Below are 54,114 nucleotides of genomic sequence, written 5' to 3'. Positions count from 1 at the left end.
GCTCCTACAGGTGAAACACATTCCAAATGTAGGAGCTGCCGAAGGCTGCGATCTTTTAATAGTGATACCACTTCACTTCAAGCATGACCTCGGTTTCCGGCGTGGCGAGATGGCTGAACTCACGCTGCGCACTCAGGCGCAAACCAAGATTACGCGACAACTCCCACTGCTGATTCAAACTCAGGCTGCGGCGCACTTCGCCATTGAAGAAGTAATCGCCCTTGGCCTCCAGACTGAGATTGCCCAGCGGGTTTTTCCACAACACGCCGGTATTGAAACCGCCGGCCGGGGAAACGAACTCGGCGAAATCATTGTTGTGTTCAACGCGCACGGTGCCGAGGGCAAAACCCAGCACATCGTCACCCAACGCCCAGGTGCCGCCACCGCCACCATTGACGTGGCTGACCAGCGTCTCGTCATCATGCTTGCCCGGTACGCGCTCCAGACCACCAGTGACCTGCCACGACAGCGGTTGCAGCAGCTCATTACGCGGCGTCAGCGAACGAATCGTCGCCAGATCCAGTTGCTGGAACTGCCAGTGATTACCTTCGTACTGACGCAACTTCATCTGCAGGATCTCGATTTGTGCGCCGAGCGGGAAGCTTTCGGCGTTGTCGTTGAGATCGTGATAAGCCATGCGCAAACCGTACTCACCGAATGCACGATCACCACGGGTGCCGAGACCGGCCTGCCAGGTGCGGGATTCGTGGCCGTCTTCCGGCAAGCCTGGCTGCGGAATGTCCAACTCAGGCGCCGGGTTCTTGTTGATCGCCCGCAGCAATTCGAAACTGCGTTGCGCCCGCTGCGGATCACGCTCCTGACCGTTGGCGCGGTAGCGCTCCAGACGATACGCCGCGTCGATGATCAACGCCTGACGGTCGCGTGGCAGGGCTTTGAACGCCGGATCCTGCAACTGCTGCTGATCGGCGCTGACGTTCAGCACCCATTGCTGCTCTTCACCGCTGAGCGGCTCGGCGCGGCTGAGCAGTTCGCGCTCGCGGGACGGGCGGTATTCGATGCTTTCCACCAGCCCGGCTTCTTTCACCGCTTTAACGGTGTCGGTAGGAATGGCGGTCAGCGGGAATTGTTCGGTCAGGCGCAGGCTCGGGCGTGCGACTTGCAGCAGCTCCAGCAAGCGATACGAGCAGTTTTCGTCGAAGAAAAAGTAATCGAACTGGATCTGCTTCAACTCCCACACATGCTCGACCATGCGCGCGGTTTCTTCTTGGCTCAGATTGAGCCGGTATTCCCACAGGTCGCGGTTTTCCAGGCTGCGGTATTCCGAGAGTTTTTCCTGATACGGCACCAAGGCGAACAATCCCGGATAACCGCCCATCAAACCTTTCCAAGCGTAGAGAATGCTGTTGTCCGAGCCTTCGATGTAGGCGCCAAAGTTGATCGCATAACTGAGCAGCGACGTCTTGTCGGCCTGCACGTCAGCCTGATCGATACGCAGCAGGGTGTGACCGAACATCGATGACGGACTGTTCAAATAAGCCGCCGGGAAGATCATCACCGCGCTGTGCGGCGAGACATCCTTGAACCACTTCTTGTATTCAGCGCATGCCGGTGTCGGTAGATCCCCGAGATTGAGCTGCGCTTTCAGCCAGCGGGTGCGCGCCGGATAAACGCATTGCGCATGTTGCTCGCCGAGACTGGCCGGTGCGTACAGCGCTTGCACGGTGGCCGCCAGTTCATGATCGGGGTGTTCGTTGCCATCGGGCGCCAGAAAAAACTTCTTGTCGCTGACATAGCTGCGCCAGCCGCCAAGCTTGGCGGTTTCGTAGTGACCGAGGGAAATCCAGAAGCGGTCGTTGGCCAGTTGCTGCAAACGTTGAGGGTCGATGGTTGGCGCGGCGGACAGCGGGGCGCAGACACAGAGCGCCAGCCAGGCAAGGCGTTTGAGCATAGTCGGCAACTTGAACAGGAAAGAAATAAAGACCCAAGGAGGGCGGGCCGAAAAAATAAAACCCGCTTCCCGAAGGAAGCGGGCGAGGTCGAGCTTAAGCCTGAGTTGCGTACTTGGCCAGACGAGGATCCGATTTCAGTACGGCCAGGGTGTTGGTATGCACGTCTTCAGCGGTCACGTCAGCCTTGCTGAAGATCTGCTGGAAGTGCTCGTGAGTCACAGCTGCGAAGTGCGCGCGATCTTCCGGCGCCACGCCCAGTACCACGGCATAAGTCGTCAGCGCTTCGCCGTTGCCTTTGGCCATGTCTTCGGACAGCTCGTTCATCATGCCATTCATGGCAAACCAGGATTTGCCGCCGTAGGTCAGCGATGCGTTGGTCGAGCAACCGTTGGTGCCGGACGTCATCCCGAAGGTGGCGTTACCGGAAGTGCCGTTGGTGGTGGAAGCGAGGAAGTGAGCAGGGGTGCCACGCTGACCTTCGAACAGCATGTTGCCCCAACCGCAATCCGGGCCGCCTGGAGCTTGCGCCATTGCGTTGATGGATACAGCGGTGAAGAGAGTACCGAGAAGAATCCGTTTCATAGCTTTTTTCTCTTTGTGTGCATACCAATGGACAGGGTTCTGGCCGGCTCTAAACGTAAGCTGCCTGCGCGACGATCATGCTGCGTTGAAAACAGGCTCGGAATGCTCATGTAGGACCCTACACTCCGCTTCCTCGCCTGTTTTCGCCTTGCCTGATCGCCGCTCGGCGAGCTTACGTTCAGAGCCAAACGAAGCCAGTGGGCCGGTATTAGTTCCAGCCGCGCAGTTTGGAGTTTAGGCACGTTCCAGGGGTTCCGTGGTTTTTTGCAAAATATTTGGAATAAACCCCGGTTTCAGGGGGCGGGCCGCCGGCTTGGCCGGTTGTCTATGCTTTGTGGTGTGGCGCGCCTTGCCAGTGGGGCACGGGCAGCGCCAGAATGCCGCTATCTGCCCCGCCTGATTGTTAAGGAAGCCCGATGCCTGATCCTGTTGCTGCCAGCTTGCGTCTCGCGCCCGAAGCGCTGACCCGTCCGTTTTCCGCTGAACAGTTCAGCTTCACTACCACCAATGATCTGGAGCCCTTTCGCGGTGTGCTCGGCCAGGAACGCGCGGTCGAAGCCTTGCAGTTCGGTGTGGCCATGCCACGCCCCGGTTACAACGTATTCGTGATGGGCGAGCCCGGCACCGGCCGCTTCTCGTTCGTCAAACGCTACCTGAAGGCCGAAGGCAAGCGCCTGCAGACCCCGGCCGACTGGGTCTACGTGAATAATTTCGACGAGCCGCGCGAACCGCGTGCACTGGAATTGCCTTCTGGCACTGCCGGCGTCTTTATCGGTGACATCAACGGCTTGATCGACAACCTGCTGGCAACGTTTCCAGCGGTGTTCGAGCACCCGTCCTACCAGCAAAAGAAAAGCGCCATCGACCGCGCCTTCAACCAGCGCTATGACAAGGCCCTCGACATCATCGAGCGTCTGGCCCTGGAAAAAGACGTCGCCCTGTACCGCGACAGCAGCAACGTTGCCTTCACGCCGATGCTCGACGGCAAGGCTCTGGACGAAGCGGAATTCGCTCAGTTGCCAGAGGCTGATCGCGAGCGTTTTCACGAAGACATTTCCGGCCTCGAAGAGCGCCTGAACGAAGAACTCGCCAGCCTGCCGCAGTGGAAGCGCGAGTCGAACAATCAACTGCGTTCGCTCAACGAAGAAACCATCACCTTGGCGCTGCAGCCATTGCTGTCGCCGCTGTCGGAGAAGTACGCCGAGAACGCCGCGGTCTGCGGTTACCTGCAAGCCATGCAGGTCTACTTGCTGAAAACCGTGGTCGAGCAATTGGTCGATGACAGCAAGACCGACGCCGTCGCGCGCAAGCTGCTGGAAGAGCAATACGCGCCGAGCCTGGTGGTCGGCCATCCGGTGAGCGGCGGTGCGCCGGTGGTGTTCGAGCCGCACCCGACTTACGAAAACCTCTTTGGTCGTATCGAATACACCACCGATCAGGGCGCGCTTTACACCACCTATCGGCAGTTGCGTCCCGGTGCCTTGCACCGCGCCAACGGTGGTTTCCTGATTCTTGAAGCGGAAAAAATGCTCAGCGAGCCGTTCGTGTGGGACGCGCTGAAACGCGCCCTGCAATCGCGCAAACTGAAAATGGAATCGCCGCTGGGCGAGATGGGCCGATTCGCCACTGTGACCCTTAACCCGCAGCACATACCGTTGCAGGTCAAAGTCATCATCATCGGTGCGCGCTCGCTGTATTACACGCTGCAGGACCTTGATCCGGACTTCCAGGAGATGTTCCGCGTCCTCGTGGATTTCGACGAAGACATCCCGATGGTCGACGAGAGCCTGGAGCAATTTGCCCAGCTGTTGAAAACCCGCACGTCGGAAGAAGGCATGGCACCGCTGACCGCCGACGCGGTGGCACGTCTGGCGACGTACAGCGCTCGTTTGGCCGAGCACCAGGGGCGTTTGTCGGCACGTATCGGTGATCTGTTCCAACTGGTCAGCGAAGCGGATTTCATCCGTCATCTGGCCGGCGATGAGATGACCGATGCCGGGCATATCGAACGTGCGCTGAAAGCCAAGGCCACACGCACCGGTCGCGTGTCGGCGCGGATTCTCGACGATATGCTCGCCGGGATCATCCTGATCGACACTGATGGTGCGGCGGTCGGCAAATGCAATGGTCTGACCGTACTCGAAGTCGGTGATTCTGCATTCGGTGTGCCGGCGCGGATTTCCGCCACGGTGTATCCGGGCGGCAGCGGCATCGTCGACATCGAGCGTGAAGTCAATCTTGGGCAGCCGATTCACTCCAAAGGCGTGATGATTCTCACCGGGTATCTGGGCAGCCGTTACGCTCAGGAATTCCCGCTGGCTATTTCCGCGAGCATCGCGCTGGAGCAGTCGTACGGTTACGTCGATGGCGACAGTGCGTCGCTGGGTGAGGCGTGCACGCTGATTTCGGCGCTGTCGAAAACCCCGTTGAAGCAGTGCTTTGCGATCACCGGTTCGATCAATCAGTTTGGCGAAGTGCAGGCGGTGGGCGGGGTCAACGAGAAGATCGAAGGCTTCTTCCGTCTCTGCGAAGCACGCGGGCTGACGGGCGAGCAGGGCGCGATCATTCCGCAGGCCAACGTCGCTACGCTAATGCTCGATGAGAAAGTGCTGGCGGCGGTGCGTGCCGGGCAGTTCCACGTGTACGCGGTGCGTCAGGCCGACGAGGCGTTGAGCCTGCTGGTCGGTGAACCGGCCGGTGAGCCGAATGCCGATGGCGAATTCCCGGAAGGCAGCATCAACGCGCGGGTGGTGGAGCGCTTGCGCGACATCGCTGAAATGATCAGCGAAGAAGACCTCAAGGAAGCCGAGAAGGAACTGGCGCAAGAGGCCTTGGCCGAAGCCAAACCGGCTTAAGCCTGGCGCGGTCAAACTGTAGGAGTGAGCCTGCTCGCGATAGCGGAGTGTCAGTCGGCGAATAAGTCGACTGGTTCACCGCTATCGCGAGCAGGCTCATTCCTACATTTGTTTTGTGGGGATCTTCGGGAAAATCGCCACTACTCTGGCGCCAATATTCACACAATGACCATTCGGCGCCTTCTGGTTTCATTCGGCTTGCGCAGCGGACTTTTCTTCTATTCTCAGCTCAAGGATATCGACAGTATCACTGGATCGAGCCAGTCCTCCCGTGGGGGCTGAATACCGGCTTCACCGAGGGTCGCCGCCATGTCGCGCAACCTCTGCCTCACCCGTCAATGCCTGGGTCTTGTGACCCGTATCGAATGCGCCATCAAGCCGTTGGCCGGCGATAACGGTATGTGGACGCTGCTCTTCGCGGCCGGCATGGCCGGCGAACAACCTTCTGCCATCAAAGCCCAGGGCCCGTTTCATGGGCCGGTCGCCGCCGAATCGATACTCGACACCATTGTCGAAAGTCTGACCTTGCATGGCTACGAACTGGCTGACGATCCGCAGATCTGGAGCCTGCACCTGCAAGCGCAGTTGCGGCAGATCAACGGTGGTCGCGGCCGCGCTCTTTAGGCGCTGCCGCAGGCTGCGATCTTTTGATCTTGCCCTTCAAGGCGCAGTCTCAGGCATCGGCGCCTTGTCGAGCTTGACCTCAAAACCGTATTGCACGGTGGCGAGGTCGGTTCGCTGATAGGCTTCGACGTGGGTCGGGCGGCCATAGAAATAATGCACGCCAAACAACGCCGGGCCTTCTGCGCTTGCATCGTGGCTGACCGAGAGAATCTGCTTGAGGTAGTTGCCACTGTCGTCTTTGACGAAGAAACGCCACTCGTTGGGCGGGAACAGTTTCAGATCCACCACCAATTGGTTGTTCTTGATCTCCAGGCCTTTGGGCAAGGATTTGGCGTCGTATGCCTGTTTGGCCACCGTGGCGAGAAACAGCGGCATTGAGCCTACCGCAATCGCCGGGGTTTCCGGGAACAGGTTCAGGTCGTAGGTGATCGTCGCGCGCAGCGGATCGACTTGATAGGCCTCGGGCGGCAGTTCGATCGGTTCATCGAGCTTGCCACTGCGCTTTTCGGTAAAGAACGTGACCGGACTGACGCCCGGACTGAAGTCATCGCCCAGCAACTCATCGTTGAACGTGCGGCGATGGGAAAACTCGATGCGCGCTGCGCTCGGTTCTTCCACGGACTGATGGACGCGGATGCCAGCCTTCAATTGCTCTTCGGTCAGGCTCGCGCCCTTGAGCCAGTTAACCGCCAGATCGTCGTACACCGTCACCGAGGGATCCAGCGGCTGGATGGTTTTCTCCGTGGTGTGCTGATTGAACGTACGAATCGGCAGATCCAGCGATTTGCGGGTCACGGTCGCCGAAGAAAAATCCAGCACGCTGACTTCCAGCGTTTCGATCGGGCCATTGAAATAGACCTTGTTGTAGCGACGCGGGTGTTTCTGCTCGAAATCCTGTTGTTCCTGGGTCAGCTGCTTTTCCAGCGTAGCGCTCCAGGCTTTCTGCTGTTGCAGGTACGTCAGTTGTTTTTCGTAGAAGGCTACTTGCTCCGGACTCTCGTTGATCGAACCGGCGCGTACCAGATACTGCCCGGTTTTATCGCGGGCCTGGACGATCAGCGGATTGAGCTGCGCCTCTGCGACTTCCGCAGCCAGTGGCAGGTTGTTGCTGAATTCGACTTCGGCGTAGTTGTTTGCAAGTTTCAGCAGTTTGACGCTGAGGTTGTCATTGCTGCGGGTCTGGCCGACGTCCTGTTGTGTCAGGTCGAAGCTGTACAGGCGGCGCGGGGCGATGACTTCGATCTGGCCTTGCAGGCTGACCGGTTGCGGCAGGGACTTCTTGTCCACGTTCAGCCCATCAATGAACGGATAGGTCACGGTCAGGTCATCGGGGTTGGTGACGTTGGAGCTGGAAGGGCTGAGCTGAATGCCCGGATCGGTTTCTGACCATTCCGGCTGATAGGCGATCACACGTTTGTTGCTCAAGGTCACTGACTGCCATTCCACGCCATGGGGGAACAGGAAACCGCCGGGAATGTTCAGGTTGAACGGGAACACCGGTTGCAGATCGGTGAGGTAATCGGAACTGGCGTCCTTGTGCAGCACGAACAAGCCATTGATAAACGTGTCGACCAGCGTCTGCGGGGCAGGGTAGTGCTTGAGCACGGCGAGGGCGTCTTCACCGTATTCGGTGTGCGGTGGGTTGTCGTCGAGTTTGATCTGCGCCCGTTCGAGCAGCAGCAGCGAGCCGCCGAGTTCAGTGATGGCGTCCTTGAGTTTTGGATCGGTGATGGCGTCCAGTGACTGTTCGAACTTTGCCGTTTTTTCTTCAAGGCTGGCGGCGTGTTTCTCGTCGCCGGGCGAGCAACCGCTGATCAACAGAGCAAGGCAGATTCCGGCCGTCATTATCGGTAATCGCACATCCATTTCCACACGTCCTGTCTACAGTCACTGGGCTGTCAATGGTTTGGACACTAGCAGAAAAAAAACACCCACACGCGCAGGTGGCGGATTTTCGGGCAGTTTCTGGCTGTCATGGGGGGCTGGTATACTCGCGGCCATTTCCAGCCCCCTGTGTGAGATTCAATGGAACGCTTTATCGAAAATGCAATGTACGCCTCGCGCTGGCTGCTGGCGCCGATCTATATCGGGCTGTCCCTCGGGCTGCTGGCGCTGGCACTGAAATTTTTCCAGGAAGTTTTTCACATCCTGCCCAACGTGTTCTCGATGGCCGAGTCGGAACTGATTCTGGTGCTGCTGTCGCTGATCGACATGGCGCTGGTTGGCGGCCTGCTGGTGATGGTGATGATTTCCGGCTACGAGAACTTCGTCTCTGAACTGAACATTGATGAAGGCAAGGAAAAACTCAGCTGGCTCGGCACCATGGACTCTTCGTCGCTGAAGATGAAAGTGGCGGCCTCGATCGTGGCGATCTCTTCGATCCACTTGCTGCGCATCTTCATGGATGCCAAGAACGTCGATCCCGAGCACTTGATGTGGTACGTGATCATCCACATGACCTTCGTCGTCTCGGCGTTCGCCATGGGTTACCTGGACAAGGTCACCAAGCACTGATCAACCGTTGATCGCTGCAAAAACACCGCCCGTCTGTTGCGAAACAGACGGGCGGTGTCATTTGTGGCTTGTGCTTTGATGCGTGCGGGCATATCCCTGTAGAGGTCCTGATTCGCCACTGTCTGAGGTGCGTTCATGAACCTGCAAGAGTTGAATGCGTATGCCATCGCCAAGAAGGTCGATGAGTTGAACCTGATCTCCATGGAAGGCGGGATTTATCTGCTCGAAGCACGGATGCATGGCGCGGCATATCCGTTAAGTGATCTCAAAGGCAACATGCTGACACTGCGTTCGGTGGAGCATGCGCGGGATTTGCTGCATGCCTTCCCGGTGCTGCCGTTCAATCTCGTGCACACCTCGGTACACGATGAAATGTGTGGCCTGGGCCCGAGCAGCGAGGAAAGTCTGAAAGTGCCACTGGCCTGGGGTTCGGCGCTGTAGGCCTTGCGCGCCATCGCCTGAGCATCTGTGCTAGTCTGCTCGCCCTTTTGGTTCCGGGCGCGCCGGGACGCGCTGTGCACGCACGGCAAGTCTTGTGGCCGTCCGCACAGCGGAGCAGTGTCATGTCCGAAGTAAATCTGTCCACCGACGAAACCCGCGTCAGCTACGGCATCGGCCGTCAGCTGGGTGACCAGCTGCGCGACAACCCGCCACCGGGCGTGAGCCTGGACGCGATCCTGGCTGGCCTGACCGACGCGTTCGCCGGTAAGGAAAGCCGTGTTGGCCAGGAAGAAATGTCCGCCAGCTTCAAGGTTATCCGCGAGATCATGCAAGCCGAAGCGGCTGCCAAAGCTGAAGCCGCTGCTGGCGAAGGCCTGGCCTTCCTGGCTGAAAACGCCAAGCGAGACGGCATCACCACCCTGGCTTCCGGCCTGCAGTTCGAAGTGCTGACTCAGGGCGAAGGCGCCAAGCCGACCCGTGAAGATCAAGTACGTACGCACTACCACGGCACACTGATCGACGGCACTGTGTTCGACAGCTCCTACGAGCGTGGCCAGCCTGCAGAACTCCCGGTTGGCGGCGTGATCGCCGGCTGGACCGAAGCCCTGCAACTGATGAATGCCGGCAGCAAATGGCGTCTGTACGTGCCGAGCGAACTGGCTTACGGCGCTCAAGGCGTTGGCAGCATCCCGCCGCACAGCGTTCTGGTATTCGACGTCGAGCTGCTGGACGTTCTGTAAGACCGGGCTTGCCTTGATGGCGGGCTAATGTGGGAGCCAGCCTGCTCCGGGCGGCGATCCGCCGATGGCGTCCTTTCAGTCAGCAAATCTGTTGCCTGATACAACGATTTCGCGAGCAGGCTCACTCCTACAGTTTTTTCCGCGTTTCATAGTTCTATCTTGTGCTGCAGCTCACTGGTCGGGCGCAACGCCCGGGCATAGCAGAACAGGAACAGATTGCGCACCAGCTCCTTGAGCACCAATGGCTCGCTGGAATTCAGGCTGCTGACGTCCAGATCCCCTTGGTCTTGCAGCTCATGCAGGGCCTCTTCTTCAAGCACCGCGCAGACTTCACCGGTTTCCCGATGGAGGATTCTGAGGTAAGGGTGTGGGCGATCCAGCCACGCGTCGATCAAATAAGTCATTGTTCTCATCTCCTTGAAAGGTTTCAATGAGAATAATTCTTATTCATTAAATAGCAAGCGTCTATTGGCGGATTCTGAAATTTTCCGGGTAAAGATTGCGTAAGGTCAAAACGACTGGCGTTTGGCTATTGCGTGATTTTATTGGGGCGGAGCGCGGAGGGCGAAGCTCCATCCCACGTCTGGCGCGGGATGGATGACAACAGATTCAGACCTTTCTGACGAACTCGGATTTGAGCTTCATCGGGCCGATACCGTCGATCTTGCAGTCGATGTCGTGGTCGCCATCGCACAGGCGGATGTTCTTGACCTTGGTGCCGACCTTGACCACCAGCGAGGTGCCCTTGACCTTGAGGTCCTTGATCACGGTGATGGTGTCGCCGTCCTGCAGGACGTTGCCGACCGAATCTTTCTTCACGGCATCATCGGACGCCACTTCGGTTTCGCCGCTGGCGGACCACTCGTGGGCGCACTCCGGGCACACCAGTTGGCTACCGTCTTCGTAGGTGTATTCGGAATTGCATTTTGGGCAGGGTGGCAACGTGCTCACTAAGGCTCCTTGGGTATGGATCGCTAAAAGTCGCACATTGTATAGGGTTTTAGCTTTTCAGGCAGTCAAAAGCAAAAGATCGCAGCGTCGACAACCCCTGTAGGAGCTGCCGAAGGCTGCGATCTTTTGATCTTGCTTCAGCGATATCAGTGCGTACGGGCGACCGCAAACTCGCTCAGTTCAACCAGTGCATCCCGATATTCACTGGCCGGCAGCGCCTCAAGGCACTTGATCGCACGGGCCACATAATCACGGGCCAGTTGCGCGGTGTACTCCAGCGAACCGGAAGCTTCTACGGCAATACGGATGCTTTCCAGGTCTTCGATCCCGCCTTTCTGGATCGCCTGACGTACCAGTGCAGCCTGTTCCGGCGTGCCTTCGCGCATGGTGTAGATCAGCGGCAGGGTCGGTTTGCCTTCGGCCAGATCGTCACCGACGTTCTTGCCCAGGGTTTCGGCGTCACCCTTGTAGTCGAGCAGGTCGTCGACCAACTGGAACGCCACACCGAGGTGATCACCAAATGTGCGCAGCGCTTCGCTCTGTTCGGCGGTAGCGCCGGCCAGTGCGGCAGCACTGTGGGTTGAGGCTTCGAAGAGCATCGCGGTCTTGCCGCGTATGACTTCCATGTAGGTTTCTTCGGTGGTGCTGGCGTCGCGCACCTTGGACAGTTGCAGCACTTCGCCTTCGGCGATGATGCGCGTGGCCTGGGAGAGGATCTTCATCACCGGCATCGAGCCCAGTTCGACCATCATTTCGAACGAGCGCGAATACAGGAAGTCGCCGACCAGCACGCTCGGGGCGTTGCCCCACATGGCGTTAGCGGTCGAACGGCCACGGCGCATGCCGGACATGTCGACCACGTCGTCATGCAGCAGAGTGGCGGTGTGCAGGAATTCGATGGTGGCGGCCAGCAGACGCATGTCGTCGCCTTCGCGACCCAGGGCCTTGCCACACAGCAACACTAATAAAGGACGCAGACGTTTGCCGCCGGCCGAGGTAATGTAATCGCCGATTTTCGATACCAGCGGTACTCGGGAAGTCAGCTGCTTCTTGATGATGCCGTCGACGGCGCTAAAATCGTCCGCCACCGCGCGGTAGAAAGCTTGGGGTTGCATCAGCGAGAGTCGCTCCAGAAGGGTTGCGCGGCATGCTAGGACCCCCGTCCAGACCTGTCAAGGCGCGATGGACGGCTACTTGCAAGGCTGCCGCGCCTTGCGTACAATCGCGCACCCTGAACTTCCTGGGCAGCACCTGCCTTACGCAATTGCAACGGGCCTTCCAGCCTAATGCAGCCATGCCAGCCAATACCTCTTCTTATAAAGAGCTGGGTGAGCAGGATTATCGGAGAAATACCATGTCTTATGCAGTAATCGTTACTGGCGGCAAGCAGTACAAAGTCGCCCCAGGTGAATACCTGAAGATCGAAAAACTGGAAATCGCTACCGGCGAATCCGTTACCTTTGATCGCGTTCTGTTGGTTGCCAATGGCGACGACGTGAATATCGGCGCTCCAGTTGTTGCTGGCGCTACCGTTGTGGCTGAAGTGATCTCCCAAGGTCGTCACGATAAAGTCCGCATCATCAAGTTCCGTCGCCGTAAGCACCACATGAAGCGTATGGGCCACCGCCAGTGGTACACCGAGATCAAAATCACCGGTATTCAGGCTTAATTTCAGCCTAATTCCTCACTAGGAGAATTGACTCATGGCACACAAAAAAGCTGGTGGTAGTACCCGTAACGGTCGCGACTCAGAAGCCAAACGCCTTGGCGTGAAGATGTATGGCGGCCAGGTCATCAAGGCCGGCAACATCATCGTGCGTCAGCGCGGCACCCAATTCCACGCTGGTTACGGCGTTGGCATGGGTAAAGATCACACCCTTTTCGCGAAAATCGAAGGCGTGATCAAGTTTGAAGTAAAAGGCGCTTTCAACCGCCGTTACGTGAGCGTAATCGCGGCTTAATCGCGAGATCGCTGGAAGAGCCCTGTCTTGCGACGGGGCTTTTTCGTTTGTGGGGTGAGTCTCTTGCAAAACTGTTTGTATGGGCTGTCGGCGTGCGATACATGTCGTGTTTTGGGGTCGCTGCGCTCATTTTTGCAAGAGTCTTATGTCTTGATTGTTTTTCGGCTCGTCCGTATGGCGAGAGGCGTTGGTTATGAAGTTTGTTGATGAAGTATCGATTCGCGTAAAGGCTGGTGACGGCGGCAATGGCGCCATGAGTTTCCGTCGGGAAAAGTTCATCGAAAACGGTGGCCCGAACGGCGGTGATGGTGGTGATGGCGGTTCCATCTACATGATGGCCGATGAAAACCTCAACACCCTGGTCGACTACCGTTACACCCGGCACTTCGATGCCGAGCGTGGTTCCAACGGCGGCAGCACTGACTGCACCGGTAAAAAAGGCGAAGACCTGATCCTGCGCGTGCCGGTCGGCACCACGGTGATCGACTCTGCTACCCAGGAAGTGATTGGCGACCTGACCAAGGCTGGCCAGAAGCTGATGGTCGTGCAGGGCGGTTGGCACGGTCTGGGTAACACCCGTTTCAAATCCAGTACCAACCGTGCGCCGCGTCAGACCACTCCGGGTAAGCCGGGTGAGCAGCGCGACCTGAAGCTGGAAATGAAAGTCCTGGCTGACGTCGGTCTGCTGGGCTTGCCGAACGCCGGTAAAAGTACCTTTATCCGTTCCGTATCGGCCGCAAAGCCGAAAGTCGCCGACTACCCGTTCACCACGCTGGTGCCGAACCTCGGTGTGGTCAGCGTTGATCGCTGGAAGAGCTTCGTCATTGCCGACATTCCGGGTCTGATCGAAGGTGCTTCCGACGGTGCCGGTCTGGGTATTCGCTTCCTCAAGCACTTGGCGCGTACGCGTCTGCTGCTGCACCTCGTCGACATGGCGCCGCTGGATGATTCCAGTGCACCGGACGCGGCGGAAGTGATCGTCAACGAGCTGATCAAGTTCAGCCCGTCCCTGGCTGAGCGTGATCGTTGGCTGGTACTGAACAAGTGCGACCAGATCCTTGAGGAGGATCACGATGAGCGCGTCAAGGAAATCGTTGATCGCCTCGAGTGGACCGGTCCGGTCTACGTGATCTCGGCCATCGCCAAGATCGGTACCGAGCGTCTGTGCCACGACATCATGCGTTACATGGAAGATCGCGCCGATCGCCTGGCCAATGACCCGGCTTACAAGGAAGAACTGGCCGACCTCGATCAGCGCATCGAAGACGAAGCGCGCGCGCAACTGCAGGCGCTGGATGACAAGCGTGCCCTGCGTCGCAGTGGCGTGAAGTCGGTCCATGACATCGGCGACGATGATTGGGACGAAGAAGATGTGGATGACGAAGACGGTCCGGAAATCATTTACGTGCGTGACTGATTCGTTGGGTATGAGCTGCCGCAGGCTGCGATCTTTTGACCTTCAGAAGATCGCTGGTGTCTGCTGAGTCTTCATCTCAGGGCGGTGTTATCATCGCTGCAAGCCGTTTTTCTATGGCGCCGCTCAATCGAGCGGCGTTTTAGTATCTGGAAATCGCAAGTCACAAATAACGTCATGGGCAGCGCTGGGTCGCGCTGCCCTCAAGCTAAGGTTGAAGATGATGCGGAGCAAGGTGACAGGTGCGCAGCGTTGGGTCGTGAAGATCGGCAGCGCTTTGCTGACAGCTGATGGCAAAGGGCTGGATCGCGCGGCAATGAGTGTCTGGGTCGAGCAGATGGTGGCTTTGCATGAGGCTGGCGTCGAGTTGGTGCTGGTGTCCTCCGGGGCAGTGGCCGCCGGCATGAGTCGTTTGGGCTGGACCGCACGACCCAGTGCGATGCACGAGCTCCAGGCGGCCGCTGCTATTGGTCAGATGGGCCTGGTGCAGGCGTGGGAGTCGAGCTTCGCCGAGCATGGCCGGCACACTGCACAGATTCTCCTGACGCACGACGACCTGTCCGACCGCAAGCGCTACCTGAACGCTCGCAGCACCTTGCGCGCACTGGTCGAGCTGAAAGTCATCCCGGTGATCAACGAAAACGATACTGTGGTCACTGATGAAATCCGTTTCGGCGACAACGACACGCTGGCGGCGTTGGTGGCGAATCTGGTCGAGGCGGATCTGCTGGTGATCCTGACCGATCGCGACGGCATGTTCGACGCTGATCCGCGTAACAACCCTGAAGCGCAGCTGATTTACGAAGCGCGCGCCGATGATCCGAGCCTCGATGCGGTAGCGGGCGGCACGGGTGGTGCGCTGGGGCGCGGCGGCATGCAGACCAAGCTGCGTGCGGCGCGACTGGCTGCGCGTTCCGGTGCGCACACCATCATTGTCGGTGGGCGTCTTGAGCGCGTGCTTGATCGCCTGAAAGCGGGTGAGCGCATTGGCACCTTGCTGTCGCCTGAGCGCGGCATGCTCGCGGCGCGCAAGCAATGGCTGGCCGGGCATCTGCAAACTCGCGGCACCCTGGTGCTGGATGAGGGGGCGGTGTCGGCGTTGTCCAAGGGCAATAAAAGCCTGCTGCCTGTCGGTGTGAAGTTGGTGCAGGGCAGTTTCCGCCGCGGCGAAATGGTCGTCTGTGTGGCGCCTGACGGTCGTGAGATTGCCCGGGGCCTGGCTAACTACAGTGCGCTGGAAGCGCAAAAAATCATCGGTCAGTCGTCGGATGCGATTGTCGGTTTGCTCGGTTACATGGCGGAGCCGGAACTGGTTCACCGTGACAACCTGATTCTGGTCTAAGGAAAACTCGATGCGTTTAGCGAAAGGATTGTTGGGCTTGCTGATGGCAATGCCATTGCTCGCCTCGGCCGAGGAAATCGGTCAGGTGTCGACGGTGTTCAAGTTTGTCGGCCCGAACGACCGCATTGTGGTCGAGGCTTTCGATGATCCGAAAGTCGAAGGGGTGACCTGTTACCTGTCGCGCGCCAAGACGGGCGGTGTGAAGGGCGGTCTCGGTCTGGCTGAGGATCGCGCCGAGGCGTCGATCGCCTGTCGCCAGGTTGGTCCGATCAAGTTCAAGGGTGATCTGAAGGATGGCGATGAGGTGTTCAAGGAGCGCACTTCGCTGGTATTCAAGACCATGCAGGTGGTGCGTTTCCTCGACAAGAAGCGCAACACGCTGGTGTATCTGGTCTACAGCGACCGCTTGATCGAAGGCAGTCCGCAGAATGCCGTGACCGCCATCCCGATCCTGCCGTGGGTGCCGGTCCAGCAATAACGCCGCGAAACCAACTGTAGGAGTGGGGCTGCTCGCGATAGCGGTGTGTCAGTCGATGCAATTATTGACTGTGACACCGCTATCGCGAGCAGGCTCACTCCTACATTTTTTTTGCGCTGGGATTTGTTAAATCACAGGCAATAAAAAACCGACCCTAAGGTCGGTTTTTTAATGACTACGTCGGATTAAGCAGCTTCTTTCAGTGCTTTGACGTGGCCATTCAGACGGCTCTTATGGCGAGCAGCCTTGTTCTTGTGGATGATGCCTTTATCGGCCATACGGTCGATAACTGGCACAGCCAGAACGTATGCAGCTTGAGCTTTTTCAGCGTCTTTTGCGTCGATGGCTTTAACTACATTCTTGATGTAGGTGCGAACCATGGAACGCAGGCTGGCGTTGTGGCTGCGACGCTTCTCAGCCTGTTTTGCACGTTTTTTGGCGGAAGGTGAGTTGGCCACCGTCGAGCTCCTCGAAAGACTTTTTAGGAAATAGCAAACAAAATAGGCCGCGAATCATGCCGATGAGTTGAAGTCTTGTCAAGGGCACTTGAAACGTTCCGCTAAGTGGTAGGTATAAAGAGGCGGGATATTTATTTCCGGCGCTTGACCTGTAAACTCGCGAGCTTTGGCTCTGTGCTGCTGCGGCGCGGAGTATCGCACAAGTAGGCGCTTTGTTCGCCTGCTGTTTATCGACAGGCACAAATTCCCTCAATGAATCTGCTCAAATCGTTGGCCGCCGTCAGCTCTATCACGATGCTTTCCCGGATTCTGGGCTTTGTTCGTGACACGCTGATTGCCCGTACATTCGGCGCCGGGATGGCGACGGATGCCTTCTTTATTGCCTTCAAACTGCCCAATCTGTTGCGACGAATCTTCGCCGAGGGTGCTTTCTCTCAGGCTTTTGTGCCGATTCTCGCTGAATACAAAAGCCAGCAAGGTGAAGAGGCAACCCGTACGTTCATTGCCTATGTCTCGGGTTTGCTGACACTGGTGCTGGCGGTGGTGACTGCGCTGGGCATGATTGCCGCACCCTGGGTGATCTGGGCTACGGCTCCGGGTTTTACCGACACGCCGGAAAAATTCCAGCTCACTTCTGATCTGTTGCGGGTGACCTTCCCTTATATATTGCTGATCTCCCTGTCCTCACTGGCGGGCGCGATTCTCAATACCTGGAACCGTTTCTCCGTGCCGGCCTTCGTGCCGACTCTGCTTAACGTCAGCATGATCGTGTTTTCGCTGTTCCTCACACCATACTTTGACCCGCCGGTGATGGCGCTCGGTTGGGCGGTGCTGGTCGGTGGTCTGGCGCAATTGCTCTACCAACTGCCGCACCTGAAAAAGATCGGCATGCTGGTACTGCCGCGTCTGAATCTGCGCGATACCGGCGTCTGGCGCGTAATGAAGCAGATGCTGCCGGCGATTCTCGGCGTCTCGGTCAGCCAGATCTCGCTGATCATCAACACCATCTTCGCCTCGTTTCTGGTCGCAGGCTCGGTGTCGTGGATGTATTACGCCGACCGCCTGATGGAGTTGCCATCCGGCGTACTGGGTGTGGCGCTGGGCACAATCCTGCTGCCGACCCTGGCGAAAACTTACGCGAGCAAAGATCGCCACGAATATTCGCGGATTCTCGATTGGGGCCTGCGCCTGTGCTTTGTGCTGGTGCTGCCCTGTGCGCTGGCGCTGGGGATTCTCGCCGAGCCGCTGACGGTTTCGTTATTCCAGTACGGTCAGTTCAGTGGCTTCGACGCCGAAATGACTCAGCGCGCATTGATTGCTTACTCTGTCGGTTTGCTCGGGATTATCGTGATCAAGGTTCTGGCGCCGGGCTTTTATGCGCAACAGAACATCCGTACGCCGGTAAAAATCGCAATATTCACCCTGGTGGTTACTCAGTTGTTCAACCTGGTGCTGATTGGCCCGTTGGCGCACGCGGGGCTGGCACTGGCGATCAGTGCCGGTGCCTGTCTCAACGCCGGATTGCTGTTCTATCAACTGCGCAAGCAGCAGATGTATCAGCCGCAGCCGGGCTGGGCCAAGTTCGGTTTCAAACTGGTTATCGCGGTGGCGGTGATGTCGGCAGTGCTGTTGCTGGGCATGCATTTCATGCCGGCGTGGGATCAGGGGCACATGCTTGAGCGCTTTCTGCGTCTGGGCGCATTGGTCGCGGCGGGCGTGGTCGCTTATTTCGGTATGTTGCTGCTGCTCGGTTTCCGCCTGCGAGACTTCAATCGCAAGGCCTTGAGCTAAGGTTTTACCCTTTATAAGCAGGCCCGGGCCGGCAGTTTTGTCGGCTCGTTCACTTTGCGTTACGGTGTTGCCTGTCGTCGACCGTCTGGTGTGGTTATAATCGACCACTTTATGAGCAAGAAGCGCGTTATGCAGCTGGTTCGAGGCCTCCACAACTTGCGCCCCCAGCATCGGGGCTGCGTCGCCACTATTGGCAACTTTGACGGTGTTCACCGTGGTCACCAGGCTATCCTGGCCCGACTGCGTGAGCGTGCGCTCGAGTTGGGCGTACCCAGCTGCGTGGTGATTTTCGAGCCGCAGCCACGGGAGTTCTTTGCCCCCGAGACTGCGCCGGCGCGTCTGGCAAGGTTGCGCGACAAGCTGCAACTGCTGGCGGCCGAAGGCGTTGACCGGGTCTTGTGCCTGGCGTTCAACCAGCGCTTGAGCAAGCTCAGCGCCAGCGAATTCGTCGACACCATCCTCGTCGATGGCCTCGGCGTGCAGCACCTGGAAGTCGGTGATGATTTCCGCTTCGGCTGCGACCGCCTCGGCGATTTCGATTTTCTGATGCAGGCCGGGCAGATGCACGGTTTTACCGTCGAAGCGGCACAAACCGTCGAGCTGGACGGCATTCGCGTCAGCAGCACACAAGTGCGCAACGCCTTGGCCGCCGCCGATTTTGCCTTGGCCGAACGTTTGCTCGGCCGCCCGTACCGCATCGCCGGTCGCGTGCTGCATGGCCAGAAGCTGGCCCGGCAACTGGGTACGCCGACTGCGAACATTCAACTCAAGCGTCGTCGCGTGCCGTTCACCGGGGTGTACCTGGTGGATGTCGATATCGACGGCAAGACCTGGCCCGGTGTCGCCAATATCGGCGTACGGCCTACGGTGCAAGGTGATGGCAAGGCCCACCTTGAAGTCCATCTTTTAGATTTTGCCGGCGATCTGTATGACCGGCGTTTGACGGTGGTTTTCCACCAAAAGCTGCGTGAAGAGCAGCGCTTCGCCTCCCTGGAGGCATTGAAAACGGCGATCAATGCGGATGTCGCCACCGCCCGTGCACTAGCCGCACCTAGCGCCCATCGCTAATGAAGAGCCTTAAATGACCGACTATAAAGCCACGCTTAACCTTCCGGACACCGCCTTCCCAATGAAGGCCGGCCTGCCACAGCGCGAACCGCAGATCCTGCAGCGCTGGGACAGTATTGGCCTGTACGGAAAGTTGCGCGAGATTGGCAAGGATCGTCCGAAGTTCGTTTTGCATGACGGCCCTCCGTATGCCAACGGCACGATCCACATCGGTCACGCACTGAACAAGATTCTCAAGGACATGATCATCCGCTCGAAGACCCTGTCGGGCTTCGACGCGCCGTATGTTCCGGGTTGGGACTGCCACGGCCTGCCGATCGAGCACAAGGTTGAAGTGACCCACGGCAAAAATCTGGGCGCGGACAAGACCCGCGAACTGTGCCGTGCCTACGCCACCGAGCAGATCGAAGGGCAGAAGTCCGAATTCATCCGTCTCGGCGTGCTGGGCGATTGGGCCAACCCGTACAAGACCATGGATTTCAAGAACGAGGCCGGTGAAATCCGCGCCCTCGCGGAAATCGTCAAGGGCGGTTTCGTGTTCAAGGGCTTGAAGCCTGTGAACTGGTGCTTCGACTGCGGTTCGGCTTTGGCTGAAGCGGAAGTCGAGTACGAGAACAAAAAGTCCTCGACCATCGACGTGGCCTTCCCGATCGCTGACGAAGCCCAACTGGCTGCCGCGTTCGGTCTGCCGTCGCTGGGCAAACCTGCCTCGATCGTGATCTGGACCACCACCCCGTGGACCATCCCGGCCAACCAGGCGCTCAACGTGCACCCGGAATTCAACTACGCGTTGGTTGATGTCGGCGACAAGCTGCTGGTACTGGCTGAAGAGCTGGTCGAGGCCTGCCTGGCGCGTTACAGCCTGGAAGGTTCGGTCATCGCCACCACCACCGGTAAACAGCTGGAACTGATCAACTTCCGTCACCCGTTCTACGACCGTCTGTCGCCGGTGTACCTGGCTGACTACGTCGAACTGGGCGCTGGCACCGGTGTGGTTCACTCCGCTCCGGCCTACGGCGTGGACGACTTCGTGACCTGCAAGAAATACGGCATGGTCAACGACGACATCCTCAACCCGGTGCAGAGCAACGGCGTGTACGTGCCGTCGCTGGAGTTCTTCGGCGGTCAGTTCATCTGGAAGGCCAACCCGGCCATCGTCGACAAGCTGACCGAAGTCGGTGCGCTGATGCACACCACCGTCATCGAACACAGCTACATGCACTGCTGGCGTCACAAAACCCCGCTGATCTACCGCGCCACCGCGCAGTGGTTCATCGGCATGGATAAAGAGCCAACCAGCGGTGACACCCTGCGTGTGCGCTCGCTCAAAGCCATTGAGGACACCAAGTTCGTTCCGGCCTGGGGCCAGGCGCGCCTGCACTCGATGATCGCCAACCGTCCGGACTGGTGCATCTCGCGTCAACGTAACTGGGGCGTGCCGATCCCGTTCTTCCTCAACAAGGAAAGCGGCGAACTGCACCCACGCACCGTCGAGCTGATGGAAGAAGTCGCCAAACGCGTTGAAGTCGAAGGCATCGAAGCCTGGTTCAAGATGGACGCTGCCGAACTGCTCGGCGACGAAGCGCCGCTGTACGACAAGATCAGCGACACCCTCGACGTCTGGTTCGATTCGGGCACCACGCACTGGCACGTCCTGCGCGGTTCGCACCCCATGGGCCACGAGAGCGGCCCGCGTGCCGACCTGTATCTGGAAGGTTCCGACCAACACCGTGGCTGGTTCCACTCGTCGCTGCTGACCGGTTGCGCCATCGACAACCACGCGCCGTACCGCGAACTGCTGACCCACGGTTTCACCGTCGACGAAGCCGGCCGCAAGATGTCCAAATCGCTGGGCAACGTGATCGCGCCGCAGAAGGTCAACGACACCCTGGGCGCCGACATCATGCGTCTGTGGGTGGCTTCGACCGACTACTCCGGCGAAATGGCGGTTTCCGACCAGATCCTGCAGCGCAGTGCGGACGCCTATCGTCGTATCCGTAACACCGCGCGTTTCCTGCTCTCGAACCTGACCGGCTTCAACCCGGCCACCGACATCCTTCCGGCCGAAGAAATGCTCGCGCTGGATCGTTGGGCGGTCGACCGCACCTTGCTGCTGCAGCGCGAGCTGCAAGAGCACTACGGCGAATACCGTTTCTGGAACGTCTACTCGAAGATCCACAACTTCTGCGTGCAGGAGCTGGGCGGTTTCTACCTCGACATCATCAAGGACCGTCAGTACACCACTGGCGCCAACAGCAAGGCCCGCCGTTCGGCGCAAACCGCGCTGTTCCATATCTCCGAAGCGCTGGTGCGCTGGATCGCGCCGATCCTCGCCTTTACTGCTGACGAACTGTGGGAATACCTGCCGGGCGAGCGTAACGAATCGGTGATGCTCAACACCTGGTACGAAGGCCTGACCGAACTGCCGGCTGACGTGGAACTGGGTCGCGACTACTGGGAACGCGTGATGGCGGTCAAAGTAGCGGTCAACAAAGAAATGGAAATCCAGCGCGCAGCGAAAGCTGTCGGTGGCAACCTGCAAGCCGAAGTGACGCTGTACGCCGAAGACGCCCTGAGCGCCGATCTGGCCAAGCTGAGCAACGAACTGCGCTTTGTCCTGATCACTTCGACCGCAAGCGTTGCGCCGTTCGTTCAGGCACCGGCTGATGCGGTAGTGACTGAAGTCAGCGGCCTGAAGCTGAAGATCGTCAAATCGGCCTTCCCGAAGTGCGCCCGTTGCTGGCACTGCCGCGAAGACGTCGGCGTGAACCCGGAGCATCCGGAAATCTGCGGTCGTTGCGTCGACAACATCAGCGGCGCTGGCGAGGTTCGTCACTATGCCTAATGCCGTTGGCCGTTTCGGACGGTTGAGCTGGCTGTGGTTGAGTTTGCTGGTTCTGGTCATCGACCAGGCCAGCAAGTTCTACTTCGAAGGCAAGCTCGAAATGTTCCAGCAGATCGTGATCATTCCCGATTACTTCAGCTGGACCCTGGCTTACAACACCGGCGCTGCTTTCAGCTTTTTGGCTGACAGCTCCGGCTGGCAGCGCTGGCTGTTTGCCCTGATCGCGATTGTGGTCAGTGCGGTGCTGGTGGTCTGGCTCAAGCGTCTGGGCCGCAACGAAACCTGGCTGGCCGTCGCGCTGGCGCTGGTATTGGGCGGCGCGCTGGGCAATCTGTATGACCGCATTGCCTTGGGCCATGTGATCGATTTCATTCTGGTGCACTGGCAGAACCGCTGGTACTTCCCGGCGTTCAACTTCGCCGACAGCGCGATTACCGTTGGCGCGGTGATGCTGGCACTGGATATGTTCAAAAGTAAAAAGACCGGAGAAGCCGTTCATGACTGAACAGGTATTGGCTGAGCAACGCATCGGCCAGAACACGGAAGTCACCTTGCACTTTGCATTGCGCCTGGAGAACGGCGACACCGTCGACAGTACGTTCGACAAAGCCCCGGCGACCTTCAAGGTCGGCGACGGCAACCTGCTGCCGGGTTTCGAAGCAGCGCTGTTCGGCTTCAAGGCCGGCGACAAGCGCACGCTGACCGTCGAGCCGGAAAACGCCTTCGGCCAGCCGAACCCGCAGAACGTGCAGATCATTCCGCGTTCGCAGTTCGTCGACATGGAGTTGTCACCGGGTTTGCTGGTGATCTTCAACGATGCGGCCAATACTGAGCTGCCGGGTGTGGTGAAAGAGTTCGACGACACGCAAGTGACCATCGACTTCAACCACCCGCTGGCGGGCAAGACGCTGACCTTTGACGTCGAGATCATCAACGTTAAAGCGCTGTAAAAATGTGGGAGCGAGCCTGCTCGCGAATGCGGTGTGTCAGGCGACATCAGTGTTGAATGTCAGTCAGCTTTCGCGAGCAGGCTCGCTCCCACAATTAGTAATTCATTGTTTTCGCGCGCAAGACACGAGGCACAGCATGCAAATCAAACTCGCCAACCCCCGTGGCTTCTGCGCCGGCGTGGACCGGGCGATCGAAATCGTCAACCGCGCCCTGGAAGTCTTCGGGCCGCCGATCTACGTGCGTCACGAAGTGGTGCACAACAAGTTTGTCGTTGAAGACCTGCGTAGTCGCGGGGCGATCTTCGTCGAGGAGCTGGATCAGGTGCCGGACGACGTCATCGTGATTTTCAGTGCTCACGGTGTTTCCCAAGCCGTGCGCACCGAAGCCGCCGGCCGTGGCCTGAAAGTATTCGACGCCACTTGCCCGCTGGTGACCAAGGTGCACATCGAAGTGGCGAAATACAGCCGCGACGGTCGTGAGTGCATCCTGATCGGTCACGCCGGTCACCCGGAAGTCGAAGGCACCATGGGCCAGTACGACGGCAGCAATGGCGGCGCGATCTACCTCGTTGAAGACGAGAAAGACGTCGCCGAATTGCAGGTGCACAACCCGGACAAACTGGCTTTCGTCACCCAGACCACGCTGTCGATGGACGATACCAGTCGTGTCATCGATGCGCTGCGCACGCGCTTCCCGGCTATCGGCGGCCCGCGCAAGGACGATATCTGCTACGCCACGCAAAACCGTCAGGACGCGGTCAAGCAATTGGCTGACGAGTGCGACGTGGTGTTGGTGGTCGGCAGCCCGAACAGCTCCAACTCCAATCGTCTGCGTGAACTCGCCGAGCGCATGGCCACACCGGCCTACCTGATCGACGGTGCCGAAGACCTGCAAAAGAGCTGGTTCGATGGCGTTGAGCGTATCGGCATTACCGCCGGTGCTTCCGCGCCGGAGGTACTGGTGCGCGGCGTGATTCAGCAATTGCAGGCCTGGGGCGCTACCGGTGCCGATGAACTGGCCGGGCGTGAAGAGAACATTACGTTCTCGATGCCTAAAGAGCTGCGCGTGCGTTCGATCTGACGTTTTCGGTTTTTTGACACAGCGCCTGCTCAGTCTCTTGACTGTTCAGGCGCACGCGACCGGTCGCCGCCAGTACTATCTGGCGCTGACTGACCGGCTCGCGAGCCGAGCAGACATGTAATGTCCCAGCCTGAAACGCCCGCCCGGGCATCAGTGGTTGCCCCAGACTGCTGAAACGTACGTAACGACTCACCGACCAATTGCCGACAATCGGCACCTGCGTGTCACTCGCACGCTCTTGCAGCAGCGGATTGCTGCTGTCCTTCGGCCCTTTGCCGCTGATATCCAGAATGATTCGCCAGCCCTGACTCCAGTCGCCGTTGATGCCATGAATCACCACGCTCTGATTGCGCGTGATGGCCAGTGTGCGAGCGTTACGCAGGCCATCGAGCAGCGATTGCGCCGCTTGATCCCGATGGTTCGATTCTCTGAGCGTGGCGAACGCCGGACTGACCAGCAGCAGAACAATTGCGCCAATCGCCAGTCCCATAAGCAGTTCTATCAGGCTGAAACCCTGTTGCGGCATGAAAACTCCCTCCATGGAGTGTGATGTGCGGCGCGCTCCGTGCGCCGGGCAGGGCAAATCAACCGACGCGGGCCGGTTGAATGTTCTAGCGTGTAGAAGCAGGTATAGCCGACGGCAACGGAGGGCATCGATGGATCTTCGTACAAAAGGTTTCACGCTGATCGAGTTGTTGGTTGCGATCGCGATCTTTGTGATCCTGATTACCCTGGCGGTGCCGGCGTTCACCCGTTCGGTACAGGGCAGCAAGGCTGATACCGAGATGGGCGATCTGCAACGGGCGATCAATTTCGCCAGGCTCGAAGCCATCAATCGAGGTACTACCTTGCGCCTGCGCCCGACTGCCGGCGGCAGCGTCTGGACCGGTGAACTGGCGGTTTATGACAGTACTGGCACTCCGGCCAATGTGTTGCGGGTTGTTCCCGCGATGAGCAGTGGTGCGACTCTGACGCTACCCTCAGGAGTGACCGCACTGGATTTCAACAACCTTGGCGGTCTGGCGGCGCCGTCGACGGCGGTGGTCATCAGTTACACGTTGGGAACGCAAAGCAGGACGCTGAACGTGTGTTTGAACGGACGAATTCAATTGGGTGGAAGTTGCGGATGAGGGCAGGGAGCAAAAATGCACAGCACGGCATGACGCTGATCGAGGTGCTGGTCGCGTTGCTGATTCTGACGGTCGGGCTGCTCGGCGCGGCAGCGGTGCAACTGAATGCGCTGAAGTACACCGATAGCTCACGGATGACCAGTCAGGCCAGTTTCATTGCCTACGACATGATGGACCGCATCCGCGCCAACTCCGGCGCCGACTACACCGCCACGCCGCCGACCTCGGGCAATCTGAGCGTTGCCCGCGATCAGGACCTCTACGATTTCACTACCAACATCACCAACTTCGGTGGGCCGACCGCGACTGGCAGCATCACCCTCAATCAGCGCGTCTACACCATCACCATCAACTGGAGCGATGCGCGAGCCGCCAACACCGCCAGCGCCCAGCGCAGCTTTGTCCTGACCAGCCGCGCTGCGGTTGATCCGGTGGCCACGCCATGAAGCAGCGAAACCGTGGATTCGGTCTGATCGAATTACTTATTGCTTTGGCACTGGGGCTCATCGTGGTGCTGGGCGTGGTGCAGATTTTCATCGCGGCGAAAAATACTTATGTCAGCCAGAACACTGCCGCGGCGATGCAGGAAGACGCACGGTTTGTGTTGAGCAAGATGATTCAGGAAATTCGCATGGTCGGGATGTTCGGCTGTCTTGGCACCATTACCGATTCGAGCAGTGCGGGCGACTTCAACGCTGCGCAGGTCACGCCGATCAACTGGGACAATGCCAACCTCAAACTGACGCTGGTCACTGCCGATATCGGCAGCGGCGGGGGCACGCCAACCTGGACCGTGGTCTCCGATTGCCGCAACAGCGCAACGGCCTATACCGGCTTGCGCTCCCCGGCGAGCGGGCAGATCGCGTTCCCGATCCGGCGTCTGATCTACAGCTTCAGCAACAATCAGATTCTCATGGGCACCGGCAGCGGCAATCCTGCGCAGCAGGTGCTGGTGAACAACGTCAGTGCGTTCACCGTGATGTTCGGTCTGGCCAGTTCGGCAACGGATGTGGCCGCTTCGACTTACAGCGCCAATCCCAGTGATCCGGCGCGCATCCGCAGTGTGCGCCTGAGCCTGACCCTCACCGACCCGAACAACCGGGTGCGCAATCAAACCTTCAACGTGGTTGCCGCTTTGCGCAACCGCTTGCAGTGAGGGGCGCAGCGATGAGGATGACTCTCCACACCCGTCAGGCGCAGCACGGCATGGTCTTGCTGGTCAGTCTGGTATTCCTGTTGTTACTGACCCTGATTGGTCTGTCGTCGATGCAGAGCGCCAACCTGCAGGAAAAAATGGCCGGCAGCGTGAGCCTGCGCAATCAGTCGTTCCAGACTGCCGAGGCGGCGTTGCGCATTGGCGAAAGTGCGGTGCAACTGGACAGTTATTCGCTGGCTGTATGCAGCGGTACCACGCAATGCGCGCCGCCGGCGGAGTCGTCGGTGGTCAGCGCGGCGGGACTCAATTCGACTTCCGGGGTGACCTGGATTGCGGCCGGCAATGGATTCTATGGAGTACAGAACATCGGTACGACTCTGACGGCCGTGAACGTACCGAGCAACACCTCGGCGACGTTGTATCGGGTTACAGCGGTCGGCATCGCCGGCACTTCGCGTAGCGTAGTGGAGAGTGTTTATGCGAAGTATTGAGCGCTGCATATCACTATGGATCGGCATGCTGCTGAGCTGTTATCTGGCCGCGCCGGCGTATGCGTTCACGCCTTCCGATTCGCCGCTGTTGAGTGCGGCAGCGGTACCACCGAACGTCATGCTGCTGATCGACGATTCGGGGAGTATGAACAGCATCATCTATGCGACCGGTTTTGACCCCACCGACAATTTCACCCCGGCCCGGCAATGCAACGCCTTACTTGGCCTGTGCCTGAGTTCGACAGCGATTACCGGCGATACGATCTTTCTGTCCAGCCTGCCGACATCAGGTTGCTCCGGCGGCGCCTATGCGTTCTATAACAACAGTCTGGCGCCGTTGTGCCTGAAGCTGCCGGATCCGGTCGGCAGCGGCAATACGCGTTACTCAGGGGATTACATTTCCTACGTATTCGGCCTGGCCATCAACAACGGCACACGCGATTTCACCACCGGGGCGATTCCCAACGACTACCGCATCAACGTCGCGCGCAACGTCTCCACGGCATTGGTCAGCAGCAACCGCACGTTGCGTATGGGTCTGTCGACATTCAATCCGGCCACCAGCAACAATTCCGGCAATGGCGGTTTCATTGCTCGTGCGATCAGCGATTTGTCGCCGGTGTCCGGCAGCGTGACTCAAGCCCAGGCCGACTCCAATTACAACGCACTGATCTCTTCCATCAACGGTTTGAGCGCCGTGGCCAACACGCCGTTGGCGGAAACCTATTACGAAATCACTCGTTACATGCGTGGCATGGCGCCGTACTACAACAGCACACCGACCACCTACACCAGCCCGATTCAGTACCGCTGCCAGAAAAACTATGGTGTGGTGATCACCGACGGCTTGCCGACCTTCGACCGTACTTTCCCCACCAATGACCCACTGGGCGGCAGCCGTTTGCCGAACTGGGATGGCGTCAACAATGACGGCAACAACCTTAACGGTGATGGTGAAGGGGATACGCTGTATCTGGATGACATCGCCAAGTTTGCCTTTGACATCGATATGCGTTCGACCGGCACCGACGCAGCGGGTAAGAGCTGGAATGCGGTGGATTTTCCCAAACAGAACATGAACACCTACACCGTGGGTTTCACCGCCGATAATGACATGCTGTCGGACGCCGCCAGTTATGGACAGGGCAGGTATTACCAGGCGACCGACAGTACCGGGCTCAACGCCGCCTTATCCTCGGCGCTGAGCGACATCACGTCCAAGGCCGGCTCCGGCGGCGCGGGAGTCACCAGCGGAACCACACTGACGTCCAGCAGCAGCTTTTATCAAACCACTTATGACCCCAAGGACTGGCGCGGCACGATCAAGTCGTTTGGGTTCACCTCGACCGGGACGGTCAATACCTCGGCGGCGCAGTGGACGACCGACACCACCATCGTGCCAGCCGCCACCGCCGCGACCTTTCAGTCATGGAATACCCTGAGCAACGCAGCGGTAACCCTGGCTTACGGCAACTTTTCCCCGGCCCAGCAGACCACGCTGAGTCAGGGATTGCCCACCGGTATCAGTGGCATTGATCTGGTGGAGTGGAGTAAGGGCACGAACAAGGCCGGGCTGAAAGTGCGCAGCGTGCTGCTCGGCGACATCATCAATTCGCCGCTGGTGCTGGCTTCGCCATCAGACAAAACCGCCTCCGATCTTTCCGGTGACACCAGCTACAGCACTTACCTGGCCACCAAGGCTGCGAATATGAACACCAGCCTGGTGGTCAACGCCAACGATGGTTTCGTCAACGTGATCAATTCGGCGAACGGTACTCGCCGTTACGCCTACATGCCGTCCAGTGTGCTGCCGTCATTGCGCCTGATCGCCGATACCAACTACGTCAACGGTGTGAGCCACAAGTTTTTGGTAGACGGTCAGGTTGGGGTGTTCGACGCGCAGTCCGGCACCGCGTGGAAAACCCTGGCCATTGGCGGCACCGGTGCCGGGGGTAAAACCTTCTACGGGCTGCAACTGTTTGATGCGTCTGCGGGCAATGTGATCAAGGCCTTGTGGGAGGTCAGTGCGCCGGCCACCGCCAGTGCTGCGAACGCATTCAATGATCTGGGTTATGCCTACGCCCGTCCGGAAGTGGCACGCTTGGCCAATGGTCGCTGGGCGACATTCATTGCCAATGGCTACGGCAGTAATTCGGGCGTGGCGGCCCTGTATGTACTGGATGCGCTGGACGGTTCGCTGATCAGGAAAATCGTTATCGACAGCACGGAAACCACCAACGGTTTGTCGTCGGTGAAACTCAAGGTCAACTCTTCGAATGTGGTGCAGGCCGCTTACGGTGGCGACTTGAAGGGGCGGTTATGGAAGTTCGACCTGAGTGCCACGTCCTCCGATAGTTGGGGCGTGGCGTTTTCCGGCAAGCCACTGTTCACCACGGCGGGCGGGGCGACTCAACCGATCACCGCGCAGCCGTTACTGGCGGATAACGCGCTGGGCGGCAAACAGGTCTTCGTCGGTACCGGCAAGTTCAATGAAACGGCCGATAAGACCAACAAGGATTTGCAGGCGTTCTATTCCGTGTGGGACGCCGATGGTGGTTCTGGACAGTTGACCGTCAGCAGTTTGCAGCCGCAGGCGATCACCGGATCATTCTCCGGCAGCTCTGGACAGTTTCTGACCACAACGCAGAATGACACGACGTATCCGGCGGAGAAGGGTTGGTATCTTCCGCTGGTGTACAACAACGTGCTGACCGGCGAGCGGGTGATCAATCAGGCGAGTATCGTGCTGGGCCGTGTTGTCTTTACCACGGCGAGTGTTGATACCACTGATCCCTGTGCGAGTTTTGGTACCGGCAAACTGGTCGAACTGGATGCGTTCAGCGGTAAGATGCTCAATTACGCCGTGCTCGATACCAGCTCTGACGGTTTGGTCGACAGCAATGACTCGATCTCCAGCGGCGTGATATTCACCGGTGGCATTCCGACCCTGAACTTCGTCTCCAGCGATGGCAAGCGCAAGGGTACGACCGACACCAGTGGCACCATCACGATCATTGTAGAAAAGGGCGGTGGCGGCAGCCGTCGTATCATGTGGCGACAAATACAGTAAGCGAGAGTTTGAGGCATGCGCAGATCCAACCGAGGCTTCACCCTGATCGAAATCATGATCGTGATTGCGATCATCGGGATCGTCATCACCATCGCCGCACCGAGCTATACCGAATATGTGAAAAAGGGCCGTCGCGCCGAAGTGGTGTCGCTGCTCTCGGAGCAGGCGCAGACCCTTGAACGTTTCTACACCAAGAGCAATGTCTACACCGGCGTTACCGGGCTCAGCACGGGCACTGATTTCTACACCATCACCCCGACCATCGCTGACCAGACCTTCCTGTTGACCGCCACCCGCAAGACGGGCACGGCCATGGCCACCGACAAATGCGGGGATTTCACCCTGACCAACACCGGTGTCAGAAGCATGAACAACGCGACTACCGGGCTGACCACCAAGGATTGCTGGGGCCGCTGAGGCGCTTTCTTTCGGGTGCCTTTTGCGCCCACTGTCTTTTTTACGGTTGGATCAAACATGACCAGGCAACAGCAAGTGGTGATTGTCGGTGGCGGGGTGATTGGCCTGCTGACCGCCTACAATCTCGCCTCCGAAGTACGCAGCGTGGTGCTGCTCGATCGCTCGAACCTCGGCCAGGAATCGTCCTGGGCGGGCGGCGGTATCGTTTCGCCGTTATATCCGTGGCGTTATAGCCCGGCGGTCACGGCACTGGCGCACTGGTCGCAGGATTTTTATCCACAGCTCGGCGAGCGTTTGTTCGCTGACACCGGGGTGGATCCTGAAGTACATACCACCGGCCTGTACTGGCTGGATCTGGACGATGAAGCCGAAGCGCTGGCCTGGGCCGAGCGGGAAAACCGGCCGCTGCGGGCTGTGGATATCTCGGCGGCGCATGATGCGGTGCCGGTGCTCGGTGGCGGTTTCTCCCGAGCGATCTACATGGCGGATGTCGCCAACGTGCGCAATCCGCGTCTGGTGAAATCACTGAAAGCGGCGTTGCAGGCACTGCCTAACGTGACGATTCACGAACAGTGCGAAGTCAGCGGGTTTGTCCGTGAGGGCGGGCAGGTTGTTGGCGTCGAGACGTCGAAGGGTGTGATCAACGGTGATCAGGTCGTACTGACCGCAGGGGCGTGGAGCGGTGATCTGCTCAAGACGCTGGATCTGACGTTGCCGGTCGAACCAGTCAAAGGCCAGATGATTCTCTATAAATGTGCGGCAGATTTCCTGCCGAGCATGGTGCTGGCCAAAGGGCGTTATGCGATTCCGCGTCGTGACGGTCATATCCTGATCGGCAGCACGCTGGAGCACGAAGGTTACGACAAGACCCCAACCGACGTTGCGCTGGAAAGTCTCAAGGCTTCAGCGGTGGAATTGTTGCCGGCGCTGGCAGAGGCCGAAGTGGTAGGGCACTGGGCAGGGTTGCGTCCGGGGTCGCCGGAGGGCATTCCGTACATTGGCCGTGTGCCGGGGTTTGCCGGGTTGTGGCTGAACTGCGGACATTACCGCAATGGGCTGGTGCTGGCGCCAGCGTCGTGTCAGTTGTTTGCCGATGTGATGCTGGGAAGGGCGCCGATTATTGATCCGGCGCCGTATGCGCCTGAAGGCCGCATTTAGTCTGATATTTCTCTGTAGCCTGGAAGATCGCTTTCGCGAGCAGGCTCGCTCCCACAGTTGATCTTTGTCGGTCACAAAATCCAATGTGAGAGCGAGCTTGCTCGCGAAGGGGCCCTCAGTCCAAACCGAGTTTTTTCAGCCTGTAACGCATCGACCTGAACGATAGACTCAAGCGCTGCGCCGCCGCCGTACGATTCCAGCGCGTCTCCTCCAGCGCTTGCAGAATCAGCTTCCGCTCGACGTTCTCCAGGTAATCCTCAAGATTGTCGATCTGCGTCAGATCGGCAATCGCGCCATCCGCCGCGCAGTTCCCCTCGCTCAAGCGCAAATCCTCTGCCTCGATCGTGCGGTTTTCACACAAGGTGTGCGCCCGTTCGAGCACGTTTTCCAGCTCCCGCACATTCCCCGGAAACCGGTAATTCTTCAGCGCTTCCAACGCCTGCGGATGCAAGCGTGCTGCTGGTTGGCCGGTGTCCTTGGCGAGGCGCTTGAGCATATTGGCTGCCAGCACTTCAATGTCATCACGGCGCTCACGCAGGGACGGCACGCGCAATTCAATCACGTTCAGGCGGTAATAAAGGTCCTGACGAAAGCGTTCGGCCGCGACCTCGGCATCGAGGTCCTTGTGCGTGGCACAGAGGATCCGCACATCGACCACGCTTTCCTGCTGACCGCCAACACTGCGCACAGCTTTTTCCTGAATCGCTCGCAGCAGTTTTACCTGCATCGACAACGGCAAGTCTGCCACTTCATCGAGGAACAACGTGCCGCCATTGGCCGCCTGAAACAGCCCCGGCTTGTCTTCGACCGCGCCGGTGAAACTGCCTTTGCGATGGCCGAAAAACTCGCTTTCCATCAGATCCGAAGGTATTGCCCCACAGTTCACCGGCACGAACGGCTGGCTGGCGCGCGGCCCTTGTTCATGGATCAGCCGCGCGACCAGTTCCTTGCCACTGCCCGACTCGCCACTGATGTACACCGGCGCTTGGCTGCGAGCGAGTTTGTCGATTTGCTTGCGCAGACTGCGCATCGGCTGCGAATCGCCCAGCAAGCGCCGTTCTATCGTTGTAGAGCTGCCTCCTGCCGCCGGCATGCGCAGGGCCGTGCCGACCAGTTCGCGCAGGCGCGTGAGGTCGACCGGTTTGGTCAGGAAGTCGAAAGCACCTGCTTTCAAAGCGTTGATGGCCGTTTCCAGGCTGCCATAAGCGGTAATCATCGCTACGGGCAGTTGTGGATAACGTTGCTGAATGTGCTGCACCAGTTCCAGGCCCGTACCGTCGGGCAGGCGCATGTCGGTCAGGCACAGATCGAAGTTCTCGCGGTTCAGCAGCGCCTGGGCTTCAGCCAGATTGCGTGCGCTGTAGGTGTCGAGCTTCATCCGTCCCAGAGTGATTTCCAGGAGTTCGCGGATGTCCGGTTCGTCGTCGACGATGAGGATTTTTTGCCGTGGGCTCGTATTCAACTTTGTTTCCGTCCGTGAGCAAAGGTGATGCGAAAGCAGCCGCCGCCTTGGCGTGATTGAAAGTCTAGGCGCGCTTGGTTGCTTTCGCACAGCTCACGGGACAGATAAAGCCCAAGGCCGGTGCCCTGGCTGCTGGTGGTAAAGAACGGTTCGAACAGATGCGCCTGTTCATCGGCAGGCACGCCGGGGCCGTTGTCCTGCACTTCAAGGACCGCCAACTGGCTCTCGGGATCGATGAACAGGGCCAGCCAGACTTGCGCCTGATCGTGCAGCAGGGCGCTGTGGCGCCAGCCGTTGCGTAACAGGTTGTCGAGAATTTGCGTGAGCTGGTTGGGGTCCATCAGCGTGGTGAAATCCCCCGAATTGATTCGCAGGTGAATCTGCTGGCGCTCGCTGGCCTGTTCGCGGCTTTCAACAACGAAGTTTTCCAGCCACGGCTTGAGATCCAGTCGTTGCGGGGCGCTCTGTTGGCGGCGAGACAGTTGCAGGACGTTTTCGATGACTCGGTTCATGCGCTGGGAGTGGTCTTGAATGATCTGCGTCAGACGCCGATCGGCGCTATCGAGTTCCTCGGATTCAGCCAATAGCTGTGCGGCGTGACTGATGGCGCCCAGCGGGTTGCGGATCTCATGGGAGATGCCAGCGGTCAGTCGCCCCAACGCAGCGAGTTTCAGTTGCTGAGCTTGTTGGGCGATTTGCGCGAGGTCTTCGAGAAACACCAGGGTTTGCTGGTTTGGGCTTTGTTCGAGGGCGATGAAACTCGGTTGCAGCTCCAGGCCGTTGCCGGGGATTTTCAGGCTCTGTGGGCGCAGGGTCGGGTTGTTCATCCACAGTTGCAGGCGATCAACCAGCGCCATCGAATAGTCATCGATCAGATGTCCCTGAAGTTGCGATTGCGCGAGCAGGGTTTGCGCGCTGTGGTTGGCCAGTTGCACCCGACGCGCCTCGTCGAGCACCAGAATGCCGGTGCGCATGCGTTGCAGGATCAGCGCGTTGAGGGCTTCGAGCCCCACCACTTCGCTGGCGCGTTGCTCGGCCAGGGTTTCGCTGACCTCCAGGCGTCGGATCAAGCCTTGCACCAACAGCGAGGCGGCAAAGCACAGAGCGCCGAGGGTGCCGGCCTGCAAGTATTCATTGGCGCTCAGGGGATGGTTGAAGCCGAGCAGGAAACTCGAGCCGACGATGCCCAGCGCACCGATAGCGGCGATCAACAGGCCGATGCGTCGCCGTAGCAGGGTGTTGCTGATCGCCACCGAGACAATCAGCAAATTACCCAGCGCACTGCCGACGCCGCCCGCAGCAAAGAACAATGCGCATAAAAGCAGGATATCGACGAGGGCCAGGCTGAATAGCTGCGCCGGCCGTCGTGTGTTCTCCAGGAACACCACCAACAGAATATTGAGGATCAGGTACAGCCAACTGCCACCGCGCAGCAATTCGTCATTGGCCGACGTCAGCAGGCGGTTGTCCATGTTGCTGGAGATCAGCAGCACCAGGGTGATGCCGATGCTTAAGCGGTAGAGATGATAAAGGCGCAGCAGGCGCTGCGCCTGTTTGCTGTCGGCGTGGGTGGCCTCAGCGATCACTGGAGCCCGGGCCTTGCTCGAGGTGAGCCTGGCTGCAATACCACTGTTGTTGCACGCTCAGCGCACGGTCGCGCGGCAAATGTACGCCGCAATGGGCGCAGCGCACCATCGGTGGCGCGTCCTGTTCGCGATTTGGGCGATTGGATGGGTTGGACGCGGCAGGCGCCTTGAATTTACGCCACAACCATATCGCGGCAAAAATCACGACGATCCAGAACAATAAACGAAGCATGATGAGCGGCTTTTCGACTGATGATCCGGCAGTTTAGCCAAGGACCTGACGAGCGCACAGCGGATTAAAGCGCAGAAATGAAAAAGGGAGATCCGCAGATCTCCCTTTTCTGTACCGCCGGTGTGATCAGTCGAACACGCCGAAAGTCATGTAGCTGAACCACGAGCGGTCGGTGTTGCTCGACTCTGGTTCCGGCTCTTCGATCACGTCGCCGTTTTCGTCTTTAGGCTTGAGCTCGTTCGGGATCGCGTCTTTCGCGTCCTGGAACTGCTTCTGCACGTCCTGGTTGGCGCGGGTTTCGCCCGGCGGCAGCGGTGGACGCGACTCGATCAGACCCAACGTCGCCTTGCTCAGGAACGAACGGTTGTCGGCTTCGGCAACCCGTGGCACGAACTGGCCGTCTTGCAGGCTCGGGTGGTTCGGGTAGTTGAGCTTCAGGGTTTCCAGGCTGGTGGCCGCCAGTTCGTCCAGGTGCAGACGCTGGTAGGCTTCAGTCATCACTGCCAGGCCGTCGCCGACCGATGGGGTTTCCTGGAAGTTTTCCACTACGTAACGGCCACGGTTGGCAGCGGCTACATACGCCTGACGGGTCAGGTAGTAGTCGGCCACGTGGATTTCGTAAGCGGCCAGCAGGTTGCGCAGGTAGATCATGCGCTGCTTGGCGTCCGGCGCGTAGCGGCTGTTCGGATAACGGCTGGTCAGCTGTGCGAACTCGTTGTACGAGTCGCGGGCGGCGCCCGGGTCACGCTTGGTCATGTCCAGCGGCAGAAAGCGCGCCAGCAGGCCGACGTCCTGGTCGAAAGAGGTCAGACCTTTCAGATAGTAGGCGTAATCCACGTTCGGGTGCTGCGGATGCAAACGAATGAAACGCTCGGCGGCGGACTTTGCAGCTTCCGGCTCGGCGTTCTTGTAGTTGGCGTAGATCAGCTCCAGCTGTGCCTGATCGGCGTAGCGACCGAACGGATAACGCGACTCCAGAGCCTTCAGCTTGGCTGTGGCGCTGGTGTAGCTGTTGTTGTCCAGGTCAGTCTGAGCCTGCTGATACAGCTCGGCTTCGCTGAGGTTTTCGTCTACGACTTCCTTCGATGAGCAAGCAGCGGTCAATGCGAGGATGGCGATCAGCAGCAGGTGTTTCACTTGCATGGCGGCTTGCGTCCCTATGACGGCCGCTGTCTTGGGCGAGGCCGTCCTGTTATGATGAGCGCCCCGTTGAAAAGCCTCGGGGCAAAAGACGCCGTATTTAACCACAAGCGCGCAGCCGAAACCAAAAGCTGTGCCGACGCACAGTCAGAGCATGTCCGATAAAATTGAACTTCGCGCAGAGGTGCCGTCCGAATTGGGCGGCCAACGCCTCGATCAAGTCGCTGCCCAACTCTTCGCTGAGCACTCACGCTCGCGCCTTTCCGCCTGGATCAAAGAAGGTCGCCTGACTGTGGACGGGGCGGTCATCCGCCCTCGCGACATCGTGCACGGCGGTGCCATCCTTGAGCTGACTGCCGAGCAGGAAGCCCAGGGTGAATGGATCGCCCAGGACATCGAGCTCGACATCGTCTATGAAGACGACGACATTCTGGTGATCAACAAGCCTGCGGGCCTGGTGGTACACCCGGCTGCCGGTCACGCCGATGGCACCTTGCTCAACGCCTTGCTGCACCACGTGCCGGACATCATCAATGTCCCGCGTGCCGGCATCGTGCATCGTCTGGACAAGGACACCACCGGTCTGATGGTGGTGGCCAAGACCATTCAGGCGCAGACCAAGCTTGTTACTCAACTGCAGAGTCGCAGCGTCAGCCGCATCTATGAGTGCATCGTGATTGGTGTCGTGACCGCCGGGGGCAAGATCAACGCCCCGATCGGTCGTCACGGCCAGCAGCGCCAGCGCATGGCGGTTATGGAAGGTGGCAAGCCTGCCGTCAGCCACTACCGCGTGCTGGAGCGCTTCCGCTCCCACACCCACGTACGGGTGAAGCTGGAAACCGGTCGTACGCACCAGATTCGCGTACACATGTCGCACATCAACTTCCCGTTGGTCGGCGATCCGGCGTATGGCGGGCGTTTCCGCATTCCGCCAGCCGCGAACCCGACGATGGTCGAATCCCTCAAGCATTTCCCGCGTCAGGCCCTGCATGCGCGCTTCCTTGAACTCGATCATCCGACGACCGGTGTGCGCATGAGCTGGGAATCGCCGCTGCCAGAAGATTTCGTCTGGCTGCTGACCCTGCTCAAGCAGGATCGCGAGGCCTTCGTCGGATGAACTGGCTGACGCCGGACTGGCCTGCGCCGGCCAGCGTCAAAGCCTGCGTCACCACCCGCGAGGGCGGTGTCAGCGAGGCGCCGTTCGACAGCCTCAATCTGGGCGATCATGTCGATGATCGTCCTGAGGCTGTTGCCGAGAACCGACGGCGCCTGACCGATCACTTCTCTATACAGCCTGCCTGGTTGCAGCAAGTGCACGGGATTGCCGTGGCGCATGCTGATCCGGGCATTGTTGCGACCGCCGATGCCAGCTGGACGGCAACGCCGGGCATTGCCTGCGCGGCGATGACGGCAGACTGTCTGCCAGCATTATTCTGCGATCGTGCCGGTACTCGCGTCGCAGCGGCTCACGCCGGTTGGCGTGGTCTGGCGGCGGGTGTGCTGGAAGCGACCCTCGACAGCCTCAATGTTCCGGCTGAAGACGTTTTGGTCTGGCTCGGCCCGGCGATTGGCCCGAAGGCCTTTGAAGTCGGCCCGGAAGTGCGGGAAGTCTTTATTGATCAATTGCCCGCAGCGGCAGATGCCTTCATGCCGAGCCACAATGCCGGCAAGTTCATGGCTGACATCTACTTGCTGGCGCGCCTGCGCCTGGCGGCTCGTGGTGTCACAGCGGTTTACGGCGGTGGCTTCTGCACCGTGACCGATCCACGCTTCTTCTCCTATCGCCGTGCTTCACGCACCGGTCGCTTCGCCTCCTTGGTTTGGCTCACCCGCTAGACTGTCTGATCTGCATCAACTGCCTGACGCTTGAATCTTGCAGAATCGACCGCATCTACAGTGGTATCTGGCAGGTTTCTTTATTCAGGATGGTTTTTTAGGTCCGGCCTGCTCAAAAGGAAGGTGACCCATGCGTATAGACCGTTTAACCAGCAAATTACAGTTGGCCTTGTCCGACGCCCAGTCGTTGGCTGTCGGCCACGATCATCCGGCCATCGAGCCGGCGCACTTGATGCAAGCCATGCTTGAACAGCAGGGTGGTTCGATCAAACCTCTGCTGATGCAGGTGGGCTTCGACGTCAACAGCTTGCGTAAAGAGCTGACCAAAGAGCTCGACCAATTACCAAAAATCCAGAACCCCACTGGCGACGTCAACATGTCGCAGGATCTGGCGCGCCTGCTTAACCAGGCTGACCGGCTGGCCCAGCAGAAGGGCGATCAGTTCATTTCCAGCGAACTGGTGTTGCTCGCGGCGATGGACGAGAACAGCAAGCTCGGCAAGTTGCTGCTCGGCCAGGGCGTGAGCAAGAAAGCTTTGGAAAACGCGATCAATAACCTGCGTGGCGGCGAAGCGGTTAACGACGCCAACCACGAAGAGTCGCGGCAGGCGCTGGATAAATACACCGTCGACCTGACCAAGCGCGCCGAAGACGGCAAGCTCGATCCGGTGATCGGTCGTGATGACGAAATCCGTCGCACCATTCAGGTTCTGCAACGCCGCACCAAGAACAACCCGGTGCTGATCGGCGAGCCCGGCGTGGGTAAAACCGCAATCGCCGAAGGCCTGGCGCAGCGCATCATCAATGGCGAAGTGCCGGACGGCCTTAAAGGCAAGCGTCTGCTCTCGCTGGACATGGGCGCGTTGATTGCCGGTGCCAAGTATCGCGGTGAGTTCGAAGAGCGCCTGAAATCGCTGCTCAACGAGCTGTCGAAGCAGGAAGGGCAGATCATTCTGTTCATCGACGAACTGCACACCATGGTCGGCGCCGGTAAGGGCGAAGGTTCGATGGACGCCGGCAACATGCTCAAGCCAGCACTGGCGCGCGGCGAGTTGCACTGCGTCGGTGCGACCACGCTCAACGAGTACCGCCAATATATAGAGAAGGACGCGGCGCTCGAGCGACGCTTCCAGAAAGTATTGGTGGATGAGCCAAGCGAAGAAGACACCATCGCCATCCTGCGGGGCCTCAAAGAGCGTTACGAGGTTCACCATAAAGTGGCGATCACCGACGGCGCGATCATCGCCGCGGCCAAGCTCAGCCATCGCTACATCACTGACCGGCAGTTGCCGGACAAGGCCATCGACCTGATCGACGAGGCCGCGAGCCGTATCCGCATGGAAATCGATTCCAAGCCGGAAGTGCTCGATCGTCTGGAGCGTCGCCTGATTCAGTTGAAGGTGGAATCCCAGGCGCTGAAGAAAGAAAGCGACGAAGCGGCGATGAAACGTCTGGAAAAACTCCAGGAAGAAATCGTCCGTCTGGAGCGCGAGTACTCGGACCTGGAAGAAATCTGGAACTCGGAGAAAGCCGAGGTGCAGGGTTCTGCGCAGATTCAGCAGAAGATCGAACAGTCGCGTCAGGAGCTGGAAGCCGCACGCCGTAAGGGCGACCTTAACCGCATGGCCGAGTTGCAGTACGGGGTGATCCCGGATCTGGAGCGTAGCCTGCAAATGGTCGATCAGCACGGCAAGAGCGAAAACCAACTGCTGCGCAGCAAAGTGACTGAAGAAGAAATCGCTGAAGTTGTATCGAAGTGGACCGGCATCCCCGTGTCGAAAATGCTCGAAGGCGAGCGCGACAAGCTGATGAAGATGGAAAGCCTGTTGCACAAACGCGTGATCGGCCAGGAAGAAGCGGTGGTTGCCGTCGCTAACGCTGTACGCCGTTCGCGTGCCGGGTTGTCCGATCCGAATCGTCCAAGCGGTTCGTTCATGTTCCTCGGCCCGACCGGTGTCGGTAAAACCGAACTGTGCAAGGCGCTGGCCGAATTCCTCTTTGATACGGAAGAGGCGATGGTGCGGATCGACATGTCCGAGTTCATGGAGAAACATTCCGTGGCGCGTCTGATCGGTGCGCCACCGGGATACGTCGGCTATGAAGAGGGCGGTTACCTGACCGAAGCGGTGCGTCGCAAGCCTTATTCGGTGATCCTGCTGGACGAAGTCGAGAAGGCTCACCCGGATGTGTTCAACATCTTGCTGCAAGTGCTTGAGGACGGTCGCCTGACTGACAGCCATGGCCGTACGGTGGACTTCCGCAATACCGTGATCGTCATGACCTCGAACCTGGGGTCGGTACAGATCCAGGAGCTGGTCGGTGATCGTGAAGCGCAGCGCGCTGCGGTGATGGATGCGCTGACGTCGCACTTCCGTCCGGAGTTCATCAACCGGGTCGACGAAGTGGTGATCTTCGAGCCACTGGCGCGGGATCAGATTGCGGGCATCACCGAGATCCAGTTGGGTCGCCTGCGTACGCGTCTGGCTGAGCGTGAGCTGAAGCTGGAACTCAGCCCGGAAGCGATGGATAAGCTGATCGCTGTCGGTTACGACCCGGTGTATGGCGCACGTCCGTTGAAACGGGCGATTCAGCGCTGGATCGAAAACCCGCTGGCGCAATTGATCCTTTCGGGTCACTTCATGCCAGGCGACACCGCAACCGGCGTGGTTGAGAACGACGAAATCGTTTTCAACTAAGTCCAAACGCCAATGAAAATTGGCAGGCCCCACCTTGTGGGGCCTTTTTTTTCGTTAGGCTGTTGAACTCAAAGGAAAAGGCTTGTAAAGTGCGCCCCGCAGTCAGTCGCCAAGACGGTCTCAGCTCACTGAGTTGAAATCTGAAATAAGTTGCAAATCATTAACTTGAAAGCAATTTAGGGGGTTGACAGAGGTGTTCTAAGTTGTAGAATAGCGCGCCTCAGACACACGAACGCAGCGATGCGAACGAGTGACTGGAAGCAACAAGTTTCACCGTTGTAAATTGAAATATGTAGTTCCGTGATAGCTCAGTCGGTAGAGCAAATGACTGTTAATCATTGGGTCCCAGGTTCGAGTCCTGGTCACGGAGCCAATTTCAAACCGGGGTATAGCGCAGTCCGGTAGCGCGCCTGCTTTGGGAGCAGGATGTCAGGAGTTCGAATCCCCTTACCCCGACCATTTTTGGGTCGTTAGCTCAGTTGGTAGAGCAGTTGGCTTTTAACCAATTGGTCGTAGGTTCGAATCCCACACGACCCACCATTTTTGAAACCAGTTAGCGCTGGGATCGAATCTTAAGATCAGAGGCCAAAAGCGCTGATCGAAGAAGGCGATCTTTGAAAGGTCGCCTTTTTTTTACCGGGGTATAGCGCAGTCCGGTAGCGCGCCTGCTTTGGGAGCAGGATGTCAGGAGTTCGAATCCCCTTACCCCGACCATATTAAAAATCCTCGTATCGAAAGATACGGGGATTTTTTTGTCCGACAAAAACTCATTTCCCTTCAAGTCATCATACAACCTGCCGATAGCCCGCTAACACGAGGGGACTGCCATGGCTTTCGCCCCTTGAATCTGGCCAATACAAGAATAAGGGCGTGCGTCATGTTGCTTCGTCAGTTGAATATTGCTCCCCGGGCTGCCTTGGGATTTGCCCTGATTGCGGTGTTGGTGGCCTTGCTCGGCGTGTTTGCGCTGGGGCAGATGTCGAGTATTCGCGACAGTGAAGTTGCGGTAGAAAATCAGTGGCTGCCAAGCATTCGTGGCGGCGACGAGATTCGCGAGATCATGCTGCGCATTCGCACCATCTCGTTGCGCATGGCGCTGGACCAGGATGCGAACAATATCGCCACCTACCGCAGCCAGATGGACACCCGCGACAAGGAGCTGAGCGAGAAAATCGCCGCCTACGACAAACTGGTCAACACCCCGGAAGGCCAACAGTTATACGACCAGTTCAAAAAAACCTTCGCCGCGTATCGCAGCGGTATCGCTCAATCCTTCGCCCTTGCCGAGCAAGGCAAGCGTGATGAGCTGACCAAGTTGCTGTTGGTCGACATGAAAACTGTCGTCGATGGCTCCGGCAAACAACTCAACGACCTGGCAGACCTGTTTGCCAAACAGGTCGCGGCTGAAAGCCAGAAGTCCGCTGCGCACTACGAAAACTCGCGCACGATCGTCAGTTTGTTCATTGCGTTGGCCGCGCTGGCCACGGTAGCACTGGCGATGATGCTCACGCGCAGCATCGTTCGACCGCTGAGCAGTGCCGTGAGCGCCGCAGAAAGTGTCGCGCAGGGTGATCTGACCCGGCCGATCGAAACTCATGGCAACGACGAAGTCAGCCGTTTGCTCAAAGCCTTGGCGACCATGCAGCAAAACCTGCGCGAGACGCTGCAAGGCATCAGCGGTTCAGCCACGCAACTGGCGACCGCTGCCGATGAACTCAATGCGGTAACACTCGACAGTACGCAAGGGCTGCAACAGCAGAACCACGAAATCGAACAAGCCGCGACAGCGGTCAATCAGATGACGGCTGCGGTGGAAGAGGTCGCACGCAATGCGGTGTCGACCTCTGACGCGACCCGCCAGTCCAGCGAGTCGGCGCATCTGGGCCAGGTGCGTGTCAGTGAGACCGCCACGGCCATCAACGCACTGGCCAGCGATGTGCAACAGACCGGTGAGTTGGTGCAATCACTGGCCAACCAATCGCAGGACATCGGCAAAGTACTCGACGTGATTCGGGCGATCGCCGAGCAGACCAATCTGTTGGCGCTCAACGCGGCTATTGAAGCGGCGCGGGCCGGTGAGAGCGGGCGAGGTTTCGCCGTAGTGGCCGATGAAGTACGCGCGCTGGCTTATCGCACGCAGCAATCGACTCAGGAGATCGAGCAGATGGTCCAGGGCATGCGCAGCGGTTCGAGCCTGGCGCTGGATTCGATGCAGGCCAGTACCGCGCGGGCGACGACCACGCTGGCCTTGGCTGAGCGCGCCGGTGAGGCGCTGCAAACCATTACCGCGTCGGTGCATGAGATCCATGAGCGCAATCTGGTGATTGCCAGCGCTGCGGAAGAACAAGCGCAAGTCGCGCGGGAAGTGGACCGCAATCTGGTGAATATTCGGGATTTGTCGGTACGTTCTGCCGCCGGTGCCGACCAGACCAGCGCCTCCAGCCATGAGTTGTCGCAACTGGCCAATGCTTTGCAAGGCATGGTGCGGCGTTTCCAACTGTAAATAACCACGCATAAAAAAGCCGCGCTTCTCACAGGAGAAGCGCGGCTTTTTTCTGCCGATCAGGCGCCGTCTTGATCTTTCAGGTGCTCGAACAGACCTTTTGGCATCTTCTTGCCGTTGGCTTCAAAATTGGCCTTTACGTTGTTGTAGGCCTCTTGCTCGTCGATGAAACCGTCATGGTTGGTGTCGATCTTGTCGAAGTCGGACTTCGGCGCGACTTTGAGGAATTCGGCGCGGGAAACCTTGCCGTCACCATCGCTGTCAGTCTTGGCCATCGAAGCATCGCCGCATTTGCCTTCACCGCATTTGCCTTCCGGCGCTTTCACCGAGGTATCGGCCGAAGCGACTATATAGCCCTGCGCCAGTGGCTGGGCGGCAAACACCGATCCGGACAACATCAGCCCGCCAGCCAAGGCTGCGCCGATCAGGCCAATGGATTTTTTACCGAGGGTCGAAGTACGGGACATTTACATTCTCCTGGCTGCACAACGCAACCACACGTTAAGGACGAAAGCCTGAGCAGGTGTGCTCGGGTGTGGCCATTAGGCGGTGGCGGTGTATCGCGACTGTGTCGCCAGGCGGGGGAGTTTGTAAGCGAAGGTGGGGAAAACGAGGGGGGATACAGTACGAAACAGATCTTTCGATCAACACAAAACAATGTGGGAGCGAGCCTGCTCGCGAATGCGTCAGATCAGTCGCATCAATAACGACTGACAGAACGCTTTCGTCGGATCGCCGCCCGGAGCAGGCTCGCTCCCACAGGTTTACATCAATGCAATTTCAGACGCGGTTCAGTGCCACGGCCAATCTTGCTGCCCAGCATCAGCATCGCCGTGCGGAACGGCCCGTACAGCGCCATCTGGTGCATGCGGTACAGCGACACGTAAAACATTCGCGCCAGCCAGCCTTCAAGCATCACGCTGCCGGTCAGGTTGCCCATCAAGTTACCCACCGCCGAAAAACGCGACAGCGAGATCAGCGAGCCGTAGTCGGTGTACTTGTACTCCGGCAGGGTCTTGCCTTCGATGCGCAGCTTCAGCGACTTGGCCAGCAACGACGCCTGTTGGTGCGCGGCTTGCGCACGTGGCGGCACGTTACGGTCAGTGCCTGGTTGCGGGCACGCAGCGCAATCGCCGAAGGCAAAGATGTTCTCGTCGCGAGTGGTTTGCAGCGTCGGCAGCACTTGCAGCTGATTAATGCGATTGGTTTCCAGACCGTCGATGTCCTTGAGGAAACCTGGTGCGCGAATACCGGCAGCCCAGACTTTCAGGCTGGCCTTGATCTCATTGCCATCGGCCGTGATCAGACTGTCGGCGGTCACTTCGCTGACCGACGCGTTGGTCATGACCTTGACCCCGAGCTTTTCCAGGGTTTTGTGCACCGGCCCGCTGATACGCTCGGGCAGGGCAGGCAACACCCGTGGCCCGGCTTCGATCAGGGTGATGTGCATGTTTTCCGGTTTGATCCGGTCCAGACCATAAGCGGCCAACTCATGCGCAGCGTTATGCAGCTCTGCCGCAAGCTCGACACCGGTCGCACCAGCACCGACGATCGCCACGCTGATCTGCTCGACCACATCGGTTTGCCCGGCGTGTGCACGCAGGTAGTGATTCAACAGTTGCTGGTGAAAGCGCTCGGCCTGTTTGCGCGTGTCGAGGAACAGGCAGTGTTGCGCCGCGCCCTGAGTGCCGAAATCGTTGGTGGTGCTGCCGACACTGATCACCAGCGAGTCGTACTGCACTTCCCGCGCCGGCACCAGTTCTACGCCGTTTTCGTCGTAGGTTGCTGCCAGCTGGATTTTCTTCTGTGCGCGATCAAGCCCGCTCATGCGCCCCAGCTGGAACTCGAAGTGGTTCCATTTTGCCTGGGCAACATAGTTGAGTTCGTCTTCGGAAGAGTTCAGCGATCCGGCGGCCACTTCGTGCAGCAGCGGTTTCCAGATGTGCGTCAGGTTGGCGTCGACCAGCATCACACTGGCCGTGCCGCGTTTGCCCAGAGTCTTACCCAGACGGGTAGCCAACTCCAGACCGCCGGCGCCGCCGCCGACAATAACAATACGATGGGACATAGGGATAACTCGCAAGGTTTTTAAAGGAAATCGGTGTCGTTACCCAAGCGAGCGCGAAGCAGCTCATAGCGTCAGGTAACTGATAAATCGGCTCAACAGGCCCAGACCAATGGTCACTGCCAGCACCAGCACGAGGAGCATCCACGGCCGAAAAGGCCGGCGCTCGACTCGGTGTTGGGACAGTTGCAGGTACTCTTCGACATGTTTCTGGTCTTCGGGGTTCAGGCGGCTGGTCATATTTGCCTCGTCAGGTAGACGTTGCTGAATGGGCAGAAGCTACAGCGGTTTTTATCCGGGGTTGAACGCAGCATAGCCGCTGTCCGGAACCGGTTCGACGCTGACCCGGTCTTCGAGGCGAATGATCCCGCTTTGTAACACCCGCGCGGTAATTCCGCCATGTCCGCGCACCGCTTGAAAGGTGCCCGGGCCAAGGTTGTTCTGCAGGCGTGCGCAGGGCTGACACCAGCCCGTGGTTTCGAATATTGCCTGACCGATGCGAAAGCGCCGACCTTTCAGGCTAAACAAATTGATACCGCTGATAACAAGGTTGCGCCGCAGGTCTTCAGGCCTGACGGGTTGATCGTCGGGGCGGCCCATCAATGCGCTGATCACTGCCAGATGTTCCCACTGGATCAGCGTCACCTGCCGCGCGTTACGCACACCGGGACGGGCGTGATCGCCGGTCAGCCCTGCTTCCAGCCGCGCTTCCACCGCATCAAGTTCGATCATCGGCCCACGGGATTCCGGACGCACGCCGATCCAGCGCACGCGGCCGGTTTGCGGCACATCGGCGATCAATTGCTGCAGCGGCGTCACAGGCTGATCCCGACATCGAAAACAATGCTGCGACCGAGGTTGCTGCGCAGAAAATCTGGCGCGTCCGGATGGGCGAACAGCACGCGGGCGAAAGTCGGGCCGACCAGCGACAGCGAGCGCCAGCCTTGGCGCAAATATTCGGTAGGCGGGGGGAAATGGCTGTTCAGATCCAGCACCTCACGTTTAAGACTGGCGAAGGCGATGATATCCAGTTCGCCCAGATCCATACCGCGTTCCTTGTAGTTGTGGGCTTTTTTGCGCAGGGTCGGCGCCAGTCGCAGCAAGAATTCATTGGCCGGGATCCGTTTCGGTTTGGCTTCGCGGCGCACCAGTTGGCTGAGGGAAAAGGCGCTGCGGCGGCGCTGCAGTTCATCGCGCCATTCGTCGTTGAGTCGGCGCCCCTCGTCGAGCACGAAGAACACCTCGAAATTGGCATCGCGAAACAGCACATCCGGCGGTTCGCCGGCCGGCGCGAATTCGTCGGCGCGGTAGGGAATGTTGAGGCCTTGCAGCAGGCGTTGGCAGACCCAACGCTCACGCTCCCATTTGCGGGCATTGGACAGAAAGGCGTTGGCCTGCTCGGCCGCGATGGTCAGCAGGCGTAAATAATCTGAGTCATCCATAAGCCCAAGCTTAGCGTTCAAATGCGACAAGCTGAAAGCGTTACGCGGCAAAGTGCATCAGTGGGCAGTCGAGAAGGGCGGTGTAGACTCATGGCAATCGATTATTTGCGCCAAACCGTGAGGACTCATCGTGAAATTTCGCTGGCTGCTGCTGTTTGCTGTTTTTCCGCTGTGTGCCCATGCACTCGAAACCGGCGAGCGTCTGGCTCCCTGGACGTTACTCGATCAGCACGAGCAACCCTTCACCCTCGACAACAGCACCACCACGCTGCTGGTGGCGCGCGATATGGACGGCGCCAAACTGATCAAAGAAGCGTTGAAGGATCGGCCCAAGGGCTATCTGGAGGCGCGCCACGCGGTATTCGTTGCCGATATCCAGCGCATGCCGGCGCTGATTGCCAAAATGTTTGCCGTACCGGCCATGCGCGACTACCGCTATCGAGTCATGCTCGATCGAGAAGGCCGGGTTGCATCGCGCTATCCCGGCGCGGAAGGCCAGGTGTTGTGGTTGCAATTGAAGGACGGTCGATTGCTCTCGCAACGTGAGTACGCCAACGCGAGCGAACTGCGCGAGGCTCTGGAGAAGGCGCGCCCATGATCGGCGTCGAGGTGCTGGCGACTGAAAGTCTGCTGCTGGGCTGGCTGATTTATCTGCCGGTGCTGCTTTGGGCGATCGTGCGGGCGCCGTGGGTCGAGTTATTCAGCGACAGCCGTCGTCAGCATCTGCTGTTCGGCACCGTGTTTGCGTTGTTTCTGTTGTGGTTGATGCGCAGGGATTTCGACACGGGCGTGTCGTATCACTTCCTCGGCATGACGGCGGTAACGCTGTTGCTGGACTGGCCGCTGGCGATCGTCGGCGGTCTGGTGGCGCAAATCGGCCTGGTGCTGCTCGGGCGTCAGGATCTCGCGGCGATGGGGGTCAATGGTGCCTTGTTCATTTTGCTGCCGGTGCTGGTCACCGAGTGTGTGGCGATCCTCGTCGAGCGGGCGCAGCCGCGCAACCCGTTCGTGTACATCTTCTGTTCCGGATTTTTTGCCGCCGCGTTGTCGGCCCTGTTGTGCCTGATCCTCAGCCTGACGCTGCTGTGGTACGACGGCCTCTTCGCCATGCCGGAGTGGCTGGAAGACTTCATCGGTTACGTGTGGCTGATCATTTTCCCCGAGGCGTTCATCAACGGCATGATCGTCAGTGCGCTGGTGGTATTCAGCCCGGAATGGCTGGAGACCTTCAACCGCACGCGCTACCTTTCGGCGCCGTGGAAGGACGACGACCCCAAGTCTTGATCCACATCAAACCCGCCACGCGCGGGAAATTTCATGCTCGCGCAAATCTCTTCAGGAGCAGCGGCATGAGCGTTTACGAGTGGGCAAGGCAGGAAACCCGGCAGAGTCTGGACATGGCGCAGGAGGTGGGCTTTGACCCGGGGTTGAGTTTGCGCGCCTTGCTCAGTGCGGTGGTGCAGCAGAGCAAGGCCGTGCGCAACGCCGAAGACCTGGCCGACGAGTTGCGCTTTCTGGCGGAAAACCTCGACGACGATCAGGACTACGGCTTTATGCGGCCCTGAGAGGATCAGTGGCGCGGATCGAAGTCACCGGAAAACAGTTCGTCCTCGGCATCCGGTGCGACCGGAATTTTGTGTTCTTCCGACGCCCAGGCGCCGAGGTCGATCAGTTTGCAGCGATCGGAGCAGAACGGCCGAAACTTGTTTTCGGCGGTGAATTCTACGGGGGCGCCACAGGTCGGGCATTCAACGGTGGGGATCTGGCTCATGCTTGGCCTCCGGATAAAGTCAGGTAAAAGTGATGCAGACGCTCGACTTCGCTGTGCAGCCAAGCGAGATCGCGGTCGTTGACCACCACGTCGTCGGCGCGGCTTACACGGTCTTCGCGGCTCGACTGAGCCTTGAGGATCGCCTGAACCTGCTGCTCGCTGGTCTGGTCACGCTGCAAGGTGCGTTCGATCTGCAATTGTTGCGGGGCGTCGATCACCAGGATGCGCTGGGTCATCGCGTATTGCCCGGATTCGATCAGCAGTGGCGAAACCAGAATCGCGTAAGGCGATTTTGCCAGCGCCAGGTGATGGGCGATTTCTTCGGCGATCAACGGATGCAGCAGCGCTTCGAGCCAGCGACGTTGCTCCGGCAATTCGAAGATCAGTTTGCGCAGGGCGGCGCGGTCCAGCGTGCCATCGGCCTGCAGCACGCCGGGGCCGAAGTGTTCGGCAATCTTTGTCAGCGCCGGACGCCCGGGTTCAACCACCCAACGCGCCGCGTGATCGGCATCCACCACGTGGATACCCAGATCAATGAAGTGCTGGGCCGCCGCGCTTTTGCCGCTGCCGATGCCGCCGGTGAGGCCGAGAATCCAGGGTTTTTCCACAGGGGTATTCATTTCAAACCGACAAACTGCCAATAGAAGCCGGTTATTTGACCACCCCAGAGCAAGGCAATCCAGCCGGCAATTGCCAGATAGGGGCCAAAGGGTATCGGCGTGGAGGTTTTCTCATTGCGCAAGCGCAGTAAAACCACCCCGATAATGGCGCCCACCAGCGATGAGAGGAGGATGGTCAGCGGTAGAATCTGCCAGCCGCCCCAGGCGCCAAGCAGCGCCAACAGCTTGAAATCACCATGGCCGATGCCGTCCTTGCCGGTCAGCAGTTTGAACAGCCAGAACACTGACCACAGCGCCATGTAACCGGCCACCGCGCCCCACAGTGCATCGTGCAACGGCACGAACACGCCGAAGCTGTTGACGATCAACCCCAGCCACAGCAACGGCAGCACCAGCACATCGGGCAGCAGTTGATGTTCGGTGTCGATCAGGCTCATCGCCAGCAACCCCCAGGAGAGCAAGATCAACAAGCACGCCGGCCAACCGAAACCGAAGTGCCAGGCGATGAAGGCCGAGAGCAACCCGCAAGTCAGTTCGGTCAAAGGATAGCGTTTGCTGATGGGCGCCGCGCACGCTGAACAACGCCCGCGCAGCCATAGATAACTGAGCAGGGGAATGTTTTCCCACGGACGGATCCGGTGGGCGCAATGTGGGCACTCGGAGTGCGGCAGCATCAGGTTGTAGGTGGGCAGCGGCGTTTCGCCGGGCAAACCGAGCACGTCGTGGGCCTGCTGGCGCCAATCGCGTTCGAGCATTTTCGGCAGGCGCCAGATCAGCACGTTGAGGAAGCTGCCAACCACCAGACCCAGCAGCAGGGCAGTGAAAACAAAGGCCAGCGGATACAGGGCAAACAGTTCGTCGATAGGCATGTCAGATCGCTGAGCCGAGTTGAAAGATCGGCAGGTACATGGCCACCACCAGCCCGCCGACGATAACGCCTAGCACCACCATGATGAACGGCTCCATCAGGCTGGTGAGGTTGTCGACCATGTTATCCACTTCCTCTTCGTAAAAGCCTGCAACCTTGTCGAGCATTTCATCTAGCGCCCCCGACTCTTCGCCAATTGCGGTCATCTGCACGGCCATGTTCGGAAATACCCCGGTGCTGCGCATCGAAAAATTCAACTGCATGCCGGTGGAGACGTCCTGGCGAATGCGCAACACGGCACGCTTGAACACCACATTGCCGGTGGCGCCGGCCACTGAGTCGAGCGCTTCCACCAGCGGCACACCGGCAGCGAATGTGGTCGACAGGGTTCGAGCGAATCGCGCCACCGCGGACTTGTACATCAGCGTGCCCACCAAGGGCAGTTTCAACAGCCAGGTGTCTTTGCGGTCGCGTAATGCCTGAGATGTTTTCAGTGCATGGCGGGTACCAAAGATCGCCGCGACCAGCGCGCCGAGCATCGCCCACCACCATTGCTGCATGAATTCCGACAGGCTGATCACCATCAGGGTGAAGGCCGGCAGTTCGGCGCCGAACCCCGAGAACACCGACTGGAATTGCGGCACCACTTTGACCAGCAGGATCCCGGTCACGACTGCCGCCACCAGCACCACGGCGGTGGGGTAGGTCATGGCTTTTTTGATTTTGGCCTTGAGCCGTTCGCTTTTTTCCTTATAGGTCGCGACGCGTTCCAGCAACGTGTCGAGGGCGCCGGACTGCTCGCCCGCATCGACCAGGTTGCAATACAACTCGTCGAAATACTGCGGCTTCTTGCGCAGGGCTGTGGCGAAGCTGTTACCGGCCGCGACCTCCTGTTTTATCTCGTCCACCAGCTTGCGCATGGCCGGGTTTTCAAAGCCTTCGCCAATGATGTCGAACGACTGCAGCAGCGGCACACCGGCCTTCATCATGGTCGCCATCTGCCGGGTGAACAGAGCGATGTCCTGGGCCTTGATGCGTTTGCCAAAACTCAACAACGATGCGGATTTTTTGCGTACCTTGCCGGGACTGATCCCCTGTTTACGCAGTTGTGCCTTGATCAGTGCCGGATTCTGTCCACTGAGTTCACCGGTGACTTTGCTGCCTTTCCTGTCCGTACCTTCCCAGGCATAGATACTGATTTTCGCTGCCTTGACCGCCATGTTCAGTCCTTGGTGACCCGGTTGATTTCTTCAAGGCTGGTGATGCCTTGCATGGCCTTGTGCAGCCCGGAGGTGCGCAGGTCGTCGAAGCCGTCGCGGCGCATCTGCAGGTCGATTTCCAGCGAGTTGCCTTCGGCCATGATCAAGTGTTGCAGTGCTGGTGTGTTCTTCACCACTTCATATATCCCCACGCGTCCTTTGTAGCCGCCGTTGCAGTGATCGCAACCGACCGGCTCGTAGATCGTGAAATGGCCGATGCGTTCCTCGGGGAAACCTTCCTTGATCAAGGTTTCGCGCGGGATCTCGATGGCTTTCTTGCAGTGACTGCACAGTTTGCGCGCCAGGCGCTGGGCAATGATCAGGCTGACCGAGGTGGCAATGTTGAAGCCGGGAATGCCCATGTTGTGCAGGCGCGTCAGGGTTTCCGCGGCGCTGTTGGTGTGCAGGGTCGAGAGCACCAGGTGACCGGTCTGCGCAGCTTTGATCGCGATCTCGGCGGTTTCCAGGTCGCGGATCTCACCGACCATGATCACGTCCGGGTCCTGGCGCAGAAACGAGCGCAAAGCCTGAGCAAAGTCGAGTCCTTGTTTAGGATTGACGTTGACCTGGTTGATGCCTTCCATGTTTATCTCCACCGGGTCTTCGGCGGTGGAGATGTTGATGTCGACGGTATTGAGGATATTCAGGCCGGTGTAGAGCGACACGGTTTTACCCGACCCGGTGGGGCCGGTGACCAGAATCATGCCCTGTGGCTGCTTGAGTGCGGCCATGTACAGATCCTTTTGCTCGGGCTCATAGCCGAGGGCGTCGATACCGATCTGCGCGCTGGACGGGTCGAGAATCCGGATCACCACTTTTTCGCCCCACAACGTGGGCAGCGTGTTGACCCGGAAATCGATCGACTTGCTTTTCGACAGGCGCATCTTGATCCGCCCGTCCTGCGGTTTGCGCCGTTCCGAGATATCGAGGCTGGCCATGACTTTCAGGCGTGCGGCGATGCGCCCGGCCAGTTGAATCGGTGGTTTGGCCACCTCACGCAGGATGCCGTCGGTGCGCACCCGCACCCGGTAGTTTTTCTCGTAAGGCTCGAAGTGCAGGTCGGAAGAGCCACTCTTGATCGCGTCGAGCAGCATCTTGTGCACGAAACGCACCACCGGCGCATCGTCGGCATCGAGGCCACCGATGGCGTCCTGCTTGCTGTCGTCGACGGATTCGACATCGAGGCCGTCAAGATCGACATCGGCCATGTCTTCCAGGCCACTGCTGTGGGTGTCGAAGAACTTCTCGATGGCATCGGTGAGCTTGTCGTCCTCGACCAGAATGGCTTCGGTGCTCAGCCCTGTGCTGAACTGAATGTCGTTGATCGCTTGATGATTGCTCGGGTCGGAGATGCCGACGAACAGCTTGTTGCCACGTCGCCACAAGGGCAGGGCATGGTGCTGACGCACAAGTTTTTCGCTGACCAGGCCTTTGGGTTGGGTTTCCTTGTCGAGGCAATTGAGATCAAGGAACGCCATGCCGAAATGCTCGCTGGCAATCTCGGCCACTTGCCAGCTCTTGACCAGTTTGTTCTGCACCAGATAGCTGACCAGCGACAGGCGATTGCGCTGGGCCTGTTGCCAGGCTTGCTGGGCGCTTTTTTCCGTGAGCAGTTCGGCCTGGACCAATTGCTTGGCCAGACCGCTCAGAGCGATGTCATTCATGGGAATTCCGCACACTTGCAGTTCATGACTTATAGCCTAGTCAAGTGACAGCGCCAAACACGGCGGGGGCAGGTGACAAAAAGTGTCAGATAGTGCGGTTGCGGGTTGTAGGAAATGGCGTTGTAGGTGGTTCGCGCCCAAGGGGCAGGGCCTCGAAGGCATTGGCATGGCCTATGCTGCGTCCCTTTCAGATCATGAGATTTCGACTCATGCATGGAGCGTGTCTATGAAAAAACAACAAGGTTTTACGCTGATCGAGCTGTTGATCGTGGTGGCGATCATCGGGATTCTGGCGACCATCGCCCTGCCGCAGTACTCCAAGTATCAGGCGCGGTCGAAGGTGACGGCGGGGCTGGCGGAGATCAGTGCGATGAAAGTGCCGTTCGAAGACACCATCAACCAAGGTACCGATCCGACGCTGACGCTGGTGGCCGGTAGTGCCACGGTCACAACGTCAAATTGCGCCGTGACCGCATCGGGCACCGCTTCGACCGGGGCCGGCACCATTGTCTGCACAATCAAGAACGCTCCTGGCCCTGTTCTGGACAAAACCATTACCTTGACCCGTTCATCGGGCACCGGTGCTGGCGTCTGGACTTGCGGCACCACTGTGGCGCCGGACTATTCGCCAAAAGGCTGCACCGCCAGTGGTACATAAGTTGAATGTGTGCTGAACAGGATGCCCCGCTTTGCGGGGCATTTTTCATTGCGCGACACTTCACAAAAGCTTCAATAATTTCAGCGTCTTAGGAACTTTCCAAAAAACCGCAACTTGCATGTGAATATTGCGCATGTCATGCAAATTGCATGATTTCGAAAATCTGCTTTAAACATAAGATATTGATTTATAAGGATTTTGTGTTGATGGAAAAGTTGGCACAGCGTTCGCAACTACCTTGGTAACCCTGCTGACAAGACAACCAGCAGACTTTCCAGAAAAACAGGAGTTACTCGTATGAAGAAGTTCGCTATCACTGCCGCTGCCGCTGCTGCTACCGCGCTGACCCTGACCATGGCTTCCGGTGCATTCGCACAATCCACTCAGGCTACCCAGGCTCCAATGACTCTGGCTGCCGGTGAAGTCACCAAGGCGAAAGAAGCTACTTCCGACACCTGGATCACCACCAAAGTCAAAAGTGATCTGGTCACCGAAAAAGGCATTCCAGGTACCGACATCAAAGTAGAAACCAACAAAGGTGTTGTGTCGCTGTCGTCTGATGTAGCTATTACTGAAGCGCAGAAGACCACTGCTGTGAACATCACCAAGAAAATCAAAGGCGTTCAAGCGGTCTCCGCTGACGGCCTGAAAGCCGAGTAAGGCATGACTTCTCGCCTGGACCGGGAGAAGGCGCGACAGACGGGCCGAGCAATACGTCTGCCGCAACTTTAGAGTTCATGCGAACGGTCACACGGAGGTGACCATTACGGGCCCCGGCACTTGTGTCGGGGCCTGTTCTATTTTTAGAAGCAAAAGATCGCAGCCTTCGGCAGCTCCTACAGGGAAATGCATTCCAGATTGTAGGAGCTGCCGAAGGCTGCGATCT

The 54,114-nt window shown here is 58.8% G+C and carries 54 protein-coding genes and 4 tRNA genes; 36 read left to right on the top strand and 22 right to left on the bottom strand.

Annotated elements, in window-relative coordinates; translation table 11 throughout:
- Nucleotides 1-55 precede the first annotated feature (55 nt).
- Both PMI23_RS09085 and PMI23_RS09080 read right to left on the bottom strand, forming a co-directional pair.
- Nucleotides 56-1,909, bottom strand: a complete 1,854-nt coding sequence (locus PMI23_RS09085) for an Lnb N-terminal periplasmic domain-containing protein (protein ID WP_007909796.1) — start codon at nucleotides 1,907-1,909, stop codon at nucleotides 56-58.
- A gap of 94 nt (nucleotides 1,910-2,003) precedes the next feature.
- A complete protein-coding gene (locus PMI23_RS09080) occupies nucleotides 2,004-2,492 on the bottom strand; it encodes a DUF3015 domain-containing protein (protein ID WP_007909797.1) in 489 nt (162 codons plus the stop codon).
- A 416-nt stretch (nucleotides 2,493-2,908) separates the two neighbouring features.
- On the opposite strand from PMI23_RS09080, the gene PMI23_RS09075 reads away from it, so the two are divergent.
- The gene (locus PMI23_RS09075) at nucleotides 2,909-5,347 is read left to right on the top strand and encodes a Lon protease family protein (protein WP_007909798.1); all 2,439 of its coding nucleotides are present in this window, start codon (nucleotides 2,909-2,911) and stop codon (nucleotides 5,345-5,347) included.
- 309 nt (nucleotides 5,348-5,656) lie between these two features.
- Entirely contained in the window at nucleotides 5,657-5,971 is a 315-nt protein-coding gene (locus PMI23_RS09070; RefSeq protein WP_007909799.1) for a PA4575 family protein, read from the top strand.
- Nucleotides 5,972-6,007: 36 nt separating this feature from the next.
- On the opposite strand, the gene PMI23_RS09065 is transcribed toward PMI23_RS09070, so the two are convergent.
- The gene (locus PMI23_RS09065) at nucleotides 6,008-7,837 is read right to left on the bottom strand and encodes a hypothetical protein (protein ID WP_007909800.1); all 1,830 of its coding nucleotides are present in this window, start codon (nucleotides 7,835-7,837) and stop codon (nucleotides 6,008-6,010) included.
- A 159-nt stretch (nucleotides 7,838-7,996) separates the two neighbouring features.
- On the opposite strand from PMI23_RS09065, the gene PMI23_RS09060 reads away from it, so the two are divergent.
- From PMI23_RS09060 to PMI23_RS09050, 3 genes are all read left to right on the top strand, one after another.
- A complete protein-coding gene (locus tag PMI23_RS09060; protein ID WP_007909801.1) occupies nucleotides 7,997-8,485 on the top strand; it encodes a TIGR00645 family protein in 489 nt (162 codons plus the stop codon).
- Nucleotides 8,486-8,620: 135 nt separating this feature from the next.
- Nucleotides 8,621-8,926, top strand: a complete 306-nt coding sequence (locus tag PMI23_RS09055; protein WP_007909802.1) for a DUF6482 family protein — start codon at nucleotides 8,621-8,623, stop codon at nucleotides 8,924-8,926.
- A gap of 122 nt (nucleotides 8,927-9,048) precedes the next feature.
- Nucleotides 9,049-9,666: an FKBP-type peptidyl-prolyl cis-trans isomerase gene (locus PMI23_RS09050; RefSeq protein WP_007909804.1), complete on the top strand. Its 618-nt coding sequence runs from the start codon at nucleotides 9,049-9,051 to the stop codon at nucleotides 9,664-9,666.
- Between the two features lie 146 nt (nucleotides 9,667-9,812).
- On the opposite strand, the gene PMI23_RS09045 is transcribed toward PMI23_RS09050, so the two are convergent.
- From PMI23_RS09045 to PMI23_RS09035, 3 genes are all read right to left on the bottom strand, one after another.
- Nucleotides 9,813-10,070, bottom strand: coding sequence for a PA4570 family protein (locus tag PMI23_RS09045; RefSeq protein WP_007909813.1), 258 nt, complete (start codon nucleotides 10,068-10,070; stop codon nucleotides 9,813-9,815).
- 205 nt (nucleotides 10,071-10,275) lie between these two features.
- Nucleotides 10,276-10,617, bottom strand: a complete 342-nt coding sequence (locus PMI23_RS09040) for a zinc ribbon domain-containing protein YjdM (protein ID WP_007909815.1) — start codon at nucleotides 10,615-10,617, stop codon at nucleotides 10,276-10,278.
- A gap of 146 nt (nucleotides 10,618-10,763) precedes the next feature.
- Nucleotides 10,764-11,732 (bottom strand): polyprenyl synthetase family protein, encoded by a 969-nt coding sequence (locus PMI23_RS09035; protein ID WP_007909817.1) that lies wholly within the window; start codon nucleotides 11,730-11,732, stop codon nucleotides 10,764-10,766.
- Nucleotides 11,733-11,971: 239 nt separating this feature from the next.
- On the opposite strand from PMI23_RS09035, the gene rplU reads away from it, so the two are divergent.
- The 5 genes from rplU to PMI23_RS09010 all read left to right on the top strand — a co-directional run bounded on the left by rplU (nucleotide 11,972) and on the right by PMI23_RS09010 (nucleotide 15,812).
- Complete coding sequence (gene rplU / locus PMI23_RS09030; RefSeq protein WP_003176051.1) at nucleotides 11,972-12,286, top strand: 50S ribosomal protein L21; 315 nt, start codon at nucleotides 11,972-11,974, stop codon at nucleotides 12,284-12,286.
- Nucleotides 12,287-12,320: 34 nt separating this feature from the next.
- Nucleotides 12,321-12,578 (top strand): 50S ribosomal protein L27, encoded by a 258-nt coding sequence (gene rpmA, locus PMI23_RS09025; RefSeq protein ID WP_007909818.1) that lies wholly within the window; start codon nucleotides 12,321-12,323, stop codon nucleotides 12,576-12,578.
- Between the two features lie 193 nt (nucleotides 12,579-12,771).
- On the top strand, nucleotides 12,772-13,995 hold the full coding sequence (gene cgtA, locus PMI23_RS09020) for an Obg family GTPase CgtA (RefSeq protein ID WP_007909819.1): 1,224 nt from the start codon (nucleotides 12,772-12,774) through the stop codon (nucleotides 13,993-13,995).
- Nucleotides 13,996-14,215: 220 nt separating this feature from the next.
- Nucleotides 14,216-15,334, top strand: a complete 1,119-nt coding sequence (proB, locus tag PMI23_RS09015; protein WP_042704923.1) for a glutamate 5-kinase — start codon at nucleotides 14,216-14,218, stop codon at nucleotides 15,332-15,334.
- A 10-nt stretch (nucleotides 15,335-15,344) separates the two neighbouring features.
- The gene (locus tag PMI23_RS09010; RefSeq protein ID WP_007909822.1) at nucleotides 15,345-15,812 is read left to right on the top strand and encodes a CreA family protein; all 468 of its coding nucleotides are present in this window, start codon (nucleotides 15,345-15,347) and stop codon (nucleotides 15,810-15,812) included.
- Between the two features lie 185 nt (nucleotides 15,813-15,997).
- Here the strand turns inward: PMI23_RS09010 and rpsT are convergent, their stop codons facing one another.
- A complete protein-coding gene (gene rpsT / locus PMI23_RS09005) occupies nucleotides 15,998-16,270 on the bottom strand; it encodes a 30S ribosomal protein S20 (RefSeq protein ID WP_003228351.1) in 273 nt (90 codons plus the stop codon).
- 252 nt (nucleotides 16,271-16,522) lie between these two features.
- Between rpsT and murJ the strand changes: the two genes are divergently transcribed.
- The 6 genes from murJ (at nucleotide 16,523) to ispH (ending at nucleotide 24,005) form a co-directional block, all read left to right on the top strand.
- Entirely contained in the window at nucleotides 16,523-18,061 is a 1,539-nt protein-coding gene (murJ, locus tag PMI23_RS09000; protein WP_007909826.1) for a murein biosynthesis integral membrane protein MurJ, read from the top strand.
- Nucleotides 18,062-18,190: 129 nt separating this feature from the next.
- The gene (ribF, locus tag PMI23_RS08995; protein WP_007909828.1) at nucleotides 18,191-19,129 is read left to right on the top strand and encodes a bifunctional riboflavin kinase/FAD synthetase; all 939 of its coding nucleotides are present in this window, start codon (nucleotides 18,191-18,193) and stop codon (nucleotides 19,127-19,129) included.
- A 13-nt stretch (nucleotides 19,130-19,142) separates the two neighbouring features.
- Entirely contained in the window at nucleotides 19,143-21,974 is a 2,832-nt protein-coding gene (gene ileS / locus PMI23_RS08990) for an isoleucine--tRNA ligase (protein WP_007909830.1), read from the top strand.
- Nucleotides 21,967-22,479, top strand: coding sequence for a signal peptidase II (gene lspA, locus PMI23_RS08985; protein WP_007909836.1), 513 nt, complete (start codon nucleotides 21,967-21,969; stop codon nucleotides 22,477-22,479). Before ileS ends, lspA begins: the two co-directional genes overlap by 8 nt.
- A gap of 7 nt (nucleotides 22,480-22,486) precedes the next feature.
- Nucleotides 22,487-22,924 carry an FKBP-type peptidyl-prolyl cis-trans isomerase gene (fkpB, locus tag PMI23_RS08980; RefSeq protein WP_174245140.1) on the top strand — a complete coding sequence of 146 codons (438 nt, stop codon included), beginning with the start codon at nucleotides 22,487-22,489 and terminating at the stop codon, nucleotides 22,922-22,924.
- A gap of 136 nt (nucleotides 22,925-23,060) precedes the next feature.
- The gene (gene ispH / locus PMI23_RS08975) at nucleotides 23,061-24,005 is read left to right on the top strand and encodes a 4-hydroxy-3-methylbut-2-enyl diphosphate reductase (RefSeq protein ID WP_007909838.1); all 945 of its coding nucleotides are present in this window, start codon (nucleotides 23,061-23,063) and stop codon (nucleotides 24,003-24,005) included.
- Here ispH and PMI23_RS08970 read toward each other — a convergent pair.
- Nucleotides 23,977-24,531: a GspH/FimT family pseudopilin gene (locus PMI23_RS08970; protein ID WP_007909839.1), complete on the bottom strand. Its 555-nt coding sequence runs from the start codon at nucleotides 24,529-24,531 to the stop codon at nucleotides 23,977-23,979. The two genes, ispH and PMI23_RS08970, sit on opposite strands and share 29 nt — an antisense overlap.
- Before the next feature lie 130 nt (nucleotides 24,532-24,661).
- Here PMI23_RS08970 and PMI23_RS08965 point away from each other — a divergent pair, with 130 nt between their 5' ends.
- From PMI23_RS08965 to thiO, 7 genes are read left to right on the top strand one after another with little or no spacing between them, the layout of a single operon-like run.
- On the top strand, nucleotides 24,662-25,135 hold the full coding sequence (locus PMI23_RS08965) for a GspH/FimT family pseudopilin (protein ID WP_007909840.1): 474 nt from the start codon (nucleotides 24,662-24,664) through the stop codon (nucleotides 25,133-25,135).
- Nucleotides 25,132-25,581: a type IV pilus modification protein PilV gene (gene pilV, locus PMI23_RS08960; protein WP_007909841.1), complete on the top strand. Its 450-nt coding sequence runs from the start codon at nucleotides 25,132-25,134 to the stop codon at nucleotides 25,579-25,581. Before PMI23_RS08965 ends, pilV begins: the two co-directional genes overlap by 4 nt.
- Nucleotides 25,578-26,291: a PilW family protein gene (locus PMI23_RS08955; protein WP_007909842.1), complete on the top strand. Its 714-nt coding sequence runs from the start codon at nucleotides 25,578-25,580 to the stop codon at nucleotides 26,289-26,291. Before pilV ends, PMI23_RS08955 begins: the two co-directional genes overlap by 4 nt.
- A gap of 11 nt (nucleotides 26,292-26,302) precedes the next feature.
- Nucleotides 26,303-26,782 (top strand): pilus assembly PilX family protein, encoded by a 480-nt coding sequence (locus tag PMI23_RS08950; protein WP_007909844.1) that lies wholly within the window; start codon nucleotides 26,303-26,305, stop codon nucleotides 26,780-26,782.
- Complete coding sequence (locus PMI23_RS08945) at nucleotides 26,769-29,852, top strand: pilus assembly protein (protein WP_007909845.1); 3,084 nt, start codon at nucleotides 26,769-26,771, stop codon at nucleotides 29,850-29,852. The genes PMI23_RS08950 and PMI23_RS08945 overlap by 14 nt, the downstream gene beginning before the upstream one ends.
- Before the next feature lie 15 nt (nucleotides 29,853-29,867).
- Nucleotides 29,868-30,269, top strand: a complete 402-nt coding sequence (locus tag PMI23_RS08940) for a type IV pilin protein (RefSeq protein ID WP_007909846.1) — start codon at nucleotides 29,868-29,870, stop codon at nucleotides 30,267-30,269.
- 57 nt (nucleotides 30,270-30,326) lie between these two features.
- Nucleotides 30,327-31,427: a glycine oxidase ThiO gene (thiO, locus tag PMI23_RS08935; protein WP_007909847.1), complete on the top strand. Its 1,101-nt coding sequence runs from the start codon at nucleotides 30,327-30,329 to the stop codon at nucleotides 31,425-31,427.
- A gap of 115 nt (nucleotides 31,428-31,542) precedes the next feature.
- On the opposite strand, the gene PMI23_RS08930 is transcribed toward thiO, so the two are convergent.
- From PMI23_RS08930 to PMI23_RS08915, 4 genes are all read right to left on the bottom strand, one after another.
- Nucleotides 31,543-32,889, bottom strand: coding sequence for a sigma-54-dependent transcriptional regulator (locus PMI23_RS08930; RefSeq protein ID WP_007909848.1), 1,347 nt, complete (start codon nucleotides 32,887-32,889; stop codon nucleotides 31,543-31,545).
- Nucleotides 32,886-34,475 (bottom strand): sensor histidine kinase, encoded by a 1,590-nt coding sequence (locus PMI23_RS08925; RefSeq protein WP_007909850.1) that lies wholly within the window; start codon nucleotides 34,473-34,475, stop codon nucleotides 32,886-32,888. Before PMI23_RS08925 ends, PMI23_RS08930 begins: the two co-directional genes overlap by 4 nt.
- Nucleotides 34,465-34,707: a PP0621 family protein gene (locus PMI23_RS08920; protein ID WP_007909852.1), complete on the bottom strand. Its 243-nt coding sequence runs from the start codon at nucleotides 34,705-34,707 to the stop codon at nucleotides 34,465-34,467. Before PMI23_RS08920 ends, PMI23_RS08925 begins: the two co-directional genes overlap by 11 nt.
- A 126-nt stretch (nucleotides 34,708-34,833) precedes the next feature.
- The gene (locus PMI23_RS08915) at nucleotides 34,834-35,850 is read right to left on the bottom strand and encodes an outer membrane protein assembly factor BamD (RefSeq protein WP_007909854.1); all 1,017 of its coding nucleotides are present in this window, start codon (nucleotides 35,848-35,850) and stop codon (nucleotides 34,834-34,836) included.
- Between the two features lie 151 nt (nucleotides 35,851-36,001).
- On the opposite strand from PMI23_RS08915, the gene rluD reads away from it, so the two are divergent.
- From rluD to PMI23_RS08875, 8 genes are all read left to right on the top strand, one after another.
- A complete protein-coding gene (gene rluD / locus PMI23_RS08910) occupies nucleotides 36,002-36,964 on the top strand; it encodes a 23S rRNA pseudouridine(1911/1915/1917) synthase RluD (protein ID WP_007909858.1) in 963 nt (320 codons plus the stop codon).
- Nucleotides 36,961-37,683: a peptidoglycan editing factor PgeF gene (pgeF, locus tag PMI23_RS08905; RefSeq protein WP_007909870.1), complete on the top strand. Its 723-nt coding sequence runs from the start codon at nucleotides 36,961-36,963 to the stop codon at nucleotides 37,681-37,683. The genes rluD and pgeF overlap by 4 nt, the downstream gene beginning before the upstream one ends.
- Nucleotides 37,684-37,813: 130 nt before the next feature.
- Nucleotides 37,814-40,378 carry an ATP-dependent chaperone ClpB gene (clpB, locus tag PMI23_RS08900; RefSeq protein ID WP_007909871.1) on the top strand — a complete coding sequence of 855 codons (2,565 nt, stop codon included), beginning with the start codon at nucleotides 37,814-37,816 and terminating at the stop codon, nucleotides 40,376-40,378.
- Nucleotides 40,379-40,675: 297 nt separating this feature from the next.
- Nucleotides 40,676-40,751, top strand: a tRNA-Asn gene (locus PMI23_RS08895).
- A 9-nt stretch (nucleotides 40,752-40,760) separates the two neighbouring features.
- Nucleotides 40,761-40,837, top strand: a tRNA-Pro gene (locus PMI23_RS08890).
- 5 nt (nucleotides 40,838-40,842) lie between these two features.
- Nucleotides 40,843-40,918: transfer RNA gene (locus PMI23_RS08885), tRNA-Lys, on the top strand.
- Nucleotides 40,919-41,015: 97 nt separating this feature from the next.
- A tRNA-Pro gene (locus PMI23_RS08880) sits at nucleotides 41,016-41,092 on the top strand.
- Nucleotides 41,093-41,255: 163 nt separating this feature from the next.
- Nucleotides 41,256-42,881 carry a methyl-accepting chemotaxis protein gene (locus PMI23_RS08875; protein WP_007909872.1) on the top strand — a complete coding sequence of 542 codons (1,626 nt, stop codon included), beginning with the start codon at nucleotides 41,256-41,258 and terminating at the stop codon, nucleotides 42,879-42,881.
- 59 nt (nucleotides 42,882-42,940) lie between these two features.
- Here the strand turns inward: PMI23_RS08875 and PMI23_RS08870 are convergent, their stop codons facing one another.
- The 5 genes from PMI23_RS08870 to PMI23_RS08850 all read right to left on the bottom strand — a co-directional run bounded on the left by PMI23_RS08870 (nucleotide 42,941) and on the right by PMI23_RS08850 (nucleotide 46,388).
- Nucleotides 42,941-43,348: an HvfA family oxazolone/thioamide-modified RiPP metallophore gene (locus PMI23_RS08870; RefSeq protein ID WP_007909873.1), complete on the bottom strand. Its 408-nt coding sequence runs from the start codon at nucleotides 43,346-43,348 to the stop codon at nucleotides 42,941-42,943.
- A gap of 302 nt (nucleotides 43,349-43,650) precedes the next feature.
- Nucleotides 43,651-44,949, bottom strand: coding sequence for an NAD(P)/FAD-dependent oxidoreductase (locus PMI23_RS08865; RefSeq protein ID WP_007909874.1), 1,299 nt, complete (start codon nucleotides 44,947-44,949; stop codon nucleotides 43,651-43,653).
- Between the two features lie 63 nt (nucleotides 44,950-45,012).
- A complete protein-coding gene (locus PMI23_RS08860; RefSeq protein WP_007909875.1) occupies nucleotides 45,013-45,186 on the bottom strand; it encodes a DUF3094 domain-containing protein in 174 nt (57 codons plus the stop codon).
- Between the two features lie 51 nt (nucleotides 45,187-45,237).
- Nucleotides 45,238-45,765 carry an MOSC domain-containing protein gene (locus tag PMI23_RS08855; RefSeq protein WP_007909885.1) on the bottom strand — a complete coding sequence of 176 codons (528 nt, stop codon included), beginning with the start codon at nucleotides 45,763-45,765 and terminating at the stop codon, nucleotides 45,238-45,240.
- Nucleotides 45,762-46,388 carry a DUF1780 domain-containing protein gene (locus PMI23_RS08850; RefSeq protein WP_007909887.1) on the bottom strand — a complete coding sequence of 209 codons (627 nt, stop codon included), beginning with the start codon at nucleotides 46,386-46,388 and terminating at the stop codon, nucleotides 45,762-45,764. Before PMI23_RS08850 ends, PMI23_RS08855 begins: the two co-directional genes overlap by 4 nt.
- 130 nt (nucleotides 46,389-46,518) lie before the next feature.
- Here PMI23_RS08850 and PMI23_RS08845 point away from each other — a divergent pair, with 130 nt between their 5' ends.
- The 3 genes from PMI23_RS08845 (at nucleotide 46,519) to PMI23_RS08835 (ending at nucleotide 47,953) form a co-directional block, all read left to right on the top strand.
- A complete protein-coding gene (locus PMI23_RS08845; RefSeq protein ID WP_007909889.1) occupies nucleotides 46,519-46,986 on the top strand; it encodes a hypothetical protein in 468 nt (155 codons plus the stop codon).
- The gene (locus PMI23_RS08840) at nucleotides 46,983-47,672 is read left to right on the top strand and encodes an energy-coupling factor ABC transporter permease (RefSeq protein WP_007909891.1); all 690 of its coding nucleotides are present in this window, start codon (nucleotides 46,983-46,985) and stop codon (nucleotides 47,670-47,672) included. The genes PMI23_RS08845 and PMI23_RS08840 overlap by 4 nt, the downstream gene beginning before the upstream one ends.
- A 65-nt stretch (nucleotides 47,673-47,737) precedes the next feature.
- The gene (locus tag PMI23_RS08835; RefSeq protein ID WP_007909901.1) at nucleotides 47,738-47,953 is read left to right on the top strand and encodes a hypothetical protein; all 216 of its coding nucleotides are present in this window, start codon (nucleotides 47,738-47,740) and stop codon (nucleotides 47,951-47,953) included.
- 5 nt (nucleotides 47,954-47,958) lie between these two features.
- Here the strand turns inward: PMI23_RS08835 and yacG are convergent, their stop codons facing one another.
- The 5 genes from yacG to pilB are packed head-to-tail and all read right to left on the bottom strand — an operon-like array spanning nucleotide 47,959 to nucleotide 52,570.
- Entirely contained in the window at nucleotides 47,959-48,159 is a 201-nt protein-coding gene (gene yacG / locus PMI23_RS08830) for a DNA gyrase inhibitor YacG (protein ID WP_007909902.1), read from the bottom strand.
- Entirely contained in the window at nucleotides 48,156-48,779 is a 624-nt protein-coding gene (gene coaE / locus PMI23_RS08825) for a dephospho-CoA kinase (protein ID WP_007909903.1), read from the bottom strand. The genes yacG and coaE overlap by 4 nt, the downstream gene beginning before the upstream one ends.
- Nucleotides 48,776-49,648, bottom strand: coding sequence for a prepilin peptidase (locus PMI23_RS08820; RefSeq protein ID WP_007909904.1), 873 nt, complete (start codon nucleotides 49,646-49,648; stop codon nucleotides 48,776-48,778). The genes coaE and PMI23_RS08820 overlap by 4 nt, the downstream gene beginning before the upstream one ends.
- Nucleotide 49,649: 1 nt before the next feature.
- Nucleotides 49,650-50,867: a type II secretion system F family protein gene (locus PMI23_RS08815; protein WP_007909905.1), complete on the bottom strand. Its 1,218-nt coding sequence runs from the start codon at nucleotides 50,865-50,867 to the stop codon at nucleotides 49,650-49,652.
- A gap of 2 nt (nucleotides 50,868-50,869) precedes the next feature.
- Nucleotides 50,870-52,570 (bottom strand): type IV-A pilus assembly ATPase PilB, encoded by a 1,701-nt coding sequence (gene pilB, locus PMI23_RS08810; protein WP_007909906.1) that lies wholly within the window; start codon nucleotides 52,568-52,570, stop codon nucleotides 50,870-50,872.
- A 226-nt stretch (nucleotides 52,571-52,796) separates the two neighbouring features.
- Here pilB and PMI23_RS08805 point away from each other — a divergent pair, with 226 nt between their 5' ends.
- Nucleotides 52,797-53,228 (top strand): pilin, encoded by a 432-nt coding sequence (locus PMI23_RS08805; RefSeq protein WP_007909907.1) that lies wholly within the window; start codon nucleotides 52,797-52,799, stop codon nucleotides 53,226-53,228.
- A 297-nt stretch (nucleotides 53,229-53,525) separates the two neighbouring features.
- Nucleotides 53,526-53,888 (top strand): BON domain-containing protein, encoded by a 363-nt coding sequence (locus PMI23_RS08800; RefSeq protein WP_007909908.1) that lies wholly within the window; start codon nucleotides 53,526-53,528, stop codon nucleotides 53,886-53,888.
- The last annotated feature ends 226 nt before the right edge of the window (nucleotides 53,889-54,114 follow it).

This window comes from Pseudomonas sp. GM24 (assembly GCF_000282235.1).
Lineage (GTDB): Bacteria > Pseudomonadota > Gammaproteobacteria > Pseudomonadales > Pseudomonadaceae > Aquipseudomonas.
The sequence above is the reverse complement of the archived record's forward strand: the minus strand, read 5'-3'. Positions and strand labels throughout refer to the sequence as shown.

Bases quoted from the DNA above. Each gene is read 5' to 3' on its own strand.
- PMI23_RS09085 (WP_007909796.1), bottom strand. From the start codon at position 1,909: ATGCTCAAACGCCTTGCCTGGCTGGCGCTCTGTGTCTGCGCCCCGCTG.
- PMI23_RS09080 (WP_007909797.1), bottom strand. From the start codon at position 2,492: ATGAAACGGATTCTTCTCGGTACTCTCTTCACCGCTGTATCCATCAAC.
- PMI23_RS09075 (WP_007909798.1), top strand. From the start codon at position 2,909: ATGCCTGATCCTGTTGCTGCCAGCTTGCGTCTCGCGCCCGAAGCGCTG.
- PMI23_RS09070 (WP_007909799.1), top strand. From the start codon at position 5,657: ATGTCGCGCAACCTCTGCCTCACCCGTCAATGCCTGGGTCTTGTGACC.
- PMI23_RS09065 (WP_007909800.1), bottom strand. From the start codon at position 7,837: ATGGATGTGCGATTACCGATAATGACGGCCGGAATCTGCCTTGCTCTG.
- PMI23_RS09060 (WP_007909801.1), top strand. From the start codon at position 7,997: ATGGAACGCTTTATCGAAAATGCAATGTACGCCTCGCGCTGGCTGCTG.
- PMI23_RS09055 (WP_007909802.1), top strand. From the start codon at position 8,621: ATGAACCTGCAAGAGTTGAATGCGTATGCCATCGCCAAGAAGGTCGAT.
- PMI23_RS09050 (WP_007909804.1), top strand. From the start codon at position 9,049: ATGTCCGAAGTAAATCTGTCCACCGACGAAACCCGCGTCAGCTACGGC.
- PMI23_RS09045 (WP_007909813.1), bottom strand. From the start codon at position 10,070: ATGACTTATTTGATCGACGCGTGGCTGGATCGCCCACACCCTTACCTC.
- PMI23_RS09035 (WP_007909817.1), bottom strand. From the start codon at position 11,732: ATGCAACCCCAAGCTTTCTACCGCGCGGTGGCGGACGATTTTAGCGCC.
- rplU (WP_003176051.1), top strand. From the start codon at position 11,972: ATGTCTTATGCAGTAATCGTTACTGGCGGCAAGCAGTACAAAGTCGCC.
- rpmA (WP_007909818.1), top strand. From the start codon at position 12,321: ATGGCACACAAAAAAGCTGGTGGTAGTACCCGTAACGGTCGCGACTCA.
- cgtA (WP_007909819.1), top strand. From the start codon at position 12,772: ATGAAGTTTGTTGATGAAGTATCGATTCGCGTAAAGGCTGGTGACGGC.
- proB (WP_042704923.1), top strand. From the start codon at position 14,216: ATGCGGAGCAAGGTGACAGGTGCGCAGCGTTGGGTCGTGAAGATCGGC.
- PMI23_RS09010 (WP_007909822.1), top strand. From the start codon at position 15,345: ATGCGTTTAGCGAAAGGATTGTTGGGCTTGCTGATGGCAATGCCATTG.
- murJ (WP_007909826.1), top strand. From the start codon at position 16,523: ATGAATCTGCTCAAATCGTTGGCCGCCGTCAGCTCTATCACGATGCTT.
- ribF (WP_007909828.1), top strand. From the start codon at position 18,191: ATGCAGCTGGTTCGAGGCCTCCACAACTTGCGCCCCCAGCATCGGGGC.
- ileS (WP_007909830.1), top strand. From the start codon at position 19,143: ATGACCGACTATAAAGCCACGCTTAACCTTCCGGACACCGCCTTCCCA.
- lspA (WP_007909836.1), top strand. From the start codon at position 21,967: ATGCCTAATGCCGTTGGCCGTTTCGGACGGTTGAGCTGGCTGTGGTTG.
- ispH (WP_007909838.1), top strand. From the start codon at position 23,061: ATGCAAATCAAACTCGCCAACCCCCGTGGCTTCTGCGCCGGCGTGGAC.
- PMI23_RS08970 (WP_007909839.1), bottom strand. From the start codon at position 24,531: ATGCCGCAACAGGGTTTCAGCCTGATAGAACTGCTTATGGGACTGGCG.
- PMI23_RS08965 (WP_007909840.1), top strand. From the start codon at position 24,662: ATGGATCTTCGTACAAAAGGTTTCACGCTGATCGAGTTGTTGGTTGCG.
- pilV (WP_007909841.1), top strand. From the start codon at position 25,132: ATGAGGGCAGGGAGCAAAAATGCACAGCACGGCATGACGCTGATCGAG.
- PMI23_RS08955 (WP_007909842.1), top strand. From the start codon at position 25,578: ATGAAGCAGCGAAACCGTGGATTCGGTCTGATCGAATTACTTATTGCT.
- PMI23_RS08950 (WP_007909844.1), top strand. From the start codon at position 26,303: ATGAGGATGACTCTCCACACCCGTCAGGCGCAGCACGGCATGGTCTTG.
- PMI23_RS08945 (WP_007909845.1), top strand. From the start codon at position 26,769: ATGCGAAGTATTGAGCGCTGCATATCACTATGGATCGGCATGCTGCTG.
- PMI23_RS08940 (WP_007909846.1), top strand. From the start codon at position 29,868: ATGCGCAGATCCAACCGAGGCTTCACCCTGATCGAAATCATGATCGTG.
- thiO (WP_007909847.1), top strand. From the start codon at position 30,327: ATGACCAGGCAACAGCAAGTGGTGATTGTCGGTGGCGGGGTGATTGGC.
- PMI23_RS08920 (WP_007909852.1), bottom strand. From the start codon at position 34,707: ATGCTTCGTTTATTGTTCTGGATCGTCGTGATTTTTGCCGCGATATGG.
- PMI23_RS08915 (WP_007909854.1), bottom strand. From the start codon at position 35,850: ATGCAAGTGAAACACCTGCTGCTGATCGCCATCCTCGCATTGACCGCT.
- rluD (WP_007909858.1), top strand. From the start codon at position 36,002: ATGTCCGATAAAATTGAACTTCGCGCAGAGGTGCCGTCCGAATTGGGC.
- pgeF (WP_007909870.1), top strand. From the start codon at position 36,961: ATGAACTGGCTGACGCCGGACTGGCCTGCGCCGGCCAGCGTCAAAGCC.
- clpB (WP_007909871.1), top strand. From the start codon at position 37,814: ATGCGTATAGACCGTTTAACCAGCAAATTACAGTTGGCCTTGTCCGAC.
- PMI23_RS08875 (WP_007909872.1), top strand. From the start codon at position 41,256: ATGTTGCTTCGTCAGTTGAATATTGCTCCCCGGGCTGCCTTGGGATTT.
- PMI23_RS08870 (WP_007909873.1), bottom strand. From the start codon at position 43,348: ATGTCCCGTACTTCGACCCTCGGTAAAAAATCCATTGGCCTGATCGGC.
- PMI23_RS08865 (WP_007909874.1), bottom strand. From the start codon at position 44,949: ATGTCCCATCGTATTGTTATTGTCGGCGGCGGCGCCGGCGGTCTGGAG.
- PMI23_RS08860 (WP_007909875.1), bottom strand. From the start codon at position 45,186: ATGACCAGCCGCCTGAACCCCGAAGACCAGAAACATGTCGAAGAGTAC.
- PMI23_RS08850 (WP_007909887.1), bottom strand. From the start codon at position 46,388: ATGGATGACTCAGATTATTTACGCCTGCTGACCATCGCGGCCGAGCAG.
- PMI23_RS08840 (WP_007909891.1), top strand. From the start codon at position 46,983: ATGATCGGCGTCGAGGTGCTGGCGACTGAAAGTCTGCTGCTGGGCTGG.
- PMI23_RS08835 (WP_007909901.1), top strand. From the start codon at position 47,738: ATGAGCGTTTACGAGTGGGCAAGGCAGGAAACCCGGCAGAGTCTGGAC.
- yacG (WP_007909902.1), bottom strand. From the start codon at position 48,159: ATGAGCCAGATCCCCACCGTTGAATGCCCGACCTGTGGCGCCCCCGTA.
- coaE (WP_007909903.1), bottom strand. From the start codon at position 48,779: ATGAATACCCCTGTGGAAAAACCCTGGATTCTCGGCCTCACCGGCGGC.
- PMI23_RS08820 (WP_007909904.1), bottom strand. From the start codon at position 49,648: ATGCCTATCGACGAACTGTTTGCCCTGTATCCGCTGGCCTTTGTTTTC.
- PMI23_RS08815 (WP_007909905.1), bottom strand. From the start codon at position 50,867: ATGGCGGTCAAGGCAGCGAAAATCAGTATCTATGCCTGGGAAGGTACG.
- pilB (WP_007909906.1), bottom strand. From the start codon at position 52,570: ATGAATGACATCGCTCTGAGCGGTCTGGCCAAGCAATTGGTCCAGGCC.
- PMI23_RS08805 (WP_007909907.1), top strand. From the start codon at position 52,797: ATGAAAAAACAACAAGGTTTTACGCTGATCGAGCTGTTGATCGTGGTG.
- PMI23_RS08800 (WP_007909908.1), top strand. From the start codon at position 53,526: ATGAAGAAGTTCGCTATCACTGCCGCTGCCGCTGCTGCTACCGCGCTG.